General features: G+C 47.2%; 38 protein-coding genes (1 of these 38 only partly in view). 23 read left to right on the top strand and 15 right to left on the bottom strand.

The window, feature by feature from the left end; all coding sequences use genetic code 11:
• Nucleotides 1-37: 37 nt before the first annotated feature.
• Nucleotides 38-721, bottom strand: coding sequence for an MBL fold metallo-hydrolase (locus ACN081_RS07265; protein ID WP_419103490.1), 684 nt, complete (start codon nt 719-721; stop codon nt 38-40).
• Between the two features lie 227 nt (nt 722-948).
• On the opposite strand from ACN081_RS07265, the gene uvrA reads away from it, so the two are divergent.
• From uvrA to secG, 10 genes are all read left to right on the top strand, one after another.
• Nucleotides 949-3,819 carry an excinuclease ABC subunit UvrA gene (gene uvrA, locus ACN081_RS07260; protein ID WP_419107383.1) on the top strand — a complete coding sequence of 957 codons (2,871 nt, stop codon included), beginning with the start codon at nt 949-951 and terminating at the stop codon, nt 3,817-3,819.
• A gap of 169 nt (nt 3,820-3,988) precedes the next feature.
• Entirely contained in the window at nt 3,989-4,675 is a 687-nt protein-coding gene (locus tag ACN081_RS07255) for a lysophospholipid acyltransferase family protein (protein ID WP_419103488.1), read from the top strand.
• A 24-nt stretch (nt 4,676-4,699) separates the two neighbouring features.
• Nucleotides 4,700-6,700: an excinuclease ABC subunit UvrC gene (gene uvrC / locus ACN081_RS07250; RefSeq protein ID WP_419107382.1), complete on the top strand. Its 2,001-nt coding sequence runs from the start codon at nt 4,700-4,702 to the stop codon at nt 6,698-6,700.
• 106 nt (nt 6,701-6,806) lie between these two features.
• Entirely contained in the window at nt 6,807-7,706 is a 900-nt protein-coding gene (gene rapZ / locus ACN081_RS07245) for an RNase adapter RapZ (RefSeq protein ID WP_419101773.1), read from the top strand.
• An 8-nt stretch (nt 7,707-7,714) separates the two neighbouring features.
• Nucleotides 7,715-8,749 carry a gluconeogenesis factor YvcK family protein gene (locus ACN081_RS07240; RefSeq protein WP_419103486.1) on the top strand — a complete coding sequence of 345 codons (1,035 nt, stop codon included), beginning with the start codon at nt 7,715-7,717 and terminating at the stop codon, nt 8,747-8,749.
• A gap of 63 nt (nt 8,750-8,812) precedes the next feature.
• Nucleotides 8,813-9,781 carry a DNA-binding protein WhiA gene (gene whiA, locus ACN081_RS07235; protein WP_419101771.1) on the top strand — a complete coding sequence of 323 codons (969 nt, stop codon included), beginning with the start codon at nt 8,813-8,815 and terminating at the stop codon, nt 9,779-9,781.
• Nucleotides 9,782-10,162: 381 nt separating this feature from the next.
• Nucleotides 10,163-11,167, top strand: coding sequence for a type I glyceraldehyde-3-phosphate dehydrogenase (gap, locus tag ACN081_RS07230; protein ID WP_419103485.1), 1,005 nt, complete (start codon nt 10,163-10,165; stop codon nt 11,165-11,167).
• Between the two features lie 55 nt (nt 11,168-11,222).
• A complete protein-coding gene (locus ACN081_RS07225; protein ID WP_419107381.1) occupies nt 11,223-12,446 on the top strand; it encodes a phosphoglycerate kinase in 1,224 nt (407 codons plus the stop codon).
• 167 nt (nt 12,447-12,613) lie between these two features.
• Complete coding sequence (tpiA, locus tag ACN081_RS07220) at nt 12,614-13,393, top strand: triose-phosphate isomerase (protein WP_419103483.1); 780 nt, start codon at nt 12,614-12,616, stop codon at nt 13,391-13,393.
• A 190-nt stretch (nt 13,394-13,583) separates the two neighbouring features.
• A complete protein-coding gene (gene secG, locus ACN081_RS07215; RefSeq protein WP_419101767.1) occupies nt 13,584-13,838 on the top strand; it encodes a preprotein translocase subunit SecG in 255 nt (84 codons plus the stop codon).
• Between the two features lie 117 nt (nt 13,839-13,955).
• On the opposite strand, the gene pgl is transcribed toward secG, so the two are convergent.
• From pgl to tkt, 5 genes are all read right to left on the bottom strand, one after another.
• On the bottom strand, nt 13,956-14,729 hold the full coding sequence (gene pgl / locus ACN081_RS07210; protein ID WP_419107380.1) for a 6-phosphogluconolactonase: 774 nt from the start codon (nt 14,727-14,729) through the stop codon (nt 13,956-13,958).
• Entirely contained in the window at nt 14,722-15,705 is a 984-nt protein-coding gene (locus ACN081_RS07205) for a glucose-6-phosphate dehydrogenase assembly protein OpcA (RefSeq protein ID WP_419103481.1), read from the bottom strand. The genes pgl and ACN081_RS07205 overlap by 8 nt, the downstream gene beginning before the upstream one ends.
• Nucleotides 15,702-17,237 carry a glucose-6-phosphate dehydrogenase gene (gene zwf, locus ACN081_RS07200; protein ID WP_419107379.1) on the bottom strand — a complete coding sequence of 512 codons (1,536 nt, stop codon included), beginning with the start codon at nt 17,235-17,237 and terminating at the stop codon, nt 15,702-15,704. The genes ACN081_RS07205 and zwf overlap by 4 nt, the downstream gene beginning before the upstream one ends.
• 116 nt (nt 17,238-17,353) lie before the next feature.
• The gene (tal, locus tag ACN081_RS07195; protein WP_419103479.1) at nt 17,354-18,457 is read right to left on the bottom strand and encodes a transaldolase; all 1,104 of its coding nucleotides are present in this window, start codon (nt 18,455-18,457) and stop codon (nt 17,354-17,356) included.
• A gap of 37 nt (nt 18,458-18,494) precedes the next feature.
• Nucleotides 18,495-20,609 carry a transketolase gene (gene tkt, locus ACN081_RS07190; protein WP_419107378.1) on the bottom strand — a complete coding sequence of 705 codons (2,115 nt, stop codon included), beginning with the start codon at nt 20,607-20,609 and terminating at the stop codon, nt 18,495-18,497.
• A gap of 415 nt (nt 20,610-21,024) precedes the next feature.
• Between tkt and ACN081_RS07185 the strand changes: the two genes are divergently transcribed.
• The gene (locus ACN081_RS07185; RefSeq protein ID WP_419103477.1) at nt 21,025-22,002 is read left to right on the top strand and encodes a heme o synthase; all 978 of its coding nucleotides are present in this window, start codon (nt 21,025-21,027) and stop codon (nt 22,000-22,002) included.
• Between the two features lie 66 nt (nt 22,003-22,068).
• Here ACN081_RS07185 and ACN081_RS07180 read toward each other — a convergent pair whose 3' ends face one another.
• The 3 genes from ACN081_RS07180 to ACN081_RS07170 are packed head-to-tail and all read right to left on the bottom strand — an operon-like array spanning nt 22,069 to nt 24,974.
• The gene (locus ACN081_RS07180) at nt 22,069-23,145 is read right to left on the bottom strand and encodes a COX15/CtaA family protein (protein ID WP_419103476.1); all 1,077 of its coding nucleotides are present in this window, start codon (nt 23,143-23,145) and stop codon (nt 22,069-22,071) included.
• A gap of 39 nt (nt 23,146-23,184) precedes the next feature.
• On the bottom strand, nt 23,185-23,952 hold the full coding sequence (locus tag ACN081_RS07175) for an ABC transporter permease (RefSeq protein ID WP_419103475.1): 768 nt from the start codon (nt 23,950-23,952) through the stop codon (nt 23,185-23,187).
• Nucleotides 23,949-24,974 carry an ABC transporter ATP-binding protein gene (locus tag ACN081_RS07170; protein WP_419103474.1) on the bottom strand — a complete coding sequence of 342 codons (1,026 nt, stop codon included), beginning with the start codon at nt 24,972-24,974 and terminating at the stop codon, nt 23,949-23,951. The genes ACN081_RS07175 and ACN081_RS07170 overlap by 4 nt, the downstream gene beginning before the upstream one ends.
• 387 nt (nt 24,975-25,361) lie before the next feature.
• On the opposite strand from ACN081_RS07170, the gene ACN081_RS07165 reads away from it, so the two are divergent.
• The 6 genes from ACN081_RS07165 to ACN081_RS07140 all read left to right on the top strand — a co-directional run bounded on the left by ACN081_RS07165 (nt 25,362) and on the right by ACN081_RS07140 (nt 31,808).
• Nucleotides 25,362-26,123: a helix-turn-helix transcriptional regulator gene (locus ACN081_RS07165; RefSeq protein WP_419107377.1), complete on the top strand. Its 762-nt coding sequence runs from the start codon at nt 25,362-25,364 to the stop codon at nt 26,121-26,123.
• 52 nt (nt 26,124-26,175) lie between these two features.
• A complete protein-coding gene (gene sufB, locus ACN081_RS07160; protein ID WP_419103472.1) occupies nt 26,176-27,633 on the top strand; it encodes a Fe-S cluster assembly protein SufB in 1,458 nt (485 codons plus the stop codon).
• Nucleotides 27,634-27,635: 2 nt separating this feature from the next.
• Nucleotides 27,636-28,868: a Fe-S cluster assembly protein SufD gene (gene sufD / locus ACN081_RS07155; RefSeq protein WP_419107376.1), complete on the top strand. Its 1,233-nt coding sequence runs from the start codon at nt 27,636-27,638 to the stop codon at nt 28,866-28,868.
• A gap of 34 nt (nt 28,869-28,902) precedes the next feature.
• Nucleotides 28,903-29,658, top strand: a complete 756-nt coding sequence (gene sufC / locus ACN081_RS07150; protein WP_419103470.1) for a Fe-S cluster assembly ATPase SufC — start codon at nt 28,903-28,905, stop codon at nt 29,656-29,658.
• Between the two features lie 21 nt (nt 29,659-29,679).
• On the top strand, nt 29,680-30,012 hold the full coding sequence (locus ACN081_RS07145) for a metal-sulfur cluster assembly factor (protein WP_419103469.1): 333 nt from the start codon (nt 29,680-29,682) through the stop codon (nt 30,010-30,012).
• 197 nt (nt 30,013-30,209) lie between these two features.
• A complete protein-coding gene (locus tag ACN081_RS07140) occupies nt 30,210-31,808 on the top strand; it encodes an ABC-F family ATP-binding cassette domain-containing protein (RefSeq protein WP_419103468.1) in 1,599 nt (532 codons plus the stop codon).
• Between the two features lie 7 nt (nt 31,809-31,815).
• Here the strand turns inward: ACN081_RS07140 and ACN081_RS07135 are convergent, their stop codons facing one another.
• From ACN081_RS07135 to ACN081_RS07120, 4 genes are all read right to left on the bottom strand, one after another.
• A complete protein-coding gene (locus ACN081_RS07135; RefSeq protein ID WP_419107375.1) occupies nt 31,816-32,511 on the bottom strand; it encodes a metal-dependent hydrolase in 696 nt (231 codons plus the stop codon).
• 72 nt (nt 32,512-32,583) lie between these two features.
• Nucleotides 32,584-33,552 (bottom strand): SURF1 family protein, encoded by a 969-nt coding sequence (locus ACN081_RS07130; protein ID WP_419107374.1) that lies wholly within the window; start codon nt 33,550-33,552, stop codon nt 32,584-32,586.
• A gap of 103 nt (nt 33,553-33,655) precedes the next feature.
• Complete coding sequence (locus ACN081_RS07125) at nt 33,656-33,916, bottom strand: hypothetical protein (RefSeq protein WP_419107373.1); 261 nt, start codon at nt 33,914-33,916, stop codon at nt 33,656-33,658.
• Nucleotides 33,916-34,362 (bottom strand): DUF3099 domain-containing protein, encoded by a 447-nt coding sequence (locus ACN081_RS07120; RefSeq protein WP_419103464.1) that lies wholly within the window; start codon nt 34,360-34,362, stop codon nt 33,916-33,918. The genes ACN081_RS07125 and ACN081_RS07120 overlap by 1 nt, the downstream gene beginning before the upstream one ends.
• 242 nt (nt 34,363-34,604) lie before the next feature.
• Here ACN081_RS07120 and ACN081_RS07115 point away from each other — a divergent pair, with 242 nt between their 5' ends.
• Both ACN081_RS07115 and ACN081_RS07110 read left to right on the top strand, forming a co-directional pair.
• Nucleotides 34,605-35,321: a beta-ketoacyl-ACP reductase gene (locus tag ACN081_RS07115; protein ID WP_419107372.1), complete on the top strand. Its 717-nt coding sequence runs from the start codon at nt 34,605-34,607 to the stop codon at nt 35,319-35,321.
• 28 nt (nt 35,322-35,349) lie between these two features.
• Complete coding sequence (locus ACN081_RS07110) at nt 35,350-36,096, top strand: SDR family oxidoreductase (protein WP_419107371.1); 747 nt, start codon at nt 35,350-35,352, stop codon at nt 36,094-36,096.
• A 58-nt stretch (nt 36,097-36,154) separates the two neighbouring features.
• Here the strand turns inward: ACN081_RS07110 and serB are convergent, their stop codons facing one another.
• The gene (gene serB / locus ACN081_RS07105; protein WP_419103461.1) at nt 36,155-37,087 is read right to left on the bottom strand and encodes a phosphoserine phosphatase SerB; all 933 of its coding nucleotides are present in this window, start codon (nt 37,085-37,087) and stop codon (nt 36,155-36,157) included.
• Nucleotides 37,088-37,200: 113 nt separating this feature from the next.
• Between serB and ACN081_RS07100 the strand changes: the two genes are divergently transcribed.
• The 4 genes from ACN081_RS07100 to ACN081_RS07085 all read left to right on the top strand — a co-directional run bounded on the left by ACN081_RS07100 (nt 37,201) and on the right by ACN081_RS07085 (nt 40,808).
• Nucleotides 37,201-37,992, top strand: a complete 792-nt coding sequence (locus ACN081_RS07100; protein WP_419107370.1) for an ABC transporter ATP-binding protein — start codon at nt 37,201-37,203, stop codon at nt 37,990-37,992.
• Between the two features lie 58 nt (nt 37,993-38,050).
• Nucleotides 38,051-38,926, top strand: a complete 876-nt coding sequence (locus ACN081_RS07095) for a TrmH family RNA methyltransferase (protein WP_419107369.1) — start codon at nt 38,051-38,053, stop codon at nt 38,924-38,926.
• Between the two features lie 140 nt (nt 38,927-39,066).
• Nucleotides 39,067-39,324, top strand: a complete 258-nt coding sequence (locus tag ACN081_RS07090) for a type B 50S ribosomal protein L31 (RefSeq protein WP_419101742.1) — start codon at nt 39,067-39,069, stop codon at nt 39,322-39,324.
• 155 nt (nt 39,325-39,479) lie between these two features.
• Nucleotides 39,480-40,808, top strand: a complete 1,329-nt coding sequence (locus ACN081_RS07085; RefSeq protein WP_419107368.1) for an LCP family protein — start codon at nt 39,480-39,482, stop codon at nt 40,806-40,808.
• A 155-nt stretch (nt 40,809-40,963) separates the two neighbouring features.
• Here ACN081_RS07085 and ACN081_RS07080 read toward each other — a convergent pair whose 3' ends face one another.
• Nucleotides 40,964-42,077: the 3' portion of a hypothetical protein gene (locus ACN081_RS07080; protein ID WP_419103457.1), read on the bottom strand. The gene runs 65 nt beyond the window's last position; only the last 1,114 of its 1,179 coding nucleotides appear in the window; its start codon lies beyond the right edge, outside the window; it ends in the stop codon at nt 40,964-40,966.

The raw sequence follows: 42,077 nt of genomic DNA, 5'->3' as shown, positions 1-42,077 counted from the left end.
TCCACCACCAGCTATATGTACAACATAGTGTGTTTGACTACCAGCCGCGCTCTTTCCACTGCTCTAGAGACGGACGCTCCTGACCTAACGTCGTGCCCTTCCCATGACCTGGAAGAACCACCGTGTCATCCGAAAAAACATCAAATAATTTTGTGGTGACATCATGAAAGAGAGAACAAAAATCTTCTGGAGAATCTGTTTTACCGACTCCACCAGGGAAGAGAGAATCGCCAGAGAAAATAACTGTCGGAAGACCCTCAGCTGTGAGAACATATGCAATAGAACCAGGGGTATGACCTACTAAAGAAATGGTTTCTAAACGATACGAAGAATACTCAAAACGCTCTTGACCATGAAGCTCGTGATGTACCCGATAATTTTCTTGGGACTCAATAGCCTGAATATCTGCTGCCCCAGCATACGTTCTTGCACCAGAGGCCTCAGCAACAGCTTCTAAAGCGCGGATATGATCCCAATGCCCGTGGGTTGTAAAAATAGTCGTAATCCTTGCCGAACCGCCACCATCTAAAACATCATGGCATGCAACGTCACGGGCAAAAGAACATAGACGTTCAGCATCCGCTGCAGCATCAATCATGATCTGCTCACCACTGCGAATATTGGTGAGTAGATAAACATTATTTTCCATCTGCGAGACGGACAATGAACGAAGCGTTATATCATCAGTCGAAAAAAGAAGAGTACCGAGAGAATCTGTCATGGTATGTAGTCTACTTGGAAAACTTGCTCTACCAGAAGCTCTATGACAGACCAAGACACTACCCGCTCCAACCTAAAACCCAGTATTCTAGACGAAAAAGAATCCCCATGAGTGAAGTTATGTGCGTCAAACTTTTGCGCCCCTTGCAACGTAGAGTAGTCAAAGCACCAGAAAACACTTAGAATATATCTTCGAACACATAGATAGTTTTAAGGCTGAGGAACACCATGGCAGAGACAACTGCACATCAACGAAACCAAGAACATATCCACGTTCAAGGTGCACGAGAAAACAACCTCAAAAATGTAGACCTCGTTATACCAAGAAACTCCATGGTCGTTTTCACCGGACTCTCCGGCTCCGGAAAATCTTCACTAGCGTTCGATACCATCTTCGCTGAAGGGCAACGCCGCTACGTAGAATCCCTCTCAGCCTATGCACGAATGTTCCTCGGACAAGTAGATAAACCTGACGTAGATTTTATTGAGGGCCTCTCACCCGCAGTTTCCATCGATCAGAAATCTACCTCAAAAAACCCTCGCTCTACCGTCGGAACTATCACCGAAATCTACGACTATATGCGCCTTCTCTGGGCACGTATCGGACACCCGCATTGCCCCGAATGTGGAGAAGAAATCTCACAACAGAGCCCTCAACAAATCGTTGACCAGCTCATGGCACTACCCGAGAAAACCCGTTTTCAAGTGTTATCTCCCGTCGTCTCAGCACGTAAAGGAGAATTCGTCGACCTCTTCCTAGAACTCTCTGCACAAGGTTTTTCTCGCGCTCGCGTCGACGGAGAAAACATTCAACTTTCTGACCCACCAAAACTCGCTAAACAATATAAACACACTATTGAGGTTGTCGTAGATCGTCTCGTCATTAAAGACAGCATCCAACAACGTCTCACAGACTCCATCGAAACCGCTCTTAAACTGAGCGAAGGAAACGTACTCATTGACTTTGTCGATGAAGATGAAAACTCACCGAAACGTACACGACGTTTTAGCGAACATTTAGCATGCCCACAAAATCATCCTGTGCAAATGGAAGAAATTGAACCGCGTGTGTTCTCCTTCAACTCCCCATTTGGTGCGTGTTCTGCTTGTGACGGTATTGGGTTTACTCTCGAAGTCGATGAAGACCTGATTATTCCTAATCCTCAAGCAACGATTCGTGAAGGTGCAATTGCTCCGTGGTCACAAGGTAAAGCAACCTCCGAATACTGGATACGTTTGCTAGAAGGCCTTGCACAGGAACTTGACTTTAGCCTTGATACTGCATGGAATAAACTTCCCGCAAAGATTCGTCAGAGCATTCTAAAAGGTAAAGATTATAAGGTTACTGTCTCGTATCGAAATCGGTTTGGACGTGAACGACGCTATACCTCTGGTTTTGAAGGCGTCTACGCATACATTAAACGTAAACACGAAGAAACCGAATCTGAATGGTCTAAAGACCGTTACGAACAATATATGCGTAACGTTGCGTGCTCTACCTGCGGGGGAGCACGTCTCAACCGCACGATACTGGCGGTTACTGTAGGCGGAGCTTCCATCGCCGATATTACGGAGATGCCGCTACGCGAGGCTCTTGAGTTCATGCGTTCACTTTCTTTGAGCGAACGTGAAGCGCACATCGCCGACCTCGTACTCAAAGAGATTGACGCACGTCTGCAGTTCTTACTTGATGTGGGACTAGACTATCTGACATTAGGGCGTGCTGCATCTACGCTCTCAGGCGGTGAAGCGCAACGTATTCGTCTGGCCACTCAAATAGGCTCTGGTCTTGTTGGTGTTCTTTATGTTTTAGATGAGCCTTCTATTGGGCTTCACCAAAGAGATAATCGACGTTTGATTGAGACGTTAACAAAATTGCGGGACATGGGAAACACTCTCATCGTGGTAGAACATGATGAAGACACCATGAAAGAAGCGGACTGGATTGTGGATGTTGGTCCTGGTGCTGGTGAATATGGTGGGCGAGTCGTTCATTCTGGAACCTATGAGGAGCTGCTCAACAATACAAAATCGCTAACTGGCGACTATATGGCAAAGCGTCGTGTCATTGATATTCCCAAGAATCGTCGTGCCATTGATAAAAAACGTATGCTCAAGGTATGCGGAGCACGCGAAAACAACCTCAAAAATATTGATGTTTCGTTCCCTCTCGGTGTTTTAACCGCGGTGACGGGTGTTTCTGGTTCAGGTAAATCCACCTTAGTCAATGACATTCTTTACACGGCATTAGCTCAGAAACTTAACGGAGCTAAGCAAGTGCCTGGACGTCATACCAAAATTGTTGGTTCTGAACATCTCGATAAGATTATTCACGTGGATCAGTCTCCCATTGGTCGTACACCTCGTTCTAACCCCGCAACATATACTGGAGTTTTTGACCATATTCGTAAACTTTTTGCTGAGACTCAAGAAGCAAAGATGCGTGGTTATCTTCCTGGCCGTTTTTCGTTTAACGTCAAGGGTGGACGATGCGAGGACTGTTCTGGCGATGGAACTCTTAAAATTGAGATGAACTTCTTGCCAGATGTGTATGTTCCGTGCGAAACCTGCCACGGCAAACGATATAACCGCGAGACCTTAGCGGTGTTGTACAAAGGTAAGAGTATCGCTGACGTTCTTGAAATGCCGGTTGAAGAGGCTGCTGAATTCTTTGCCGCTTTTTCTCCCATTGCCCGCCATCTGAATACTTTGGTTGATGTGGGCTTAGGCTATATTCGGTTAGGGCAACCTGCTACAACGTTATCGGGTGGAGAAGCTCAGCGTGTTAAACTCGCATCTGAATTGCAGAAACGTTCTAATGGGCGTTCTATCTATGTTCTTGATGAACCAACAACGGGTCTGCACTTTGAAGACATCCGAAAGCTACTACATGTACTTCAGGGGCTTGTTGATAAAGGAAACTCTGTCATTACTATTGAGCATAATCTTGACGTTATTAAATCTGCTGACTGGGTGATTGATATGGGCCCTGAAGGTGGTAGCGGTGGCGGAACTGTGATTGCAGAAGGTACTCCCGAAAAAATTAGTACGGTTGAGGGGTCTCATACCGGCGCTTTCTTGGCAGAATTGTTGAACTGACCTTCTTGGGTGTGTTGCCAAAATATCTGAGATTGATTTTCGATGGTCATGCTACGTTATGTGCGCATAAGGTGAGCTTACGGTTGCTATGATTCTTCTAACTGACTATGGAAAATATGATGTCTTGGGATGTTGATAACAAATCTCTAAACATCGTGGAGGGAAGCTGATGCGACTATATCAGAACACTCAAAAGACCATTACTTTTCTTTTAAGAACTGTATTTCGCGCACGGGTGACAGGATTAGAGAATTTTCCTGAGCGTGGGCCTGTGATCGTGGCTTCTAACCATTTAGCTTTTTTGGACTCCGTGATTATTTCAGCTCTCATGCCTCGAAGAGTGGCGTTTCTTGCAAAATCAGAATATGTTAACACTCCAGGGATACGCGGAAAAATCATGAAGAAGCTGTTTGACGTCATTGATATTATTCCGGTGAATCGTTCTGATCGTTCAGAATCAATGAAAGCCTTAGAACGCGCCTTAGCGGTATTAGAAGAAGATCGCGTATTTGGTATTTATCCGGAAGGTACACGTTCTTTAGACGGACGTTTATATCGTGGAAAAATTGGTGTGGCATGGTTAGCGCATATGACGGGTGCTCCGGTTATCCCTATTGGTCTAATTGGTACTGATCGCCTTCAGAAACAGGGTTCGATGATGGTTTATCCTCGACGTTTTACTGTGCGTGTGGGAAAACCGTTATATTTTCCTCGCACTGGTGAAAAAATGAGCGGGAAGATGCGTCGAGAAACAACCGATAAAATCATGGATGAAATTGCTCAGCTTTCGGGACAAGCTCGAGAAAATGTTTATAACGTTTCGCCTTCAGCGTCTCGCGATGGAGGAAAAGTTTAAGGCTATCGTAGAGAGAGGTTACGTGTGGCAGATCCAGCAAGTTATCGTCCTGCATCGGGGCAGATACCTACCTCGCCGGGGGTCTATCGTTTTCGTGATGAACACGGCAGAGTAATCTATGTTGGAAAGGCTAAAAACCTTCGCAATCGCCTGAACTCGTATTTTCAGCAGGTCTCAGCGTTAAGCCCTAAAACTTATGCGATGGTGCATGCTGCTTCTTCGGTGGAATGGACTGTTGTTAAGAATGAGATTGATTCACTTCAATTAGAGTACACCTGGATTAAAGAATATAAGCCACGATATAACATCGTTTTTCGTGACGATAAAACATACCCGTATCTTGCGATTACGATGAAAGATGCTTTCCCTCGTGTGCAGATTATGCGCGGAGAGAAGAAGAAAGGTGTCCGATATTTTGGTCCGTATACACAGGTTTGGGCTATCCGCGAGACCTTGGAGACTCTACTAAAAGTATTTCCATTGCGTACCTGTTCTGCTGGGGTGTTTCGTCGTGCTCAAAAAACAGGACGTTCGTGTCTTCTGGGATATATCAACAAATGCTCAGCGCCGTGCATTGGTCGTATCTCTGAAGAGGAGCACTATGATTTAGCGCAGCAGCTATGCCGTTTTATGAGTGGTGGTTCTGAGAAGTTTATAGCTGAGCTAAAACAGCAGATGAAGGCGGCTGCCGCTGAACTAGATTTTGAGAAAGCTGCTGGTTTGCGTGATGACCTTCTAGCATTAGAGAAGGTTTTTGAACGGAATACGGTTGTTCTTGCTGATAGTACTCACGCCGATTTTTTTGCTTATGCAGGTGATGAGTTAGAGATTGCGATTCAAGTATTTTTTGTTCGTGCGGGCAAGATTCGTGCTCAGCGCGGGTGGATTGTTGAACGCTCTGGTGAAGAAGAGGACGCTGCCTTAATAGAGAAGCTCTTGATGCAAGTCTATGGAGAATATGTGTTGGGGGAATCAGGAGAGCATGATGACCAAGAACGAAATGAGTTTGAGATTCCTCCTCATATTGTTGTTCCGGTTCTTCCCGAGAATCAGAGCCGTTTAGAGCAATGGCTTTCTCAATGTCGTGGTTCGTCGGTGCGGATTACGAGCTCTCCGCGTGCAGAGCGCCGTGAGCTGTTAGAGACCGTTGAAGAAAACGCACAACAGTCTTTAGCTGTTCATAAATTACGTCGTGCTGGAGATTTGACGACTCGTTCAGCGTCCTTGGTGGAGCTTCAAGAAGCTTTGGAATTAGACGTTCCTTTATTGCGCATCGAATGCTATGACATTTCTCATATTCAAGGTTCGCATGCGGTAGGGTCAATGGTTGTTTTTGAAGATGGGCTACCTCAAAAAAATCAGTACCGTAAATTCACAATTTCTGAAAAGAATGCTGGCGATGATGTCGGCAGTATGTATGAAGTCATTACACGACGTTTTAAAAGATATCTTCACGAAAAATCTGAAGGGACGAAGATTTCTTCTGCCTCTGACTCGGGTATAGAGCGCTCTGCACCAAAGTTTGCGTATCCTCCTAACTTGCTGTTAGTGGATGGTGCGAGCGCTCAGGTGGCTGCGGCTGAACGTGCCCTAGCAGATTTGAATATTGAGGGTGTGTATGTTGCGGGTATTGCTAAAAGACTAGAAGAAATATGGGTTGTAGATGATGAGTTTCCGATTATTTTGCCTCGTTCGTCGCAGGCTCTTTTCTTGATTCAGCGTATCCGTGATGAGGCTCATCGTTTTGCGATTACTTTTCATCGTTCTCGCCGTGCCAAGGCGATGGTTGCTTCTGTATTGTCAGGTATTGATGGTCTGGGGGAGAAGAAGCGTCAGGCATTATTGGATTATTTTGGGTCTTTAGCAGAAGTCAAAAAAGCTTCGTTGCAAGAGCTTCAACAGGTGCCAGGTGTGGGGCCTTCTCTGGCTCAAAAAATTGTTGATTATTTTGCGGCTGAACAGCAGAGTGTTAGTGCCGGAACTGCCGGTGTTGATATGTCTACGGGAGAACTTTTAGATAGCTAAGTTTTAGTTTCATCATGTACGGTAGTAGCTAGGAGTAGCATCGGTGTAAACTAATACATATTTTAGTTTTGGAGATGTTCTCAGAGCTGACGAAAGAGACAAAGCTATGGTTGATACTCATAACCTCGAAGTAGTGAGGGAAAAACGTCCTGAGATTCTCGTCGTAACGGGTATTTCTGGGGCTGGACGAAGCACCGCTGCCAATGTCCTCGAAGATGAGGGTTGGTATGTTGTTGATAATATCCCACCGCAGATGTTGCAGGCTCTAGCTGATTTGGTGATGCGTGCCCCTGATGCGATGCCGCGTCTTGCTATTGGTATTGATGTGCGGGCACGTGCGTTGTTTAATGATTTGCCGAGTGCTATTGATACCTTGCGTAAGTCTAATGTGAACTTCCGGATGTTGTTCCTTGACGCTAAAGATGAGGATATTATCGCTCGATATGAGTCTCAGCGTCGTCCTCATCCGTTACAGGGTGAAGGGCGTGTTGTTGATGGTATTGCTCGTGAGCGTAAGATTTTTGAGGCTTTGAAAGAAGCCGCTGATTCTGTGATTGATACTTCTGGAAAGAATGTGCATGAGCTTGCTCATGTGATTCGTTCGATGTATTCTTCGAGCAAACCTGGTGTTTTGAATCTGACAGTTATGAGCTTTGGATTCAAGTATGGTGCCCCAACTGATGCGAACTATATGGCAGATATGCGTTTTATTCCGAATCCTCATTGGGTTCCGGAATTGCGTCCTTACACTGGTGAGGATGCTCCAGTTCGTGACTATGTGATGGAGAACCCTGGAACGATAGAGTTTCTTGAGAACTATATGAAGACTCTGAAACCTGTTCTGAAGGGGTATCGTCAAGAGGGTAAGCATTACGCCACGATTGCTATTGGTTGTACCGGCGGTAAGCATCGTTCTGTTGCTGTTTCTACAGAGATTGCTCGTCGTCTCCGTGAATTGCCTGATGTGAATGTGAATCTGCAACATCGAGATATGGGGCGAGAATAACAGTGAGCATGTATCAGTTACCTACCGCTCCTATTAAGTTACCTGAGAATCTGAGAACTTTTAAAGATCGTTCTCGTCGTCATCGTCCGGTGAAAGTTGCTGCTCTTGGTGGCGGGCATGGTTTATATGGCTCGTTATCTGCTTTGCGTCACGTGACTTCTGATTTGACGGCTATTGTGACGGTTGCTGATGACGGTGGTTCTTCTGGTCGGTTACGTCAAGATTTTGGGGTGTTACCTCCAGGAGATTTGCGTATGGCGTTGAGCGCTTTATGTGATGATACTGATTGGGGTCGGACGTGGCGTGATGTCATGCAGCGTCGTTTCCATTCGACGGTTCAGAATCCTTCTAGTGGTTTAGAAGATCATGCTTTAGGCAATCTGTTGATTGTGACCTTGTGGCAACTGCTTGAAGACACTGTCGCTGGTTTGGACTGGGCTGGGGCTTTGCTGAATGCTCGTGGTCGGGTTCTGCCGATGTCTTGTGAACCGTTGGTCATTGAAGGCGATGACGTCCGTTATGATGATGCTGGAGTGCCAGTGGTCGAGCATGTTGTCGGTCAGGTTAATGTTGCTAAGGTGGCTCGGGCTGAGAATGTGAAGCTCACTCCTGAAGGTGCTGAGGCTTGTGAAGAGTCTGTTCAATCGATTCTTGAAGCTGACTGGGTGATTCTCGGTCCTGGTTCTTGGTTTACATCGGTTCTTCCTCATTTGTTATTGCCGGGGATTCGCGATGCATTATTGCAGACTGAAGCGAAGATTTGTGTGGTGATGAATCTTGAGCTGGAGGATCGGGAAACTCTGGGAATGAGTGCTTCTGAGCATCTTCGTATTTTGCGTAAATACGTTCCAGAATTTAGGCTTAACGCGGTGATAGCGGATTGTGACGGTATGGGCTCACCTGATGAGCTTAATAAGGTTGCAGCTGAGTTGGGCGGTAAGGTTTTTTGGAGATCTGTGCGTAATAGTGTGGAAAGAAACGTGCACGACCCGCTTAAGCTTGGAGCGGCCTATCAAGAAGTGTTTAGAACTTATTTGTCGTAGCGGTATTTCACTGTTGTTTATGAAGGTGACATCGCATCTATATGTTTTTGGAGGAATTGCCGTATGGCACTAACGGCTTCGGTTAAAGAAGAACTTGCCCGCTATGAATCGACGAAGTCTTCGGTTCGTAAGGCTGAGGTCTCAACTATTTTGCGTTTTACCAGTGGTTTGCATTTGGTGTCGGGCAAGATTGTGATTGAGTCTGAGGTGGATCTTGAATCTACTGCTTTGCGTTTGCAATATAACATTGCTGAGATGTATGGGCGTGAATCTGAGATTACGTCGGTCTCTGGTGGTGGTTTACGACGAGGTGGTCGTTATATCGTTCGTGTCACTAGTGGCGGTGAAGCATTGGCTCGTCAGACTGGTCTTTTAGATAGTCGTGGTCGTCCTGTGCGTGGTTTGCCTCCTGCCGTGGTGAACGGTTCGTTAGCTGATGCTGAGGCTGTGATGCGTGGTGCGTTTTTGGCTCATGGGTCTTTGACGGAGCCTGGTCGTTCTTCAGCGTTAGAGTTTACGTGTCCCGGTCCGGAGGCGGCTCTTGCTTTGGTTGGTGCTGCTCGGCGTCTTGACGTGATTGCTAAGGCACGTGAGGTGCGTGGCGTGGATCGTGTTGTCGTGCGTGATGGTGAGACTATCGGCATGTTGTTGGAACGTATGGGTGCTAATGAGACGTTGAATAGTTGGCGTGAACGTCGTGCCCGTAAAGAAGTTCGAGCTACGGCTAATCGTTTGGCTAATTTTGATGATGCTAATTTGCGTCGTTCTGCTCAGGCTGCTGTTGCAGCTGGTGCTCGTGTGGAGCGTGCTTTGGAGATTCTTGGTGATAGGGTTCCGGAGCATTTGCGATATGCGGGGGAGTTGCGTGTTGCTCATAAGCAGGCGTCTTTGGATGAGTTAGGGCGTTTGGCTGATCCTCCTATGACCAAGGATGCTATCGCTGGTCGTATTCGTCGTTTGTTAGCTATGGCGGATAAGCGTGCTTCTGAGTTGGGAATTCCTGGTACGGATGCTGGTCATGGTGATTTGTAGCCTGTAGATATAAGCAGGGCTCATGGGTCTGAGGTTTTGCCTCAGGCCCATTGTTTTTGTGGGATAGGTACACGCATCAATGTGGGGATATGTGTGTATTGTGTATGCTGCTATTCCTCTTTGAGGGATAAAAACTGTAAAAAGCACGAAAAACAACAGTTGTTTTGGGGATAAAACGGAGTTTTCCAAAAATTCACCAAATAAAACTACAGAAACACACCCAAACTCACATATTTTGTCGTAAGATATTAACAGAACCGGACGGAAGCCCAAGGAACTTTAGGGCTAAACCACACAAGGTAAGGTTCTAAGGTCGAGAAAGTGAGACTTTCGCTTTCCGTCCTCTAATAATTCACTGAATAATGAGGAGTTTGATTCCCAGTGACTGTACGTGTAGCAATTAACGGCTTTGGCCGCATCGGTCGTACCTTCTTCCGCGCAGCAGCAAAAGATGGCGCAGGATTCGAAATTGTCGCAGTTAACGACCTAACTGACGCAAAAACTTTGGCACACCTGCTCAAGTACGATTCCATCATGGGCACCTTCGAAAGTGATGTTCAGGTCAAAGACGGCAACCTTGTTGTTGACGGCAAAGAAATCAAGATTCTTGCAGAGCGCGAGCCTGCAAACCTTCCTTGGGCAGACCTCGGCGTAGACGTTGTTCTCGAATCCACCGGTCTTTTCACCGAGGGTACCAAAGCTAAAGCTCACATCGAAGCTGGCGCAAAGAAGGTTATCCTTTCTGCACCTGGTAAGAACATCGACGGCACCTTCGTTATGGGTGTTAACGACAGCGATTACGACTCTGAGACCATGCACATCGTCTCTAACGCATCTTGCACCACCAACTGCCTTGCACCTATGGCAAAGGTTCTTAACGACAAGTTCGGTATCGAACGCGGCTTGATGACCACCATCCACGCATACACCGCTGACCAGCGTCTACTCGACGCTCCTCACCGCGACCTTCGTCGTGCACGTGCAGCAGCGTTGAACATGGTACCTACCTCCACCGGTGCAGCAGCAGCAGTTGGACTTGTTCTTCCTGAACTCAAGGGTAAACTCGACGGCTTGGCAGTTCGCGTTCCTACCCCCACCGGCTCTGTTGTTGACTTGACCTTCGAAGCTTCTAAAGAAGTTACCGTTGAAGAAGTTAACGCAGCAGTACGCGAAGCAGCTGAAAACGAATTCGCAGGCATCATCAAGTACAATGAAGACCCCATCGTCTCCAAGGACATCGAAGGTGAGCCTATCTCTACCGTATTCGACGCACCTTTGACCAAGGTTATTGGCAACCAGGTTAAGGTCTTCGCATGGTACGACAACGAATACGGTTACGTATCACGCCTTGTAATGTTCACCAACAAAGTCGTAGCAGCTCTCTAATCTAGACTGCCTTTTAGGTACTCTGTCTCAACCAACTGTATTGGAGAAGAACATCATGGCACACGCTCTCGATGAACTCATCGCTGAAGGTGTATCGGGCCGTCACGTTCTCGTTCGCTCAGACTTGAACGTGCCACTCAAAGGCACCACTGTTACTGACGACGGCCGTGTCAAAGCATCACTGCCAGTTTTGAAAAAACTAGCAGACGCTGGCGCACGCGTCATCGTTACCGCTCACCTCGGTCGCCCCAAAGGCAAAGTGGATCCACAATATTCCATCGCGCCAGCAGCCGCACGCCTTGCAGAACTAGCAGACTTCAACGTCGTTGTTGCAACTGACGTTGTCGGTGAAGATGCACAAGCTAAAGCTGCTGCTCTGAAAGATGGTGAAGTGCTCGTTGTAGAGAACGTTCGTTACGACGCACGTGAAACCTCTAAAGACGACGCAGAACGCGGTGCCTTCGCTGACGAACTCGTAGCACTTACTGGTGAAAACGGAGCATACGTTGACGACGCCTTCGGCGCTGTACACCGTAAACATGCTTCTGTCTACGACGTTGCTAAACGTCTTCCATCCTACCTTGGCGACCTCGTCAAAAAAGAAGTTGATGTTCTAGCAAAGACCCTCAACAACCCAGAGCGTCCTTTTGTTGTCGTCATGGGTGGCTCCAAAGTCTCCGATAAACTTGCAGTTATCGACAACCTCATCGGTAAAGCAGACACCCTGCTAATCGGTGGCGGTATGGGATACACTTTCGCAGCTGCACAAGGCTACAAAGTCGGCAAGTCAATTCTTGAAGAAGACCAAATCGAGAATGTTCAGCGATACTTGAAAGAAGCTCCTGAAAAGGGAACTGAAATCATTATCGCAAGCGACATCGTCTGGTCTGATGACTTCTCCAACGACGCAAACACCGAAATTCGCCCCATCGAAGACCTCGAAGGCGGAAAACTCGGCGCTGAAGCAGAAGGCCTAGACATCGGTCCTAAAACACGCGAAATCTTTGCTGAAAAGATTAAGGCAGCTAAGACCGTGTTCTGGAACGGCCCAGTTGGTGTCTTCGAAATTCCAGCATTCTCTGAAGGAACCAAGAGCGTTGCGCAAGCACTCGTCTCTTCAGAAGCATTCTCTATTATCGGTGGCGGCGACTCAGCTTCAGCTGTTCGCAACCTCGGTTTTGAGGATGCACAGTTTGGACATATTTCCACCGGTGGTGGAGCTTCCCTCGAATACATTGAAGGTAAGACTCTTCCCGGATTAGACGCACTAGGTGCCTAAAAATATCTAGACATGGCGGGTTACCTCTGGTGACCCGCCATTGTCGTATAACAGCACTACTAGATATGCTTAGATAAGTAAGTTCTAAAACCGTAGACCAACTCGGTGCACATATCTAGGCTTACAATAAAAATCGCCGCATCAGCGGAGAAAAGGACTCAACAAATATGACCCGCAAACCTTTTATTGCCGGTAACTGGAAAATGAATATGGATCACACCCAAGGTGTGACTTTGATGCAGAAGCTCGCGTGGACTCTTGACGACGCAAACTTCAACTACGACAACACCGAAGTTGTTGTGTTCCCACCCTTTACCGATATTCGCTCCGTGCAGACCCTCGTAGATGGGGACAAACTTCAGGTACGCTACGGTGCACAAGACCTATCCGATAAAGACTCTGGCGCATACACCGGAGATATCTCCGGAGCATTCCTCTCAAAACTTGGTGCACGCTATGTTCTCGTCGGACACTCAGAACGTCGTACCATCCACGCCGAAAGCGATGCTATCTGCGCAGCAAAAGTACAAGCTGCATACCGTCACGAACTCACCCCCGTCTTGTGTGTTGGTGAAGGGCTAGAAACTCGTGAAGCTGGAAACCACGTTGAATTTACTCTGGAACAGCTTCGTGGCTCCATTGAAGGACTCACCGCAGAACAAGCTGAAACACTTGTGATTGCATACGAACCAGTATGGGCAATCGGCACCGGAAAAGTAGCAACTTCTGCTGACGCACAAGAGATGTCTGCAGCAATCCGAGCTGAAATGGAGAAACTCTACAACGCTGACGTTGCTGAAAAAGTTCGTGTACTCTACGGCGGATCTGTTAAAGCGACTTCTGCACCAGAAATTTTGGCAGAAAACGACGTTGACGGTGTTCTTGTTGGTGGCGCTTCTCTCGATGCTGCTGAGTTCGCTCAGATTGCACATTTCGACGCACGCTAAAATAATCTCAAGGGGCTTAAACTTCTGGTGGTATATACAGAGCATCAATATCACCAGAAGTTTAAGTACCTATAGATGGCGAAGAAGTTCAGAATATAGAAGAACTCATTAGCCATCGGAGCAAAAATTAGCGTATAGTTTTCTTGTGCCCTTATCGGGCTTAATACACAATTGCGGACGAAAGGCTCTCGTGGAGACTCTCAAAATCACGTTGATGGTGATTATCGCTATTGCGAGCGTACTAACAATCTTGTTGGTGCTCCTGAACCGTAGCAAGGGCGGCGGCCTTTCAGATATGTTCGGAGGTGGCATGACTACCTCCCTAAACTCATCAGGGTCTGCCTCAAAGAACCTCGTGCGACTAACCATTACGGTTATCCTCATCTGGGTATTTGCTATTGTCAGCTACGGTTTGGTGCTTCGTTTCGAAAGCGCAATGGTCTAAAGAAAAGTTTTTATATAGCAACATTAAAAAGTTGGGGTTCTCACTAATAGCAGTGAGAACCCCAACTCTTTTTTACTTCTTTAAAATTCTATAGGACATCTTCTCAATACCGTACCACTATTTCTGGTGAGCAGAATCTGTGATGAGAATAGTCGTTCGTTCTAATGCCCTCGCCCCACGAGCAGGTGTCTGGCGAAGCATTTGAGCCGTAATTTTCTCATACGGTAAATCTCGCGTCTCTACGAGTCGAGAAGCCGCCTGAATCTTATCTTCACCAGAGATCAAGAACCATATCCGACGAGCATAACAAATAACAGGTAGCGTTAACGAAACTCGAGTACTTGGAGGTTTAGGAGACTGATGGATAGCAACAGCAATATTCTCGGTATCGAACACTTCATCCCGCTCAGGGAACAACGAAGCAATATGCCCATCTGGACCCATTCCCAAAAGTAGAACATCAAAAAGAGGAGTCTTCTGATCTGTTGAGGAATGTTCTGCTAACTCACGAACATATGCCTTTGCGGCTTCTTCTGGGCTATCAAAAACATCACTAGCACCCATACGATGAATATTGTCAGAAGGAACAGAAACCTGCGAAAAGAAGGCATCATATGCCTGCTTTTCGTTACGGTCGTCATGCCCCGTCGGAACGAAACGTTCATCAGACCACCAAAAATGCACGTTCTCCCACGAAAAGTCCTCTAAAAACTGAATATAGTGGGGGAGAGTCTCTAACAATTTAGTGCCCATACTGCCACCGGTGAGACACACATCAGCACGGTTGCGTACACGTAAAGACTCTTGTATTACCTCAAAAAAATGCTGAGCCGCATTTTGTGCAAGTTCTTCTGGCGTTGTATAAGAAATAATTTCCGGCTTTTTAAGCATCGAAAGGCTCCGTCCATTCTACGCCTTCAGGTTTATCTTCATCGCTGCTTAGCTCAACCAAAATATTACCTTGGTGGAGAGCCTCTTGTAAGACTTCACCATAGACTTCATCGGGGTCAAGACGTCGAAGTTCCTCCGCTAAACACTCAGCAAGGGTTCGCACTGGAAGAGCAATCTGCTGATGAGGAGTACCGGGAGAGGACACTGTAGCAATATTTGTTTCAGGACGATCTATCACAATCGAACCGTCTTCACGTTCTAAAACAACTCGATACAAGCCACGTTCTAATTTAGTAGTTGCCAAATTGACCTGTGCATCGAGCCGATGACCAAGCCACGCACCAAGCAAAACAACAGAAGGCGATTGAGCAGAACCATAAACCACAACTCGTGTAACCTTTTGAGGTGGCACCTGATCTAGAATAGCTGCTAATTGTATTCTCCATAAGGTGAGTCTGCTCCATGCAAGATCAGTATCACCAGCAGAATAACTTTCAGAAAGTTTTTCCAACGTAATCATTGGATCTGCCTCACGGGCAGAGTCGGTGATACGGCGCTGAGCTATCCGACCGATAGAATGGCGTGCTGGATGATCAGGAACAGAATGTGGCCACCACACAACAATAGGAGAATCTGGTAGGAGCAACCCCGAGATGAGAGATTCTGTTGCGTGAGCAGCTTGCCCCCAACCTCTCAACACAATGAGGTCAGAAGCTCCAGCTTCTCCACCAACCTCAATCTTTGCATCTAACCGGTTCTTAGCATCTGCGTCTTCGCTAATATGCATGATGATACGACAAGGATGCTCATGAGATGCTCGCTGAGCAGCTTCTAACGCGGCAGAAGAATGCCCAGGATCAGCCAAAATGACGAGGGTAAGAACTCGACCTGATGTGGTATTACCAGTCTCTTCGCGAAGACGCGAGATTTCTTTTTCAATACGAGCGGTATCTGTCTGTTCAAGATGAGAAATCATGGGCGTCTCCAAACACGATGATCGCGAGCTAATAGTAAGTGAGCAGATTCAGGCCCCCAAGAACCGGGAGCATAAGGCTCCGGCTTAACCTGGTGTTCTTGCCAATACTGTTCAAAAGGATCAAGAATTTTCCATGACAGCTCAACTTCTTCATGGCGGGGGAACAAAGGCGGTTCACCCAACAGAACGTCGAGGATAAGACGCTCATAGGCTTCAGGAGATTCTTCTGTGAAAGAATGGCTATACCCAAAGTCCATGTTCACGTCTCGAATCTCCATCTGAGTTCCAGGAACTTTAGAAGAGAACCTAATAGTGATACCTTCATCGGGTTGGACTCGAATCACGATAGCGTTCTGCCCAGCATCGTCACTATTGTTAAATAGTAGATTAGGCGACTTTTTAAGTATTAACGCAATCTCCGTTACACGTCGCCCAAGACGCTTGCCTGTCCGTAGATAGAACGGCACACCCGCCCAACGTCGAGTATTAATATTGAGCTTGATTGCGGCAAAAGTTTCTGTTCGAGAATCCGCAGGAATATCTTTTTCGTCAAAGAAACCATTTGCTTCTTCTCCACCTTGATAACCACCGGCATATTGCCCAATAGCAAAAGCCTCTGCAAGGTTCTCTGGAAGAGTCACCGCATCAAGAACTTTCTCTTTTTCTGCGCGTAGATGATGAGCGTTAAAACTAATGGGCTCTTCCATGGCTGTCAAAGCTAATAGCTGTAAAAGATGATTTTGGATGACGTCTCGAGCTGCGCCGACACCATCATAATAGCCTGCACGCGAACCAATACCGATAGGCTCTGCCATCGTAATCTGTACATGGTCGATATAGTTAGCGTTCCAAAGTGGCTCAAACATCTGATTAGCAAAACGCATTGCCAAGATATTCTGTACTGTTTCTTTGCCAAGATAATGGTCGATACGGAATACCGAATCCTGAGGGAACACCGACTCAACAATAGAGTTAAGCTCTCGTGCAGACTCTAAATCGTGCCCAAAAGGCTTCTCAATAACAACACGACGCCACTCACGTGAACCTTCTTGTTGCTGTGCTAACCCGTGCTTTGCAAGCATCTGAAGGACCTGCTCAAAAGCTTTAGGAGGTATTGACAGGTAGAATGCGTGGTTCCCTTGAGTTCCACGACTCTCCTTCAGCTCGTCGAGAGTCTGTTTGAGCTGCTCAAACGCGTTGTCATCGTCAAAAGCACCTTGAACAAAACGGATACCAGAAGAGAACTGGTTCCATACATCCTCCCTAAAAGGAGTTCTAGAATGTGCTTCGACTGATTCGCGCACTTGATGACGGAAATCATCATCTGACCACTCGCGACGTCCAAAACCGACAAGACCAAAATTAGGAGGAAGTAAACCACGATTGACTAAGTCATAAACCGCGGGCAGTAGCTTTTTACGAGCAAGATCGCCGGTAACTCCAAAAAAGACCAGAGAACTCGGGCCGGCAACGCGGCTCAGTCTTTTATCGCGAGAGTCCCTCAACGGGTTAGTTTCGTGACCGTTAGGCACAGTACATATTCCTTAGAAAGATTGTTGTGTATTGGCGGCAACCTCTCCGTCGTAGGGGAGGCTGCCGCCAAGAGCGAGTTCGCGCCAGTAGGGTGATGACGTCTAACGCTAGAAGATTATGCTGAAGCTAGTGCTTGACGAATAGTTTCGAGAAGCTCTTCCCACGAAATATCGAACTTCTTAAGTCCTTCGTCTTCCAAAAGCGTAACGACCTCTTGATACGAAATACCTAGAGACTCGATGGCGTTAAGGATTTTATCGGACTCATCGTAGGTAGAGGTAATGGTATCTCCCGTAACAACACCGTGATCATAAGTCGCTTCAAGAGTTTTCTCAGGAACGGTGTTAACACATTGTGGCGCAACAAGACCCGTAACGTACAAGGTGTCAGGAAGCGCTGGATCTTTAGTTCCGGTGGAAGCCCATAGCGGACGCTGAATATTCGCACCAGCTGCGGCGAGACGTTCCCAACGCTGTGAAGAGAATGCTTCTTCAAAAACCTGATAGGCCAAACGAGCGTTTGCCAAACCAGCTTTACCTTTGAGAGCTTTAGCCTCGTCTGTGCCGATAGCCTCAAGGCGAGCATCAATCTCAGAATCTACACGAGAGATAAAGAACGAAGCTACAGAATGAATCTTTGACAAATCTTTACCATTTTCTAATGCTTGCTCTAAACCAAGCATATATGCATTGATTACTGCGCGATAACGGGATAACGAGAAAATAAGCGTCACGTTAACAGAAATGCCCTCAGCTAGAGTCTGAGCGATTGGCTCAAGACCTTCTTCTGTAGCTGGAATCTTAATCATCACGTTTTCGCGATCAACACGAGAAGCTAGAGCTTTTGCCATAGCTGCAGTTTCAGCTGACTGACGAGCTAGACGTGGATCTACCTCAATAGAGACGCGACCATCGCGTCCTTGAGATGATTCATAGACAGGAGCAAAAATGTCGCAGGCTGCACGAACATCGTCGGTGGTAATGGTGAAGACAGCTTCTTCGACGTCTACGCCTTCTTCTGCAAGTTCTTTAACCTGCTCAGCATAAGACTCTCCTTGAGAAAGTGCGCCAGCGAAGATGGTGGGGTTGGTAGTTACACCTGCAACATTGCGAGAAGAGATAAGTTCTTCAAGGTTCCCAGAGGTGATGCGCTCACGGGAGAGATCGTCAAGCCAAATAGATACACCAGCATCGGTGAGTTTTTGAGTAGGGGTAGTCATAAATTACATCCTCATGATTGTAGGGAGTGTGAAAGTGTTATCGGGTGGTAGCAGAAATAGACTCTTGAGCTGCTTGTACAACAGCTTCTGGAGTGATTCCAAATTCGCGGTAGAGAACGTCTGCACCAGCTGACGCTCCAAAATGTTCTAGAGAGACAGCGCGGCCGGCATCTCCAAGAATGTCGTACCAGCTCATTGCAGATCCTGCTTCAACCGTAACTCGAGCTTTAACTTCTGGAGGGATAACGCTGTGACGGTATTCCTCAGACTGTTCAGCAAACCATTCACGAGAAGGCATTGAAATCACTCGTGCAGCTACGCCCTGCTCTTTCAAAAGAGAACGTGCGTTGAGGGCAATTTCTACTTCTGAACCAGTCGCAATCAAAAGAATGTCAGGGGTTCCTTCTGTATCAGCAAGAACATAACCACCACGTGCAGTACCTTCTGCTGACGCAAATTTTTCACCCTCAGCTTCAGGATGAATGTCTTCTCGTGCGATATTAACAAGGTTCTGGCGTGAAAGAACCAACCCCACCGGGCGATCTTTCGTCTCGAGAACTTTCCGCCACGCAACCGATGTTTCATTACCATCTGCAGGGCGCACAACATCCAATTGAGGAATTGCTCGCAATGCTGAAAGGTGTTCTACCGGTTGATGCGTTGGACCATCTTCTCCTAAACCAATAGAGTCGTGGGTCCACACAAAAATATTAGGAACACCCATCAACGCCGCAAGACGAACTGCTGGACGTTGATAATCAGAGAACACAAAGAACGTGCCGTTGAACGGACGAGTCGGCGAAGAGAGTGCGATACCGTTGCAGATAGCCGCTGCAGCATGTTCACGGATACCAAAGTGCAAGACTCGACCATATGGGCTGGCATTCCAACTATCAGTGCTACGAGAAACAGGATTGAAAGATGACGCGCCGTCAATAGTGGTGTTATTAGAACCAGCAAGGTCCGATGAACCGCCCCAAAGCTCAGGGAACGTATCAGCAATAGCGTTGATAACTTTTCCAGAAGCGGCACGTGTTGCAATGCTTGAGCCAGCTTCAAAAGTGGGGAAAGCCTGCTCATAGTTTTCTGGAAGCTCACCGGCACTTAGACGCTCATAGAGTTTAGCTTCTTCAGGGTGCTCTTGCTGCCACTTTTCAAAGAGAGTGTCCCACTGCTGTCGAGACTGTTCTGCACGTTGCCGAACACTACGAGTATGCTCAAGAATCTCATCATCAATATAGAATGATTTTTCAGAGTCAAACCCAAGGACTTCTTTGGTTGCAGCAACCTCATCAGCACCGAGCTTAGAACCGTGAATACCGCCGGTATTCTGCTTATTGGGAGCAGGCCAACCAATAATAGTGCGTAACTCAATAATGCTGGGCTTATCTGTAACTTTTTTAGCCCGTGCAATTGCCTCATAGAGCTCTTCAACATCTTCAACGTAGTCACCACTACGCGTCCAGTCTACACGTGCAGTATCCCAACCGTATGACTCATACCGTTTGAGGATATCTTCTGTGAATGCGACGTCAGTGTCGTTTTCAATGGAAATATGATTGCGGTCAAAAATGACGACGAGGTTTCCAAGCTCCTGATGCCCAGCAAGCGCACAAGCTTCAGCTGTCACACCCTCTTGGACGTCTCCTTCAGAAGCAATGGTGTAAATAGTATGGTCAAAAGGTGACTGACCAGCAGGGGCTTCAGGATCGAAAAGTCCTCGCATGCGTCGTTGCGCATACGCAAAACCAACAGCAGAAGCTAGTCCTTGCCCCAACGGACCTGTCGTAATTTCAATACCGCGAGTATGACCGTATTCAGGGTGACCAGGAGTGAGTGCACCCCATGTGCGAAGAGCCTTGAGGTCGTCCATCTCAAGGCCATAACCACTCAGATACAGTTGAATATAAGCGGTAAGTGAGCTGTGACCGGGGGAGAGAATGAAACGGTCACGTCCTGCCCAACGATCATCACGGGGATCATGCTGCATGACCTTCTGATAGAGCAAATATGCAACGGGGGCTAAGCTCATTGCCGTGCCTGGGTGTCCCGAACCTACTTTTTCAACAGCATCTGCCGCTAAGATTCGGGCTGTATCAACAGCTCGTTGGTCCTTCTCTGTCCAATTGAGTTTCTGATCAAGATGTGGCACGTTGTCTCCCTTTCATAGAGATAGTGATGCGATACAGCGGTTACAGGAACGACATTAGTACAAATAGTTCAGGATGTTTAGCTGTACAACTGCACATTAAGTTAGTTCTAAGGATAATTGAAAATACGGCAGGAAGGAGGACTTTCCTCAACTTCTCGTGATGTCGGTTCTGTTCCTTAGCCTATTGCGTGCTTTATTATGATTATTCTTCTAAAAGGTATAGCATTGGTTTGACAGTCTGCTCCTTTAACATGCTCAAAATCGGTTGTAGGTATCCCCAAAGTAGAGGCAACACCACCGAAAAGAGCTGAAGAGTGAGGACTTAATCTCACCCGAGAAGATTTCACCATATGAAATACCCAACGGGAATACTAACTACACACATACAACGATTCTGGTAGGGAGCCCAACGTTAGTGAAGGGTCTAAGCACACATCGCGGCACTGAAGCTCAAACAACAGCATCAGACACGCCCAAAGGATCGCGCAAAGTGAGCCTTATGCGTAAGCTCATCGCCTATATTCACCTGACAAAACCTCAGGTGATTGAGCTTCTCCTCGTCACAACCGCCCCAACCATGATGTTTGCAGCGGGCGGAATGCCCCCCTTCTGGCTTATTATCAACACCATGGTTGGCGGAGCTATGGCAGCCGGCGCATCCGGTGCTTTCAACTGTTATATCGACAGAGAAGCAGACCGCCTCATGAAAAGAACAGAACGTCGCCCACTCGTCACCGGAGAAGTCAGCGACAAAGAAGCACTCATCTTTGCGTGGGCCCTAGCCATTATCTCGATTGTTTATCTATGGGTTCTCGTTAATCCTTTTGCAAGCGTACTCGGACTCATCGCTATCCTTCTTTACGTTGTGTTCTATTCGCTCTACCTCAAACGTCGCACCACACAAAATATTGTGTGGGGAGGCCTTGCCGGATGTATGCCCGTATTCATTGCGTGGGCCGCCGTCGAAAATACCATCAGTTGGGCAGCAGTAGTCCTTTTCACCGTCATCTTCCTCTGGACACCTCCACACTACTGGCCGTTATCGATGAAATACGCCGAAGACTACCAGCGAGCGGGAATCCCCATGCTTGGGGCTATCGCACCTGCTAAGAGCGTCTCTGTGCAAGTCGTCCTATACTCTTGGGCCATGGTAATTTGTTCTCTGCTCCTTGTCCCACTGGGCGGGGCAGGATGGGTCTATACCCTGACCGCTATTGCCAGCGGTGCTTGGTTCCTCTACCACTGCCACCGTCTGCACGCTTTAGCTATTGCTGGAGAAGCTACTAGCAGAACAGCAATGACTGTCTTCCACGGTTCCATTACCTATCTCACCGTACTCTTTATTGCTGTGGCGATTGACCCATTCGTCGGACACGCACTGATTACCTTATAAAACACCACATAACAAAGCAGGGGTGCCCCAGAGTTTTTCTGGGGCACCCCTGCTTTCATATCAAAATCATATAACAGTACGCTCTTGAGCCAACTGTCGTGACGACTGAGAAGCTATAACCAATTGACGCTCTGCAGCAGAAATAGCCGCCCACGTAAATAATGCAGAGCCTAGTAAATGCATCTCGACCAACCATACCGGAAGACCATTAAAGAACTGTATATACCCAACAATCCCCTGATAGACGACAACAGCTAGAACCCAATACCAGCTACGGCGTAGAGCCTGAGACCACTGATGTTTTCGTGCCAAATAGAGGGAACTAAGAATAACCATAAGATAGGCCCATACTGAGAAAGAATGCATCCGAGTCACTACCCACGGGTTAAAAGCATGCCGGTGTGCGCTCGGATCACCTGCGTGAGGCCCTGTACCAGTTGTTACTGTTCCCATAAAAATAAGGAAACACACCAACATCACACTGACCCAACCCAAATATTTAAGAAGAGCCGCGCCCTGAGGGACATCCTCATCCGTCATTCCCTCACACTCAAGAACGCCTGATTCAAAGTATCTACGTACCCGGTTCAGATAACACGCACCTAAGGCAATCATGATGGCAGAAAGCATGTAATGCGCTGTAACCATCCACGGGTTGAGTTTAAGCAGAACAGATAAACCTCCCACAACAGCTTGAACAGGGATTCCCCAAAGCAACAAGAGAGAAAGATTAAAAAGGTCCGAATACTGGTGTTGTGAGTGAGATAAACCTGTAAAAAGTTTCTTCCACCATTGAGACAACGAGGTTGCTTCAGGCAGAGCAATTCGAAGAATTGAGAGAAACGTCAAACCCGTAACAATAATTAAGACAAAGGTCAGCATTCGGTTACCAAACTCTACAAGACCATGAATACCCATCTCTGGGGTTGTTGTCCAAGAACCAGAAGACGTGCATTTAGGCCAGGTGTCACACCCCAGCCCCGAACCGGTAAGGCGTACAATACCGCCAGAAACAATCAAGACGATATTAGCGATGACCACAGCATAGGCCATTTTCAGAACATAAAGATTTGGTGTATACGGAAGGCACACAGAAATAAAATGTGCTTTTACCTCACGGATACGTGCTATAAGCGAAGACAAATAAACCACCTTCAGAGGGGATTGCAGGGTGTGATGTATTTATGCGGACCAACGGAAAAACTTTGTAGCTAAACCGACACAAAGCACCGTCCACATCAGAAGTACAAGATGAGGGATAAGAGCAAACTCATGAGATAAAAACTCAGCTCTCAGAGCATTACCTAGAGCGCCAGAAGGGAGAAAGTCCACAAGCCTTCCCGCAACACTCGGTAAATGGTGCGTAGGCAATAACGTACCGCCAACTGCCGCAAGAATAGCCCATGCCATATTGACGATAGCTAAAGTTGCCTCAGCACGTACCGTTCCTGCAATGAGCAACCCCAAAGCTGTAAAAGACGCCGCACCTAATAATAATGTGGGAAGAGAAGATATGACCGCACCCCACTGAGGAGACCAACCAAGCGTCAACGCCACCAATACAACAAGAACGTACTGAAGGCATAAAACACCTAAAACGGCACACACCTTTCCAACAATAAGACCAGTCTTTCCAAGAGGAGTCGTCGATAGAAAACGCAAAACTCCATAACGACGGTCAAAACCCGTGGCGATACCTTGCCCCGATAACGCAGTAGAAATAACACACAACGCGAGAACACCGGGAACCGCAATGTTGATACGAGTGCTGTGTAATTCTTGAGCAAAAGAATCTAAGAAACTTGTCCAACTCATCACATAGAGTGCCATGATGGGGAACGCAATATTGAGCATCAGCTGTTCACCATTTTTCAGCATGGCAACAAGCTCATACCGCCCCTGTGCACGTAAGCGTGTGCTCAAAGAAGCTGAACGCGGTGTCGAAATCATGATGAGGACGTTTCCTTTCCTGCGATATCAAGAAAGACATCTTCGAGGGTTCGTGAAGAAAGCTCCATACGTTGTGGGAGAAGTTGACGGGCCGCTAAACTTGCCGTTAGCTCAGCCAAAATACGGGGAGTAATCTCACCGGTCAGAGTATAAGAACCAGGATATGCGGTACTCAACGATAGACCTTTAGACGAAGTCGGTAAGAGCTGAGTAATACTCAAAGAATCGTCAGAGAGTGAAAAATGAAGTGTCTTAACATCTGTTGTTGACTGCTCAACAAGTTCAGGAACAGTTCCTTCTAATACGTTCCGTCCGGCACCAATAATATAAACATAATCAGCAAGCCGTTGAGCATCATCCAGCAGATGAGTTGTCAAAACAATAGCAGTACCCCGATTTTTCTGCTCGGTAATTAAATCAAAAACTACCTGACGAGAATGTGGATCAAGACCTGCCGAAGGCTCATCGAGAAAGAGAATCTCAGGTTTCCCAATAAGAGCTGCCGCAAAAGCAACCCGCTGGCGCTCGCCACCTGAAAGCCTCCTAATATTGGTGCCGTTAAAAGTGTCAATACCTAGCCGTTGAATCAGCTCGTCAAGAGGATACGTCTGCTGATACATCGCTGCGATGTGTTCAAGCAAAGGAATAGGGCGCAAAGATTGAGGTAACCCGCCATCTTGTAACATGATGCCAACTCGCGCCCGAAGCTCTGCAGAAGCACCCCACGGATTATGTCCTAGAAGATGAATTTCTCCGCTTTCGGGTTTTTGAATCCCCTGTGCACATTCTAAAGTAGTAGTTTTTCCTGCACCATTAGCACCAAGTAAAACGGTTACTTCTCCGGCAAGAGCTTCAAGGCAGATTCCATCTACTGCTCGAACTGTCCCTCGATGTGTTAGGTGATGAGGGTGTTTTTTGCGGTAGCTCTTTGAAGGCTTATATTCCTTGACTAACCGAGAAATTCTCAGTGAGGAGGGTTTCTCATCACTGGCTCGTGAACTCTTGTCTCTATCTTGTGGCACCGTATTATTCTACGTGCTCACACTAGAGTTTTTAGGTAATCGATAACCGAAAACTCCTTAATGATGCCTATAAAAACCTTGAAGAAACCTGTCTATTTCCCTTTCATAAGTTTGCGACACCGCTCTAAAAAATATTTTTCTTGTTGTGCACGGTAGTAAAAATTATTCTCAAAAAAGATTTTTAAAACAGCGTTTAATTTATAAATTAGCTAGTCAAAGCACCTTTTATTGTCTTTATTGGCTCTTGTAAAAAGGCATCAGTCTCGTTACTTGAGGGTGTTGATCAGTGCTAAAAGTTTCCGTCTGTGCCTAAGTGTGACACTCCTCTAATCTGAAGATAGGTAAACCTTACTAGAGAACTACTCATAATTAGGACATACTTTAGTTGTGTATTCAGCGAATCAAACTTCCAAAAAGAAGGTACCTGGTACGCGCAATGCAGAGACAGAAGAAAAAACTCGAGACAGAGTTTTGCGTGGCGTACTTAATCACGGTCCAGTTTCTGCTGCTAGTCTCGGCGAGGAACTCAATCTCACTCCTGCAGCGGTGCGTCGTCACCTCGACGCACTCGAAGCAGAAGAACTCATTGTCGTAGCGCCTCTCAAACAATACGGAGCCGGCGCAGGACGCCCTGCCAGACGATACGTCATTGCACCCCAAGGGCACACCCAGCTTGGCAACGACTATCTCGACATCGCTCGAGAAGCACTCAAAATGTTGCAACAACAAGTTGGAGAAGACGCACTACGCGCATTCGCCTCAGCAAGAGCTTCAGAGATGGAACAAAAATACCGTCCCATCGTTGAAGCGGCAGGGGAGAACATAGCCAACCGTGCACAAGCCCTTGCCGAAGCAATGACCCGCGACGGCTTCGTCGCAACCGCACAGGTGATGGAACCCCCGCGCGGCAGGACACTGCCTCGCCACCTACTGGCAAGTATCCAGCTCTGCCAAGGACACTGCCCTGTGCGAGACCTCGCAGAAGACTTCCAAATCTTCTGCGACCAAGAAACCAAAATTATTGCTGACTTACTGGGAGTGGATGTCCGCCGTCTATCCACCATGGCAGCAGGAGCACACGTGTGTACCACACACGTACCTCTAGCACGTGACATGAGTGAAAACAGCGAAACACAGGCAAAGAAATAAATATTCTTTCGACCATCACACAACTGATAGATTTCCTACAAGAAAGGCCATGATGACTGAACAAGTTGAACGTAACGTCAACAACACCGTCATTTCAGAGATTCTCGAGGCCAACCCTGAACTCGAAGGTATCGGTACCTACGAGTACGGTTGGAAAGATTCCGACGTAGCTGGTGCAACTGCTAAACGTGGCCTCGACGAAGATGTTGTACGCGACATCTCTGCAAAGAAGAACGAACCCGAATGGATGCTCAAAATGCGTCTTAAGGCACTCAAATTCTTCGAACGTAAACCCATGCCCACATGGGGTGCAGACCTATCAGAAATTGACTTCGACAACATCAAATACTTCGTGCGTTCTACCGAACGTCAAGCAGAAAGCTGGGAAGACCTCCCCGAAGATATTCGCAACACCTACGAAAAGCTCGGTATCCCCGAAGCAGAACGTGAACGCCTCGTTGCCGGTGTCGCAGCCCAGTACGAATCTGAGGTGGTCTACCACCAAATTCGTGAAGACCTCGAAAAACAAGGCGTCATCTTCGTCGACACCGACACTGCACTACGCGAACACGAAGACATCTTCCGCGAATACTTTGGCACCGTTATCCCCACCGGCGACAACAAATTTGCTGCGCTGAACACTGCTGTATGGTCTGGTGGATCTTTCGTCTACGTTCCTCCAGGAGTTCACGTCGAAATCCCTCTCCAGGCATACTTCAGAATTAACACTGAAAACATGGGACAGTTCGAACGTACCCTCATTATTGCTGATGAAGGCTCTTACGTTCACTACATTGAAGGCTGCACCGCACCCATCTACAAGTCTGACTCATTGCACTCAGCTGTCGTAGAAATCGTGGTTAAAAAGAATGCCCGTGTACGCTACACCACCATTCAAAACTGGTCCAATAACGTATACAACCTCGTCACCAAACGCACCATCTGCCATGAAGGCGCCACCATGGAATGGGTCGACGGTAACATCGGCTCTAAAGTCACTCAAAAATACCCCGCCGTATACATGGTTGGTGAACACGCTAAAGGCGAGACACTGTCCATCGCTTTTGCTGGTGAAGGACAACACCAAGACACTGGCTCCAAGATGGTGCATATTGCTCCAAATACCTCCTCTTCTATCATCTCTAAGTCCATCGCACGTAATGGCGGACGCTCTGCATACCGTGGCTTAGTGCAGGTTCGTGAAGGCGCAGCACACTCCAAATCAAACGTAGTCTGCGACGCGCTACTGGTTGACACCATCTCTCGTTCGGACACCTACCCCTATGTGGACGTACGAGAAGACGACGTCACCATGGGACACGAAGCAACCGTCTCACGCGTTTCCGAAGAACAATTGTTCTACCTCATGCAGCGAGGACTCAGCGAAGAAGAAGCAATGGCCATGATTGTTCGCGGATTCGTAGAACCTATCGCTCGTGAGCTCCCCATGGAATACGCTCTTGAACTCAATCGCCTTATCGAACTTCAAATGGAAGGATCTGTGGGCTAACGATGACAGCTAAAGAAACCATCACCCATAACTCTCCTGCAATCCCCGGAATGGACGATGAAGGAGAAAAGCTAGCGACTGAACACACTCATGACGACACCCTACGTGTCGAAACAGCAAGCGTGGACTCTTCACGTGCAGGACGTAAAACCTCCTATCGTGTAGAAGATTTTCCCGCACTTACCGGACGTGAAGAAGACTGGCGCTTTACCCCTCTCAAACGTCTCAAGGGTTTGCACACCGACGCGCTCACTGGAACGCCAATTGCAGCCTCTATCGATGCACCAGAAGCAGTACTGGTTGAGACTGTTTCACGAGAAGACTCACGTATCGGTTCTGCCGGTATCCCCGAAGACCGTGTTGCAGCGAACGCATGGTCACACTTCTCAGAAGCAACCATCATCACCATCCCTCAGGAGACTGAGCTAGACCAGCGCATCAACGTAGAAATTCACGGCGAACGCAGTGAACCTACCGCACAACACCTACTCATCGAGACGAAACCTTTCTCTCGTGCTGTGGTCGTACTACGTCATACTGGTTCTGCCGTATTGAGCCAGAACGTTGAGTTCGTCGTCGGTGATTCCTCCACCTTGACCGTTATCTCTCTTCAAGAATGGGACGATGATGCAGTTCACGCATCAGCACAATACGCCTCGCTTGGACGTGACAGCAGATTCAAACACGTGAGCATTTCACTCGGCGGAGACCTCGTTCGTGTTACCCCTTCAACGAAATTCAGCGCACCCGGTGCCGAAACTGAAATGTACGGATTGTACTTTGTTGATGCCGGTCAGCACCTCGAATCACGACTCTTTGTCGATCACAGTGTTCCTCGCTGTAAATCCCGTGTGACCTATAAGGGTGCGCTTCAGGGACGTAACGCCCACTCCGTATGGGTTGGCGACGTCTTAATCGGTAAAGAAGCTGAAGGAACCGACACCTACGAGCTCAACCGTAACCTTCTTCTTGAAGACGGACCTCGTGCAGACTCTGTGCCAAACCTAGAAATTGAGACTGGTCTTATCGAAGGCGCCGGACACGCATCAACTACAGGTCAGCTCGATGAGCAGCACCTCTGGTACCTACAAGCTCGCGGTATCCCCGCAGACGAAGCTCGTCGCCTTGTCGTGCGTGGATTCTTGAACGAAATCATTCAGCAAGTACGTATCCCTGAGTTGGAAGAACAACTCATGCAAGCTCTTGAAGCAGAACTTGCAATCAGCAATAACTAACGGTTACGACGGTACAAAAGTTTTTAGGAGAACAATGTCTACTCTCGAAATTAAGGAACTCTACGTTTCTGTCATCCTTGACGATGAAAACTCTAAGCAGATTCTCAAAGGCGTTAACCTCACCATTAACTCCGGTGAAATCCACGCTATTATGGGCCCTAACGGTTCTGGCAAATCTACTTTGGCAGCAACTATCGCCGGTCACCCCAAATACCGTGTAGATTCCGGTGAGATTCTCCTCGACGGTGAAGACGTCACTGAAATGTCTGTTGATGAGCGTGCTCGTGCAGGTCTTTTCCTTGCTATGCAGTACCCTGTCGAAATCCCTGGTGTGACAATGTCTAACTTCTTGCGTTCGGCAAAGACTGCTATTGACGGTCAAGCACCAGCTCTACGCACTTGGACAAAAGATGTCAAAGACGCTATGGGCAAGCTCAAAATTGATGCAGACTTTATCTCTCGTAACGTCAATGAAGGCTTCTCTGGTGGCGAGAAAAAACGTCACGAGATTCTTCAGCTTGAACTGCTCAAACCAAAGTTTGCTGTTCTTGACGAAACTGACTCAGGTCTTGACGTTGACGCATTGAAGATTGTTTCTGAAGGCGTTAACCGTGCTCACCAAGATAACGATATGGGTGTTATGCTCATTACTCACTACACTCGTATCCTTCGTTACATCAAGCCTGAATTTGTTCACGTTTTTGTTGACGGACACATGGTAGATCAAGGCGGTCCTGAACTTGCAGACCGTCTAGAAGAAGAAGGCTACGTTTCCTACCTCGGTAAGTAACGAACGAAAGGGACCTACCCCATGGATGAGACAACCGCAGCTGGTCGTCCCTCACAAGAGGAGCTTGAAGAAGTCCTCAAAAATGTGATTGACCCAGAACTTGGCGTGAACATCGTTGACCTTGGCTTACTCTACGGTATGCGTTGGAATGACGAGGGCGTCCTTGTTCTTGACATGACACTCACAACAGCAGCATGCCCGCTACAAGACGTTATTGAAGAGCAGGTTAAACAAAACCTTGAACTCATCCTTGACGCTTGGCATGTGAACTGGGTGTGGATGCCACCGTGGGGTCCTGAACGTATTACTGAAGACGGACGCGATATGATGCGTGCTTTAGGGTTTAATATCTAATGACTTCATGCATAGATTAGAAACCTATATGTGATTGCCTTGGTGCAAGAATGAAAAGTTATTCTTGCACCAAGGCAATCTGCTCTTAATAGCGTGTTCTATAGCTCTATTATCAAAGAACGTGTAGAAGACGAGGTGTTCTTGATAAGTCGTACTAGACTAAATAAATACGTTTACTTTAGGTGAAAGGTTTTTCCTTGATTACTGTTTCTGACCTCGAACTAAGAGCCGGAGCTCGCCTGCTCATGGAAGAGGTAAACTTCCGTATTGATAAAGGCGATAAAATTGGTCTAGTGGGACGTAACGGGGCCGGAAAAACCACCATGACTAAAGTCCTTGCAGGGATAACACTACCTGCCGGTGGCGATATAATACGTCAAGGAAAAATTGGTTACCTTCCTCAAGACCCAGCCATCGATGATATGTCTCAACTGGCAAAAGACCGTATTTTCTCTGCTCGTGGATTAGACGGAATATCACGTAAAATGCGCCAAGCGCAAGAAGAAATGGCCAGCGAAGACCCCGATATTTGTGCTCGTGGAATGCGCCGGTATGACCGTCTTGAAGCAGAATTCATCGCCGGTGGGGGATACGCCGCAGAATCAGAAGCTGCCTCAATTACTAACAATCTTGATTTACCTGAGCGTATTCTCAACCAGCCGTTGTCCACACTTTCTGGTGGGCAACGTCGACGTGTTGAGCTAGCACGCATCCTATTTTCTGACGCAGATACGATGCTCCTTGACGAGCCAACCAACCACCTTGATGCTGATTCTGTGATGTGGCTTCGAGAATTTCTTAAAAACTTCCAAGGCGGATTATTGGTCATCAGCCACGATGTAGAGTTAATGGAACTGGTCGTCAACAAAGTGCTATACCTTGACGCAAACCGTTGCCTTGTTGATGTCTACAACATGAGCTGGAAGAACTATCTGAACCAACGTGAACAGGACGAAGCTCGTCGCAAACGTGAACGTGCCAACGCACAGAAAAAAGCTTCAACCTTGATGGAACAAGCACAAAAAATGCGCGCCAAGGCAACGAAAGCGGTTGCTGCTCAGCAAATGATGAAACGTGCCGAACGTCTAATGCGCAGCGTAGAAGAAGAACGGATCGTTGATAGAGTGGCAGCTATCCGATTCCCTTCACCAGCACGATGCGGTAAAACCCCCATTACGGCAGAAAGCCTCTCAAAATCCTACGGTTCTTTGGAAATCTTCACCGACGTAGATTTAGCAATTGACCGTGGCTCTCGTGTCGTGATTCTCGGATTCAACGGTGCCGGAAAAACTACGTTACTTCGTATGCTTGCGGGGGTTACCACTGCCGATACTGGTGAAGTGAACTACGGTCACGGCGCAAAAATTGGGTATTTTGCTCAGGAACATGAAGTCCTTGACCCAGAACGGTCCGTAGTGGAGAATATGCGTTCGGCTGCACCAGATCTTGACGACACCGAAGTCCGTACCATTCTTGGATCTTTCTTATTCTCTGGAGACGACGTCGATAAACCAGCGGGAGTACTCTCCGGTGGCGAAAAAACACGACTATCTCTTGCAACGTTAGTTGCTTCATCAGCAAATGTTTTACTACTCGATGAACCAACCAACAACCTTGACCCCGCATCACGTTCAGAGATTCTTAAAGCTCTAAAAACATATGAGGGAGCAATTGTCATGGTTTCACACGACGAAGGTGCTGTTCGAGCCCTCAACCCAGAGCGTGTATTACTATTACCAGACGGTGTCGAAGACCACTGGAACAAGTCATACGAAGATCTCATTGCTCTGGCATAAGAGACAATTACCACTCGAAAAAACCACTTAACGATATAAACACCCACACGATATATAGCATCAGTGCCACGGCGAGAAATTGCTCTCGTCGTGACCCTGACGCCCCAAGAATAGGTAACGCCATATTGCCAGATTTTTTCCAGAAAATGGATGAAATAGGAGCTTTGATAGTTAACGGCCATAATAGGTTAACTCCACGTCGAGTCAGCGCGTCTCCCAGAATATGAACGCTTGAACCCACACCAATCACTAGAGGGAAAAACTCTATAGGTTGTGAAGAATAATAGGTAAAAGAAGCAACAGCGACAGCACCTAACCAGCCGCCTGGTGCACCAAAAGTTCGTAATGCTAAACCGCCAGCATACGCAACCAGAATAATAGATAACCAAGGAATTCCCCACCATAAATAGTGAGGGGAGCTCAAAGCCAGTGCCCAAAATATTCCTACTCCGATGAACGAATGAGTGCCTTGACGATGGCCTCCACTCAACCGCTGTACTACGGCACATATCCAACCGGATAAAGGAGGTATTGAACGGGCAATAGTTCCATTTCGATGGTCAATATCGGGGAGCATGCCTGCTCCTGCACACGCCAACGTTGTCACAAATATCGTAGGATGATCTGTAATCGGTACGACGCCATGATGAACTAACGCTAACCATGTTGCTGCAGCACTTAGAGAATGCGTATACCCCATCATCTTTATCTCACTCTCATCAAAGGCAAAGATAAAAGATAACATATTCTCTAATCAGAGCGCTATTTGGGGGAGCTATTGGTTGTCATACGCTTCTAATAAAGCATCCTCTTCTTCCTCATCACTGGGGCGAGCCCGTTTTTTCTGAATCCGAGGGCGAACAATAGACTTCATATGAGCCGGCATATCATCTGCCATCTCCATCTTACGAAGAACAACTTCTTCATCTTCTTCGCCAATATAATTTCCCTGATCATCATAAAACTGGCGATAATACTGCTCTAACTCTGCAGCCACCTGACGGTCAATCTCATCATTACGCACTTTCTGACGAGCTAACCAAATAAAGGCAATATAACTCATCGCCGCAAAAACGTACCACTGCACAGAATACGAAAGGTTAGGCCCCACATCTAGTTCGGGCTCTTTAAGCTTCTCAGGAGCAATAGCTGGGGCGGGGGACTCTGTTGCCAGAATCCCATAAGCTCCTTGAGCAATATCTAACCCCGTATGCTTTGCAGCCTCCTGCAAATTGATAGAAGGAATCTGACCAGCCGGAGAATCTTTACCCGTCGATAACTCGCCACGATGAACCCTGACCACAAGAGAAACCTCCCCCTGAGGAGCCACCGGAATATCGATATTTTCGGCTGCGGCGTCAAAAAGATCTGCTGGAATCCACCCGCGATCAACCAACACGACCGTTGAACTATCAGATACTCTAAAAGGCACTAACACCTCAAAACCGTTTAACCCCTCAAAAGGACGGTTACGCACAAGAAGCGTCTGCTCTGAAAGATACTCTCCACGAAGACTCACCGGATGCCACTGCTCAGATACCTGAAAATCATCAAAGATATGAGGTACCTCAGCCAAAGAGTGTGCAGGAGCATGATAATTATTTGTAATCAGAGAATTCTTATAATCTAAAGCTTCCTTACGGCCCATCTGCCATTGAGCAAGATAAAGGCACAACACCGAAAATAAGACACAAAAAATGAAACCAGCAATCCACTTACCAGAGAACAAAAACCTGTACACCATCACCACATGCTTTCAAAACCTATAACAGGGGGATTACGCTCGCTTCATCCTACGTGAGAGAACCTCATACTAGTCTACCGTGAAGCAAAACCCTCAACGAACGCTACAGCTCATCCTCTACCGAAAAAGGTAAAGTCTCCTTTAGAAAAGATCGAGAGCCAAGAAAATCCTCTAAAAATTGACGATGTGCAGAACACGCTAACCATACTTTGCGACGCTCAGGAGCATGAACTTTAGGGTTATTCCAGAGAAGTTTCCACTGCGCCAACTCCTGACAACCACGACGTGAACAACAAGGCATAGGAGCCTCGAACGGACTATCAGGAAGCTGACCCGACTCCGATAAAGCACCAAGAATATCCACTACGCGTCACGTCCTAAAGAATCTGACGAGGAAATAACCTCACCATCAATCACCCACACATCATCTGAACCATTCTCAAAAGTATCGTGTTCAGACGAATGCGTCACTGTATCTGCACCAAGAGCTAACCGCTGTTGTTCAGAAGGATCATACGGCGAAAAATCACTACCAGCACCACGATGATGACCGTTAGCAACAACTACAGCAAACCACGGCAAGAGAGCAGCACCCATAAAGAACACCACTGACACCCACCCATGCGTAAGTACCGCACCAATAATACAGACCACACGCAACGCCATCTTTATTGAATATAAACGCCAGCGTTGATCAACACTTTCCGAATGAGGACTAGGCGCTTGAGTAATGGAATATACTTCAGGCTCAGAAGAACCCACATACCCTAACTGCTCAACATCTTCTGCTGTCCAATATTTTTTTGACATCTCGCCTCCCTTCCTCAATTTCACAGAGCACTACGCACACACCAGTCTAGAACTTTATCCAGAGAACACAACAACTTTTATGACACTTAAACCAGCAAGTGCAACTAAGAATAGAATTCTCCACAAAAACCCACAATATCCTCGAAAAAGCTTTTACCAGCAAAAACAACTCCAGTAACCACAGCCCAAAAAGCGTAGTATTACCCACAAGACACTACGACCAACCACCAGAAAAGAACAACATGACAGAACAAACACCTAAAACCATCCTCGTCACAGGCGGAAACCGCGGTATAGGATACGCCATCGCACAAGCCTTCAAAAACCAAGGACACAACGTCTGCATCACCTACCGCAGCGGAGAAGCCCCGCAAGAATTCTTCAGCGTCAAAGCCGATGTACGAGACACCGAATCCATCAACGCCGCCTACGAACTCATCGAAAAAACCTACGGGCCAGTAGAAATGCTCATCGCGAACGCAGGTATCACCCGTGACACTCTCCTTATGCGCATGACCGAAGAAGATTTTACCGACGTCATCGACACCAATCTCACCGGAGCTTTCCGCGTCGTACAACGAGCCACCAAAGGAATGCTCAAACTGAAACGAGGACGTATTATCTTCATTTCCTCCGTCGTAGGACTCTACGGAAGTGCCGGACAAACAAACTACGCAGCCTCAAAATCTGCCCTTATCGGAATGGCACGCTCCATCACCCGAGAACTCGGCGCTCGCAACATCACCGCTAACGTTATCGCCCCAGGTTTTGTTAACACTGAGATGACTGCTGCTCTACCCGAAAAAGTTCAGCAACAATATCGAGACGCTATCCCCGCCAAAAAATTTGCTGAACCAGAAGATATCGCACACGTGGCAACATGGCTTGCCAGCGAACAAGCCCATTACATCAGCGGTGCAGTAATCCCCGTAGACGGCGGATTAGGCATGGGACACTAACAACGCTTTATCGAAAGGTACTAAGACGATGACAGAACTACAGCAAAAACACATTATTATTACGGGCTCTTCACGAGGAGTCGGCGCAGACACCGCAGAAATACTTGCCGGTCAAGGAGCACGGGTTGTTGTTAACTATCGCTCTAAAGCTCCAAGAGCGCAAAAAGTTGTACACGCAATTCATGAAGCAGGTGGCGAAGCCATCGCTATTGGTGCAGACATCACAATAGAAGCAGAAGCACAGAAACTCATCCATGATGCAGTTACAGAATACGGGCCCATTGACTACCTCATTCTTAACGCCTCAGGCGGTATGGAAAGTGGAATGCCAGAGGACTACGCTATGGTTCTCAACCGTGACTCACAACTACGTCTAGCCCGCTTAGCAGCTGAACATATGAACCCTGGCGCACGTATCGTCTTTGTGACCAGCCACCAAGCGCATTTTATTCGTGAAGTTTCTACCATGGCAGAATACCAGCCTGTGGCAGAATCAAAACGCGCAGGAGAGGACGCACTTCTCGCAGAGGTTCCAACACTCAACGAGCAAGGGATCTCTTTGGTTGTTGTTTCAGCCGATATGATTGAGGGAACTGTGACTGCAACCTTATTGAACCGGTTGCATCCAGGAGCGCTAGAGCAGCGTCGTGAAGAAGCCGGAAAACTATACACTGTTCATGAGTTTGCTCAGGAAATTGCGCGGATGGTGACAGAAGATGTCCCCAGCGGGCATATTGAATTAGTCGGCGGCGCACAAGGCTTTATCCAAGACTAAAAATTCCTAATATTGTGAGTCTCTTTCGGTAAGAACAACTCTTACCGAAAGAGACTTTTTAAAGACCCATAAAATGTAGTACGGCATCTAAACGCAAGAAATTGAGCTGAACATCAGATGCTAACTGAAGTGAAGGCTTAGCGCAGAAAGCTACACCTAAAGCAGCCTCTTCCAACATGAAAATATCGTTGGCTCCGTCTCCGATTGCAACAACATGAGATAGCGGAACGTTTTCTTCTGCAGCCCACTTTTGAAGATACAAACGTTTAGCCTCTGGTGTAACAACTTCACCTATGACTTTTCCGGTGAGTACCTGCTGAACAATATCTAACGTATTAGCGTGTGCGTAGTCGAGACCAATACGATGAGCCAAAGGGTGAAGAATATGGGTGAAACCACCAGAGACGGCCGCAATCTTATGACCTTTTGAGTGGAGAGCCTCGATAAGACGTAAAACTCCGGGCGAGAGCGTTAATTGATGTATGACATGTTCAATAGCTTGCTTGGGAACGCCTTCGAGCGCTTTCACTCTCTCCCTGAGCGACTCCTCAAACACAAGGTGCCCGTTCATTGCGCGCTCAGTGATTTCCTGAACGTGCTCTGCTTTGCCAGCGTGTCGTGCCAGCTCATCAATAACTTCTTCTCGAATAAGCGTTGAATCGACATCTAAAACTATGAGCTTTTTTGCGGAGGTATAGAGTTCTTCTTGGACGGCATGAATGCTTAACCTTGCAGTATTCGTCACCTGTTGGTTGAGTTCTTTTCGGAGTTCTTGTATCGAGCCGTCATATTGTGCACGGACCTGTACCATCTGGTAACCGGGGCCAGAGGCTTCTTGCAAATGGTGAATGGGGGAGAATACCTCTGATACTTGGTGGGAATCTACCGATAAAGAGGGTATAGCTGAAACGGTCTGAGAGAGATGGGTATGTTGTTGCGAGAAGAACTCTGGTTCGGTGCATAAGGAAGTTATACGTACGGCAATGCTCATAAGAGTTAGTGTACTCAGCCTGATGAGATAGAGAGCGTAACTATGGCCATATAACAGAAGTATTGTTCGTTGAATGTCCAAAGAGAGTGTTGAGAACCGTTAGAGTTAAAGATATGAGCGCAGTTCTTGATTTTGTACAGGTAGATGTTGTCCGTCAGCAAAAGAATCTTTTGCACCATGTTAATTGGACGGTTAACGAGGGAGAGAAATGGATTGTCCTTGGTCCGAACGGGGCAGGAAAATCTACTCTTCTTGCTATTGCTGGTGCACGTTTGCACCCAACGAGCGGGATGGTCGATATTCTTGATGAGATTCTTGGTGCCGTAGATGTCTTTGACTTGCGTCCGCGTATTGGTATTTCTTCCTCCTTCCTTGCTGCGACTATTCCAGATGAGGAGAAAGTACTCGACGTCGTATTAACGGCAGCATATGCAGTCTCTGGTCGTTGGAACGAGGAATACGATGCGTTAGATGACACACGTGCAGAAGAATTGCTACGTGACTGGGGTATCGCAGATTTGGCGCAGCGTCGTTTTGGAACCTTGTCTGAAGGCGAAAAGAAGCGTACGTTGATTGCTCGAGCATTGATGACAGACCCAGAACTTCTTCTCTTAGATGAGCCTGGTGCTGGTATGGATATTGCTGGACGTGAAGATTTAGTGCAACGCCTACATCATCTAACACAAGACCCATATGCTCCAGCGACTGTTTTGGTCACTCATCATCTTGAGGAGATTCCCGCTGGTTTTACCCATGCTCTCTTGCTTCGTGAAGGTGAAGTTATCGCCTCTGGCGATATTGCTACAACCATTACGGCTGAGAACTTGAAAAAAACGTATGGTATGGATTTTGAATTGACCATTAACGCTCAAGGGCGTTATTCTGCTTTCGCAAAAAACTCTTAATGCACAGTTTAAGCTGTCATGCATAGTGTTCTAAATCAAAGAAAGAACCTTCTTCATCATGGGTAGAAAAAAGCAGCTTTCTGAGCAAGATATTTATGAGCGAAAACAGCGAGTATTCTCTTGCGCAAATGTTCTTCCGACCGCTGAGATGAGCGTTGAACACCGAGAATACTTTCACGCATTGACTGATGTTCATTTGCGGAAGCTGGCAGAACCTCAATGGGGTATCTATATTGCAGAATCATCAAAGGTTGTTCGCCGATCAGTTGCTGCAGGGCACCATATCGTAGCTATGGTCATGAGCGAAAAATGGGCGGATGATCTTCTCGACGTGATTATTTCTCACCCCGAGGCTGTTTGCTACGTCGGCAGCGAAGACGAACTAGAGGCAATTGTCGGCTTCCATCTACATCGTGGTGCTCTTGCCGCGGTACGCCGCCCTGAGCCGTTGAGCATTGATTCTTTAGTTTCTGGTGCTCATCGTGTGGCAATTTTAGAAGATATTGTGGACCATACGAATGTTGGTGCTATTTTTCGTTCGGCTGCAGCCTTATCAGTAGATGCGGTTCTAGTGACTCCTCGATGTGCTGATCCACTGTACCGTCGTTCTATTCGTGTTTCGATGGGAACGGTATTTCAAGTTCCGTGGGGTCGTCTTCAATCATGGCCTGAAGATCTTGATGTGCTTCATTCATTAGGTTTTCGTAGTGCAGCGTTTGCCTTGTCTCAAGATTCTTTATCTCTTTCGGAATTGTCTGCACGTGATGATAAAAAGCTTGCACTGATTTTTGGTTCTGAAGGTCATGGGCTGGCGTCTAGAACTTTGGCTGCGGCCCAAGATACCGTGATGATTCCAATGGCAGGTCAGGTTGATTCTCTCAATGTTGCAGCCGCTAGTGCCGTAGCATTTTGGGAGACACGCTATCAAAAGTGACGTATTTCTTGGCGTTGGTACGCCATCTGTGTCTCAGAAGTGCTATTGTTGTTAGCTGGTTGTAAAACTACTGAAACATTCGTTTCAGTGACTGATCATAGTTTCTGGCAAAATCCAGAAGCACTAAAGAAAGTATAATTATGAAGGCTGAAATTCACCCAGACTACAATCCCGTTATTTTCCGCGACCTTGCATCTGGCAAGAGCTTCCTTACCAAGTCAACCATGACTTCTGCGAAAACTGAGAAATGGGAAGACGGCAACGAATATCCTGTTGTTGAGGTTGAAATTTCCTCTGAATCCCACCCGTTCTACACTGGTAAACAGCGTATTATGGACTCCGCTGGTCGTGTTGAGCGCTTCAACGCACGCTTCAAGAACTTCGGTAAATCCGCATAAGTTTAGATTGAGAAATCAGAATCACACCTCACACAGGTTTTTGTCACCTGTTGTGGGGTGTTTTTCTATATTCGGTAGCTACAATGAGAGTGAACGACTCTGTTTTCTATCGTCGTATCACACCGAAGAACACTCACACCTAGGAGAACACTCATATGGCAGAACCCTCACCGGAGACAGCCCCACAGAAAAAAAGCAAAAAAGGAAAAATCACATTGGGTGTTTTACTCACCCTCTTGCTGATTCTCGGTATTGCCGGCTGCTCCTATGTCGCTTCCATCAGCTCCGCATGGAATAACGGCACTCAGAAGTTTAGCGAAGAACAGGTATTCCCCGGCGACGACGGTGCTGTCAATGAAGAAACTCTCAAAGAGTTCAAGAAAAATTACGAAGCTGCGCAGACTAAGGTAACTGAGTCTGAAGAAGGCAAACACGAGGAATCTTCTGATCAAGAGAAGACAGAAGGTACGAAGGACAAAGACGAGGAACAATCTAAAGATTCTCACAAATCGGAAGATGCTCAAAAGAAGCACGATTCAGATACCTCAAATACTCGTGCATCACGCGATAAAGGGAAAATCGTTAATTCACAAGGTATTAATAACGTCACAGAACATGATTCTGATGGCGATGGTATCCCAAACTCCGTTGAGGGTGGTGCTGTCACTCCTCGTCCCGCAGCAACGGGAGCAAAAAATATTTTGCTCCTAGGTAGCGACTCTCGTGCCGGAACAGCAGAATCAATCCATGTGAGTGGACAGCGAGCTGACACCATTATGATTCTTCACGTTCCCGGTGGTGGAGCTGACCCTTACCTGATCTCCATTATGCGTGATACATGGGTTAACATTCCCGGGTACGGTGCAGCAAAAATTAACGCTGCCCTGAACTACGGCGGTGTCGGACTACAAATTGCAACACTCGAACAGCTCCTTGGCGTGCGTATCGACCACGTTGCTGAGATTGACTTTTCTGGTTTCAAAAGCCTGACTGACGCGCTCGGAGGTGTAACTGTACAGGTTCCTTTCAGCTTTACTGCTGATTCTTATAGCTTCACTGCAGGACCTAACCATATGAATGGTAACCAAGCTCTTGCTTTCGTCCGTCAACGTTACGCCTTTAGCGACGGTGACTACCAACGTGTACGTAACCAACGTGCATTTATGCGCGGTTTGCTCCAAACAATTACTTCTAAGGGAGCTTTCACCAGCGCAACAGAGCTTCGCTCCGTGATTGATTCTATTGCTCCTTATGTAACGGTAGATAGCGGGTTGAGCGCATCTGCGCTCTTCTCCATGGGAGCACCCTATATCTCCTCTGGCGGTACTCGGATGCATATGCTCACCCTTCCTAACGCGGGAACGGGCTGGTCTGTTGACGGGCAATCTATCGTAGTGCTTGATAGCAACGCTACAGCTGCACTCTCACAAGCACTACGTTCTCACACGATGGGCTCATATACAGCGGTATACGGTGAAGACTAAAACTGCATAAGAACTCGATGAAAAAATGAGTCAGTAAGGCGAATACGAGACCTCTCGTATTCGCCTTACCTATTACTCGACAAAAATAGAGGGGGTCTTCTTTCACACGCACAGTGGAAGAAGACCCCCCTCAAAAGTCTATTGAGGAGCAATAATTACTTTTCGTGTTCTTCTACATCATCTTCATCGTAATGTTCATAGCTTTCATCATCTTCGGGTGTTCTTCCCATAAAAAGACCAAGAAGTGCCAAAGAGAAACCTAAGACAATGCTAATCAGTCCAAGCATCGGATAAGAGAAGACAAGAACTACCCCAAAGAGTAACACTGCTGCACCAACGATTCCCATCAAAATGGATACTCGTCGGTTGGGGTTTAGCTCAGCCAACGTATCGTGTTCTTCTACCGATTCTTCATCTGAATGATGGCGAGAAGAACTGAACGGGCTCACAAAGCCAGAACGTTTTTTCCGTTGAGGAGTCTGAGCGTCAATTTCACCCTGAGTCGGCACATAAACCGTTGTGACTTCGTAGTCATCAGCTGGGTCTAAGAGCTCTGGAACGTTGTTGGGCAACTCTTCGTACCATTCTGATGGTAAATCTTCTGCACGAACAGCCTGTACGGTTAGTGATAGTTCAAAAGAATTTCCACGAATCGTTCCCCACGCACTGGTGAGCTTATTTTTTTCAAATGCATAGCGAATGACCGGTGCTAATTGTTCAGACATCTGAGTGCTCAGACGCCCTACTTTTTTACGGTCATGGAATACTTCTACGGAGTCAATAAAGTTACCGTCACCTTGGCGTAGACGGTTTGCTTCAAGCGTGAGAATGACACGTCCTTCACCGCTCGGTGGAAGAATTGAATGAAGATATTCTGCATGGTTTTTCTCGTCAAGAACCTTCATTGAAGGGCCTTGAGGTAGAAGAGTAGCTTGCGTGGGCGCATTATTGAGCGGGAACAAAGATCCTGGTGCACTCAGCGAAAGAATGCCTGAGCTTTCAATCATGTTGTGCCCAGATTTTCTCCGTGCAACCGCGGAAAGTTGTAGATGTGCTACTGCATCATACCCAGAGGCGATAACGCGAGTAATGGGATTCCAATAGGATTTAGAATCTTGAGGATGTAAACGGCCGATTTTGAGTTCATCAACGTAAACAGCGATACTTCCCGGTTCATAGGGGTTATCTGGCTCTGGTACTAGACGGGCTTGCCCGTTCCACACTCGTTCACGGTCCATCTGGAGCTCTTCAAAGACCTGAAGAATCTCG

Source organism: Rothia sp. P13129, from assembly GCF_048512865.1.
Lineage (GTDB): Bacteria > Actinomycetota > Actinomycetes > Actinomycetales > Micrococcaceae > Rothia.
This window is presented reverse-complemented; position numbering and strand designations above follow the sequence as displayed.

Coding starts and splice junctions, on each gene's coding strand:
- ACN081_RS07100 (WP_419107370.1), top strand. CDS start 37,201: ATGAGCGCAGTTCTTGATTTTGTACAGGTAGATGTTGTCCGTCAGCAA.
- sufB (WP_419103472.1), top strand. CDS start 26,176: ATGACTGAACAAGTTGAACGTAACGTCAACAACACCGTCATTTCAGAG.
- ACN081_RS07240 (WP_419103486.1), top strand. CDS start 7,715: ATGTATCAGTTACCTACCGCTCCTATTAAGTTACCTGAGAATCTGAGA.
- ACN081_RS07085 (WP_419107368.1), top strand. CDS start 39,480: ATGGCAGAACCCTCACCGGAGACAGCCCCACAGAAAAAAAGCAAAAAA.
- ACN081_RS07225 (WP_419107381.1), top strand. CDS start 11,223: ATGGCACACGCTCTCGATGAACTCATCGCTGAAGGTGTATCGGGCCGT.
- ACN081_RS07265 (WP_419103490.1), bottom strand. CDS start 721: ATGACAGATTCTCTCGGTACTCTTCTTTTTTCGACTGATGATATAACG.
- ACN081_RS07145 (WP_419103469.1), top strand. CDS start 29,680: ATGGATGAGACAACCGCAGCTGGTCGTCCCTCACAAGAGGAGCTTGAA.
- uvrA (WP_419107383.1), top strand. CDS start 949: ATGGCAGAGACAACTGCACATCAACGAAACCAAGAACATATCCACGTT.
- ACN081_RS07130 (WP_419107374.1), bottom strand. CDS start 33,552: ATGGTGTACAGGTTTTTGTTCTCTGGTAAGTGGATTGCTGGTTTCATT.
- ACN081_RS07115 (WP_419107372.1), top strand. CDS start 34,605: ATGACAGAACAAACACCTAAAACCATCCTCGTCACAGGCGGAAACCGC.
- serB (WP_419103461.1), bottom strand. CDS start 37,087: ATGAGCATTGCCGTACGTATAACTTCCTTATGCACCGAACCAGAGTTC.
- ACN081_RS07135 (WP_419107375.1), bottom strand. CDS start 32,511: ATGATGGGGTATACGCATTCTCTAAGTGCTGCAGCAACATGGTTAGCG.
- sufC (WP_419103470.1), top strand. CDS start 28,903: ATGTCTACTCTCGAAATTAAGGAACTCTACGTTTCTGTCATCCTTGAC.
- ACN081_RS07175 (WP_419103475.1), bottom strand. CDS start 23,952: ATGATTTCGACACCGCGTTCAGCTTCTTTGAGCACACGCTTACGTGCA.
- ACN081_RS07255 (WP_419103488.1), top strand. CDS start 3,989: ATGCGACTATATCAGAACACTCAAAAGACCATTACTTTTCTTTTAAGA.
- whiA (WP_419101771.1), top strand. CDS start 8,813: ATGGCACTAACGGCTTCGGTTAAAGAAGAACTTGCCCGCTATGAATCG.
- ACN081_RS07205 (WP_419103481.1), bottom strand. CDS start 15,705: ATGATTTCTCATCTTGAACAGACAGATACCGCTCGTATTGAAAAAGAA.
- pgl (WP_419107380.1), bottom strand. CDS start 14,729: ATGCTTAAAAAGCCGGAAATTATTTCTTATACAACGCCAGAAGAACTT.
- ACN081_RS07110 (WP_419107371.1), top strand. CDS start 35,350: ATGACAGAACTACAGCAAAAACACATTATTATTACGGGCTCTTCACGA.
- rapZ (WP_419101773.1), top strand. CDS start 6,807: ATGGTTGATACTCATAACCTCGAAGTAGTGAGGGAAAAACGTCCTGAG.
- sufD (WP_419107376.1), top strand. CDS start 27,636: ATGACAGCTAAAGAAACCATCACCCATAACTCTCCTGCAATCCCCGGA.
- tpiA (WP_419103483.1), top strand. CDS start 12,614: ATGACCCGCAAACCTTTTATTGCCGGTAACTGGAAAATGAATATGGAT.
- ACN081_RS07095 (WP_419107369.1), top strand. CDS start 38,051: ATGGGTAGAAAAAAGCAGCTTTCTGAGCAAGATATTTATGAGCGAAAA.
- ACN081_RS07090 (WP_419101742.1), top strand. CDS start 39,067: ATGAAGGCTGAAATTCACCCAGACTACAATCCCGTTATTTTCCGCGAC.
- ACN081_RS07120 (WP_419103464.1), bottom strand. CDS start 34,362: ATGTCAAAAAAATATTGGACAGCAGAAGATGTTGAGCAGTTAGGGTAT.
- tal (WP_419103479.1), bottom strand. CDS start 18,457: ATGACTACCCCTACTCAAAAACTCACCGATGCTGGTGTATCTATTTGG.